Origin of the sequence: Microbacterium sp. HSID17254 (assembly GCF_003989315.1) — a bacterium.
In the GTDB taxonomy this organism is placed as follows: Bacteria; Actinomycetota; Actinomycetes; order Actinomycetales; family Microbacteriaceae; genus Microbacterium.
Window position 1 is genome coordinate 57,672 of sequence record NZ_RBLT01000005.1, and the last position, 55,186, is coordinate 112,857.

A 55,186-nucleotide genomic window follows, 5' to 3' on the forward strand; every position below is an offset into this window, starting at 1 on the left:
CACGTCGGGGCCGCTCTCCGCGGGGTTGTTGCGCACGATGAGCCACACGAGGATCGTGAAGAGCAGGCCGAGACCGGCGATGCTGCCGAACGTGATCGACCAGGTGGTGGCGTGTAGCAGGGCGGCGACCGGCACCAGCGCGATCAGCTGCCCGGCCTGCCCGATGATTCCGGTGAACTGGACCATGACGGGCCCCCGTTGCGCGGGGAACCACGTGGCCACCAGTCGCAGCACGGCAGGGAAGACGGCGGCGTCGCCGGCTCCGAGGAGGACACGCGCGACGATCGCGATGCCGATGCTGGGGGAGAGGGCCATGGTGAGCTGTCCGGCCGCCATGAGCAGCATCCCCGCCGTGATGATCGGACGGGATCCGTAGCGGTCGAGGAGGACGCCCACCGGGATCTGCATTCCCCCGTAGACGGCGAGCTGCACGACCGCGAACAGCGCGAGCGTCGAGGCGTCCGCCTGGAAGCGGTCGGCGGCCTCGACACCGACGGCGCCGAGAGAGGTGCGGTTGGTGATGGCGAGCACGTAGGCCGCGACGCCGACGGACCAGATCGCCCAGGCCCGCCACCCCGGTGTGGAGACGGGGGAGTGGGAGACCTGAGGCACCCTTCCACGCTACTCCTGACCGACGATGTCCGACGCCGTGGCTAGAGTGCCCGCATGACAGCCTCCTCGCAGCACCACGCCCTCGACTATGTCGAGCTCGTCGTCACGGATCTCGACGTGGCGAAACGCTTCTTCACCACCGCCTTCGGGTGGAGCTTCCAGGACTACGGCCCTGGCTATGCAGGCATCCTCTCGCCCCGCGGAGACGGGAGCGAGGTCGGCGGGCTCCTGCTCGCGGACGCACCGCGACCCGTCGGCGGTCCGCTCGTGCTGCTCTACTCCGATCACCTCGATGCGACGAAGGCGGCGATCCAGGACGCAGGCGGCCGGATCCTGCAGGAGCCGTATGCGTTCCCCGGTGGCCGGCGCCTTCACTTCGCCGACCCGAGCGGCAACGAGCTCGGCGTCTGGTCCTCCCATTAGGCGCTGCAGATCACAGCGCGGGGGCGGATGAGTGCCAGACTGCGAGGATGAGTCACCTGCCCCGCATCCCGGAGATGGAGACGTCGCGCCTCCGCCTGCGCCGGCAGACAATCGAGGACGCACCCGTCTTCCGGCACCTGTGGACCGAACGCGACGAACGAGTCCCCGCGCACCGGAGGCTCGACACGGACGGCCGCCCCGACACGGACGACATCCGAGCGCATATCCGCGATGCCGAGGAGTCGTCGCTGCTCACCGTGGAACGCATCGACACCGGCGATCCGATCGGGTACTGCGGTCTCGTCTACGGAGGCGAGGGGGTGGGCACCGAACCGGAGCTCGCGTTCGAGCTGCTGCACACCGAGCACAACCGGGGGTATGCCACCGAAGCTGCCCAGGCCGTCGTGGCATGGGCAGACGGGGCGGGCTTCGACCGCGTCTGGGCCGGCGTCTGGGAATGGAACCTCCCGTCCCGGCGAGTGCTCGAAAAGCTCGGCTTCGTCGAGTCCGGGCAGGAACGCCCGTCCTCCGTCCACGGTCGGAACATCCTGACCGTCAGGGCTCTCTTCGCGACGTGAGAGCGGGCTCCGAGCCGGCGCTCTGGCTCACGTGACTGAGGACCCCACCGGCAGCGCCTCGCCGTCACCCGGGGGCTCCTGCACGAGGTGAAGGGCCTCCGATTTCGTCAGATGGTTGGGGTACAGCGTCCGTGAGAACCTTCCGCGCGGATCGTCTTTGTCGCGGGGGAGATCGATGTGGGCTCGCTCGATCGCCGCGACGAGGAGTTCCGTCTGCTCATCGGTCAACACGAGGAGCCCTCGTTCTCGCAAGCCGACCACTGCTCGCGAGCGATCCGATGCCGTGAGGACGATCGCGATACTCCGGGCTGTGGCGTCCGGCTCCCAGGGGTGCACGACAACCATGGCCGTCGTGAGGGTCGCGGTCGGGATCTCCTTCGTGCCGACGAGCAGACGGGTGGCGTCGCGTGAGATGCGCGGCGGTCGCGAACGTCGCCGCACGACGGCGCTGACGGTGATCGCCACGGCCGCCAGCAGCGCAGCCCCGAGGGGCCATATCCATGCGCCGAGCGGTCCCGACGCCACCGGGATGAGGAACGCGCCGATCATCATCGCAAGGAGAAGCGGCTGTCCTGAGAAGACGTGAACAGCCCACCAGGGGGAGAGTCCGCGAACGAGAGCGTCCCAACGGCATCCACTCCTGCACGTCGACGTTCGGCTCGGTCTCCGGGCGATCGGACGAGTGCACCGGTTGAGGCTGCCGCCGCACTCCTCTGACGATCGACGTCACGCCCAGCACACCGAGCACGGCGGACAGCACCCATCCGCGCAGCGGGTCGTCGGCCTCGTTCTGATCGGTCCCCGCCAGTGTGACCACCCCACCCACGGAGATGAGGACAAGGAACACCCCGTAGAGCAAGAAGATCCGACGGGTGCGGCGGGCCGTCCAGGGCTTCGGATCCGTGCCTGGAGGCCACGAGGGGTCGCCCCAGGTCCTTCGCCTCGTGAGCAGGAGGCCGGCCGCCACTCCGACGCATCCGAAAGACAGCGTCACTGCCGCCAGAACGCCGATTCGAGGATCGGCGATCAGGAATGTCGAGGCCACCGCCACCGCTGCGCTGAACATCGCCAGCGCCAGGCCCACCACGGCGGGCCTCAGCGGCCCTTCGCCCCTGTCATCGTGCGCGTCCATCCGCCCGCCCCACATCTCCCCAGTCAGCAGGCGGAAGTTCAGGCCCCTCGATCCTGCCGAGGCCGAAATGTGCCTGTTCCTGAGGATGAACCTACCGTTCCGCAGGACCTGTTGCGACCGCACTCCATGCCCTCCGGAGAGCGTGTACCCCGCCTCGCAGATCGCGAGATGGGGGGAACACAGGCCCGTCGGCCATGCCCACGTTCGGATGAGGGTAGCGCGAGTATGCTCCCAGCGAAGGTGTACGACTCGTAGGATCACGATATGACCTCGCCTCGCCGTGTCCCTGCAGACCTACGGAAGCGCGGGGGCTTCCGGGGAGCCGACGACTCGACCGCCTCGCTCATCCTCGGCCAGTTCTTCGTCGGTGGCTTTTTCCTGTTCATCGTGGCTTTCTTCCTCGCGCTCGGAGCTGCGGAAGAGTACGACGGGGTGACGTCCTTCATCGGGGCGAGCATCATCGCCGTCGTCCTGTCCGTCGTGTCGATGATCACCGCCCTGGTGATCGGCCTGCCCCTTCGCCTCGTCTCGGCGCTTCGCGCGCGGTGGCTCGCGCACGGCGAGATCACCGTCGTCGGGGTCGTCGTCGGACTCAGCGCCTGCATCGTGTCGGTCATGCTGGCGGGCGGAAGCGGGGGAGCGGCGCTCCCGTGGTGGGCGTTCGTCGTCTCTTGGACGGTCCTCGCCTTCTCGGTCGCGCATTTCGTCTGGCCAGGACGACGCCGGCCGCGTGAGTTCCGAGCACCCCGAGACGGCGACCAGCCCGCGTGAGTACGCGCGGGGAGGGTCAGCAGCCGGAGGACCCGGGAGCACGGGACGCCGATGAGCACGTGCCGGCGCACACGCGGCGGGGATACCTCATCGCCGCCGGAACCGGCATCGCGGTGACCGGTGTCGGCATCTGGCTCTCCGCGAACTCCGGGGGAGAGGCAGACGACACCGGACGCAGCCCGGACAACCCCCGAGGGCTACCCGAGTACGAGCCGGTCTACGGCCGCGCGGTCGCGGGTCTCGAGGTCCCGCTCGGCTTCGAGGACTGCGCCCACCCGACGGTGCATGCTGACCGGAGCATCGCGGGCAGCGAACGTCGAACTGTGAGCCCGGTCATCGACCGCTTCATCATCCACCACACCGGCACGACATCGGACCAGTTGGACTTCTTCTCCCGCTGCAACAGGAGATCATCGGCTCCCACCTTCTATCTTCGGCACGACGGCTCGGTCATCGAGACCATCCGCCCGGGAGCGAAGCCGTCGTCCACCGGCGCGGACTGGAACTGGCGCTCCGTGGCGGTGGAGACGCTGGATTTCACCGGAGCGCCGGAGTACACGGTGACCACCGCGCAGGTCGAGGAGATCGCGCAGATGATCGCGTGGCTCGCAGGCTTCGACGGCCGGACCCTGGACGGCGTTCCGGTGCGCTTCCGGATCGACCGAGAGCACGTCATCACCCACCAGGAGACGTGGTCGGGAACGGAGTGTCCCGGCCCGTTCCTCCAATCGCGAGTGGATGACATCGTGGCGCGAGCACAGGTTATCTTCACGACATCATGAGGCTGGAGCCGTCCGCGACAATAGGGGAGTGCGCCACCTTCTCTCATTGACCGAACTTACTGGGGACGATCTGAGGGAGATCTTCGCGCGCGCCGCGCGGATCGAAGCGGGAACCCTGGCGAGGAGGGACGGCGCGGCCGCGCTGTTCTTCCCTTCCTCGAGCCTGCGGACGCGTGTCTCGTTCGAACGCGGCGCTGCGGAGATGGGTTTGCAGCCGATCGTCTTCCCTCCGGAGGCGCTCGACACCGTCGAGGACGCGGTCGACATCGTCGGATACCTGTCGGCGTGGGTCGAACTCCTCGTCGTCCGGCATGCCGATCTCCACGTGCTTCGTGAGCTCGCTGCCCCTGGGATTCTCCCGGTGGTCAACGCGATGACCAACGCGAACCACCCATGCGAGGTGCTATCCGATCTCTTCGCGCTCTCGCGCGAGACGGATGTCCGCTCACTCCGAGTCCTCGTGGTGGGACCAGACGGCAACATCGCTCGAGCCTGGGAGGAAGCCCATCGGGCTTTCGGAATCGATGTCGTGCAGGCCTGCCCGGAGGAGGTCCGCACACCCGCGCTGCCGTGGAAGGAGGATCTCAGCGATGCCGTGCAGGAGGCCGACGTGATCATCACGGATGGGCCGGGGGAGCACACCGCGGCCATGGCGCCCTATCGGATCACTTCGGATCTCCTCGACAGCGCCCCTGACGGCGTCCGTTTCGCGCCATGCCCGCCGTTCGTCCGCGGGCGTGAGGTCTCGGTCGCTGCCGCCAACCATCCCGCGTTCGTGGGCTACGAGTTCAAACGTCACCTGAAGAGCGTGCAGCAGGCGATCATGGGGTGGGCGATCGAGGGATGACGGGGAGATGACCGCGGTAGCGTTCTTTCTTTTACTGTTCTGACGGCGTAATCCGAACCGGCGTATTCGCTGCTTGGTCACCCGTCAGGGCGAAGTTCTCCGAACGACGCGGGCCGCGGCAGCGAACGATTCGGTAGACCAATGAGAGCTGGAGACCTTCGTCCGTTTGACTGTCGTTGTCGGCCGTTGCCGGTCGCGAAACGTGAGCGCAATGAAACATCCCACGATGGCCAGAACCGATGAATCGCGGGCGACTGTGGAGAGGCGCATGATTCTGCGAAGGTCACGGGAGATCAGACTGAAGATCGCTGGGCTCGAGATCGCATCGCAACACCGAGCACTTGGGCGCGCTGCGAGGACGCCACACTTGGCGGGAGTGAGTTTCATGCTGTCTGCCGTGGTGATCCCGATGCCGACGTCCACCCTCACCAGAGGCGGCTGACAACGTCAGCAGCCGTGCGAGTCTGCCGCGGTGAGGCAGTCCCCGCGACAGCGAGCAGTTCCGCGCCAGCGCTTGCAAGGCGGAGTTCAGGTAAAGCCGAACGGGCGAATCACATTGATCACCGCAGAAGCCACGCAAGAGGGCCCTCGATAGCAACCTTCCCCGCCGTGAACTCAAGGACCTGAAGGTCAGCTAGCTGCCTGAAGAGCTCCCGTTCCCGCGCCGGAACAGCTTCCGAGTCGCGCTTGACCACCAAGACTCTCCGGCCTCCCGGGGAGTCGCCGATGTTGATGAAGGTTCGACCTTAAGCAGCACGTCTGTGATGGGCCAGGAGGGCGCGCTCGCATGAATACTCAAAGCTGCGGTGTACCGTGCCCGGATATCATCGCCCTGTTCGCTGTCGTCCCATTCAAACACCCGGACGCGCAACGTGTTCGACAGACGACTGATGAGCACCGTGAACGGGAAAGGGCATCGCAAGAGCAGTTCGGCATTATCGCTAGATCTCTCGTCGCGAACATGCTGGGGGTCACCAGCGTCGAGAGTGTTCTCGAGACAGCCGGGCTCACCCTGTCGGGCCGTACCCGGGTGCCGAGAGGATTCCCCGGACTTTGCGACCCGCGAGCCGCCAGGACCCCGCAGCAGATCTCCGGACCCAACGCGCTCGTGTTCCCCCTCTTGCAGGGCGTCCGAAGACCGCTGAGGGAACATCCTTCGGTTAGCCGTGTCTGATAGTGGCGTGCCGCGGAGGACATCATTGTTCGTCAGGCAACGTGCGCATCTCGTGGTTCATGGGGGCGACGTCCGCCAGCGTCTCGTGCGTCCCGGCGAGATCGTCATGCGGGATAGTCGACGGTCCAAGCGCGCCCGCCATCAGTTGGCCGTGCAAGTGAGTGTCCTTATCAGTTGCTCTAGAACCGTGACGGTGCAGTGTTTGCGATCTATCATCGTCGTATGGCGATGATAGAACGCAACTTGCTTAAGTTGGACGCGGAGGCGACTGACGCGTACGCACACCTGTTCCAGGCGTTCGCTGACCCCACGCGACTGGCTATCGTTCAGCATCTCTCGTCCGGAGAGCATCGAGTGCGCGACCTCGTTGAGCACATGGGATTCGCGCAGTCGACCGTGAGCATGCACCTTGGATTCCTCGTTGAATGTCGTCTTGCTGTCGCTCGACCCGACGGTCCAGCGACGTGGTACGCCCTCGCGCATCCCGAGGCTCTGCGAGTCGTGACGGTTGCCGCAGAAACGCTCCTGGCCGCCACCGGAAAAGATTTGGTGCTGTGTGAGCACTTACGAAGTGAGAGAAAAGGGGCAGCGTAATGGGTGCGGGGCATGACCACGGGCCAACTATGACCGAAGAAGGCATGCCAGGGGACTTTCGCCGCCGGCTCTGGATCGCTTTCGCCATCACTGCCGCCATCGTGGCGGCGCAGGCGGTTGGCTCCGTCATCACCGGCAGCCTCGCTCTGCTCACGGACACGGCGCACGCCATCACCGACGCGTCAGGACTTCTCGTCGCGCTCATCGCGGCAACGTTGATGCTGCGCCCGCCGAGCTCGAAGCGCACCTGGGGCTTTCGACGGATTGAAGTGATAGCAGCACTCGCTCAAGCGGCGCTGCTCCTGGCGGTCGGAACCTACGCGGCAATCGAAGGTATCCGTCGCCTGTTCGAGCCGCCAGAAGTACCAGCGGGGGAGTTGCTCGTCTTTGGCATCATCGGGCTCACCGCCAACATCGTTGCAATCGCGGTGCTCGCATCGAGTCGAGGCGCGAACTTCAACATGAGGGCCGCTTTCCTCGAAGTTCTCAACGATGCTCTTGGTTCACTCGGTGTCATCGTCGCGGCCATCGTCATCGCGACGACAGGGTTTCAGCAGGCAGATGCTCTCGCAGGAATACTCATCGCCGCTCTCATCGTCCCTCGCGCGTTCATGTTGATGCGTGAGACCGGCAGTGTTCTCATGGAGTTCACTCCCAAAGGCCTGGACCTCGAGGACGTGCGGGCACACATTCTCAAGCTCGAGCATGTAGTCGATGTGCATGACGTTCACGCATCCACCGTGGCCACTGGGTTGCCCACGCTGAGCGCGCACGTCATAGTTCGCGACGAGTGCTTCCAGGACGGACACGCGATGACGGTGTTGGCTGACATTCGGGAATGTGTGGCTGAACACTTCGAAGTTTCGGTCGCGCACTCGACCTTTCAACTCGAGACCGAGACGGTCGCCGACCACGAGTCAACGTCTGTCCGGCATGCATAGGTGGACGCGGCTTACCGCGTTGCCTCAAGGTGATGCTGCTCCGATACGCGCCGAACGCTCGCTCTGGCACTCGCTGAAGCACAACTTCAGTGGTGATGCGTCCAAACCCCGAACTTCCGTCACGAGGTCCGTCGACTCGGCAACCGAAGTCGTCACCGCGAGAATCCGATCCCGCGGCGTCGGGCGGCACGGACGCCATTGAGGATGACGATGACTTCGGCGACCTCGTGGACAAGGACGACACCAGCGAGGCCGAGAACACCGAACAAGGCGAGGGGGAATAGAACGACGATGATGGCCAGGGCGAGTGCGATGTTGATGGTCATGATGCGGCGTCCGCGGCGGGCGTGGGCGAGGGCTGCGGGGATGAGGCGAAGGTCGTTGCCGGTGAAGGCGATGTCGGCGGATTCGATGGCCGCAGCTGAGCCTTTTGCACCCATCGCGATCCCGACGGTTGCGGTGGCAAGGGCGGGGGCGTCGTTGATGCCGTCGCCGACCATGGCCGTCGGACTCTCCGTGACGAGGGCCGTGATGGCGGCGGCCTTGTCGGCGGGGAGTTGCTCGGCGCGTACGTCGCTGATGCCGGCGCGGGCGGCGAGGGCGTAGGCGGTTCGCTGGTTGTCGCCGGTGAGCATGACGGTGCGTATGCCCTGCGCGTTCAGCATGGAGATGGTCTCGGCGGATTCGGGGCGCAGTTCGTCCCGCACGCCGATGAGGCCCGAGACCTGACCGTCGGTCTCGACGACGACGACGGTCATACCGTCTCCGGCCATCTCGTCGGCGGGCTCGGTGAGCTCACCCAGTTCCGAGAGCCAGCGTGCGTTCCCGACCCGAACGTGGGTGGAGCCGACGAGGCCGGTGAGGCCGTGGCCGGCATCTTCGACGACGTCTGTCGCTGCGGGGATGTCGGACGCGGCGCGAGTGATGGCGGCGGCAAGCGGGTGGGTGCTCGTGGTCTCGAGGGCGGCGGCGAGGGAGATGATCTCCTCGCGGGAGCGTCCGTGAGCAGGCACGACGGCGACGATCTCCGGCTCGTTGCGCGTGAGGGTGCCGGTCTTGTCGAGCGCGACGGTGCGGATGGTGCCGAACTGTTCGAAGGCCTCGCCGGACTTGATGACCACACCGAACTTCGAGGCCGAGCCGATGGCGCTGATGACCGTCACCGGAACGGCGATGGCTAGCGCGCACGGGGACGCGGCGACGAGCACGACGAGCGCCCTCTCGATCCACAGGCCGGGATCCCCGACGATGAACCCGAACACGGCCACGAGAGCTGCGACGATGAGCACGGCCGGCACGAGCGGGCGGGCGATCCGGTCCGCCAGGCGGGCTCGCTCGCCCTTGCGGGCGTGCGCCTGCTCGACGAGCTCGACGATCTGGGTGAGGGAATTGTCGCGGCCGTCGGCGGTTGCTTCGATCCGCAACGTCGCAGCCCCGTTCACCGATCCCGCGGGGACGGCGTGTCCCGGTCCGACCTCCACCGGGATCGACTCGCCCGTCACGGCAGACGTGTCGATGCCGGAGCGGCCCTCGACCACCACGCCGTCCGTCGCGATCCGTTCTCCCGCACCGACGACGAGGATGTCGAGCTCGCGGACCTCCGCGGCGGGGATCGTCACGTCACCGTTCAGGCGCGAGACACGCACGGTCTCCGGGATCAGCGACAGCAGCGCGCGTAGTCCCTCCTTCGCCCGATCCATAGCCCGATCCTCGAGAGCTTCGGCAAGCGAGAACAGGAACGCCAGCGCTGCAGCTTCGCCCACGTGGCCGAGAGCTACGGCGCCGATGGCGGCGATGGTCATCAGAAGGCCGACGCCGAGTCGGCCCCGCACCAGGCGGCGGATCGCCCCGGGGACGAACGTGTACGCACCCGCGAGGAGTGCGACCGTCTGGAGGACAAGCGCCGGAGCCGGCAGTCCGGACCACTCGAAGACATAGCCTGCCAGCAGCGTCACGCCGGCTATCGCGGACGGCAGGAGCGCGGTGTCGCGCCAGAGGGGCGGCCGTGCCTCGTGCTCAGCGTCCCCGTGCGAATGATCCGCGTCGCGGGGGGAAGCCGGTCCGCAGCAGGCGTCGTCCTCCAGGGGCGGCGTTCGCCTCGATGATGAAGAGGACGTGATGGGGTCGGGTCCGCAGCAGGCGTCTGCGGCGGCAGAGGGCTGGCGTAGCTCGAGCCGACGGACAGTTCTCGTCTGGCGTGGCTCGTCCGGGCCGCAGCATTCCTCGCTCATCGGATCTCCTCCATCGCCCTGTCGGTAGGCGCGCAGCATAGAGGCACGTCACAGTTCTCGTCTGTGCACGCCTCTCCGTCGTCGACCGCGAGGACCGTGTTCACCAGCAGAGTGATGGCTCGAGTCACATGCGGATCCGCGATCTCGTACCGCGTCTGACGTCCCTCCGGCGTCGCGACCACGATGCCGCACCCTCGAAGACACGCGAGATGGTTCGACACGTTGGTGCGAGACAGATCCAGTGCCTCGGACAAGCGCGCCGGGTATCCCGGCCCGGAAAGCAGTTCGAGCAGAATCCGAGAACGAGTGGGGTCAGCCATGGCGCGCCCCAATCGGTTCATCACGTCGAGACGAGAAGCAATGGTCAGCATGCAATGACTATACAGTGCTTGCTGACTTATCTTTCAACAGAGCGGTGCGCTCGAGCTCTGGGTTCGGGTGTGGAGTTGCGCCGGGCGACCGCAACGTAGACTGGAGAGGATGATGCTGCGCACGGACACCGGACGCTCAGCGCACGTCCCCCGCGGGCCGCTTGCGCTGAGGGTGCTCTTCGGGATCATTATTGCTCTGCTTCTCACGCTCGGTATCGCGAGCACTGTCCACGCAGAGACTGCGACGTCGGCCACAGCGTCACCGGAAAGCTTCTCGTTGTCGAGTGAGCACGACGAACGAGATCAGTCCGCGGTGTCCTCTGCCGGATCATCTGATGTCGCCGCCGCTGTGTGCATAGTCGGTGCGCTTCTCGGCGTGCTGGTGTTCGCCCGACTCGCCCGCGCGCGACTCCGCACCCCGATGCAAGCCCCTTCACGAGACTCCGCGCACCGCGCATCGATTCCGCGCATTCAGGGACCACATCTGCTGCGCCCTGACCTCGCGCAGCTGCAGATCTCCCGAACCTGACTCTCCGGCTCAATGCCGCCTTCATCCGTGCCATCGCGCGGATGCGGATCGACGCACGTCGTCGACAGCTTGGAGAGATGACTTGGAGAACACGCCCCTCACCCCGACCCCCGCCGAGGTCTCAGTCAATCGGCGCGCCGTTTCGCGGAACCTAATCTTCGGAGCCGTCGCACTCATCGGCCTGCTCGCGACATTGTCGGGATGCGCGTCCACTGTCGCATTGAAACCTGCGACAAATGCGAACGCCCCCGAATGCGCCGACGTGACGGTTCGGCTCCCCGCAGCCGTCGGAGAGTTTACCGGTCGCAGGACCGATGCCCAAGCGACCGCCGCATGGGGAGACCCGACCATCGTCGTCTTTACCTGCGGGCTCGAGCCGCCAGCACCGACAACGCTGCAGTGCGTGACCATCAACTCCGTCGATTGGATCGTCGACGAACAAGATTCCCCCTACCTGCGCTTGACGACCTACGGCCGAACGCCCGCAGCCCAGGCCTATGTCGATACGACGAAGCTCTCCGCGGATGCCGCGTTGCAAGCCCTCGCACCCGCGGTCCAGATGCTGCCGAAGACGTCCGCCTGCTCCGCGCCGGACACCGCGTCATCGGACGACGAGGATGCGCCGACCACGGGCGGCTCCGGAGACCTCCCGTGAACGCCAGGGGGCTCCGACTGGTCGGACCCGCACTCCTACTCACCTCGGCTCTGGTCGTCCTCCTCCTGGGATTGGTGATGGGTGGCGGGGCTGATCCACGAGTCACCAGCGACCCCGGCGCGGTCGTTCGGTGGGGACTGCCGGTCGCGAAGCTCATCGTCAACCTCGGGGCTGCCGTCATGGTCGGATCGGCCGTCCTTGCTGCGTACGCTCTTAAACAGGGTGAGAAGGAGTTCGATACCGCCCTGGATGTCGCCTCCATCGGTGCCGCAGTGCTCACCATCGGCGCAGGAGTCACTGGTTATCTCACATTCCTGTCATCGTTCAATCCTGAGGTGTCACTCGGCCCGGGATTCGGTCAGCAGTTCGGCAGATTCCTCCTCGAGACGGAACTGGGTCGCGTCTGGCTCATCACAACCGTGATGGCCGCGATTCTCACGGTGATCTCGTATGCGTTCCGGGGGTGGGCGGCCGCACTGTTGCTGACGTTTCTTTCGCTGGCGTCGCTGGTCCCGATGGCGACGCAAGGTCATTCCGGAAGCCTCGCCAATCATGATGCTGCGGTCATGTCGCTCGTGCTGCACATCACTAGCGCGGCGGTATGGCTCGGCGGTCTTCTCGCGCTGGTCTTCCTCAGGCCGTCTGCGCGCGAGCACCGTCTGCGGGCGGCGGTCGAGCGATACTCGACCATCGCTCTCGTCGCTTTCGTGGTCGTCTCCGTCTCCGGAGTCGCTCGCGCGATGACGTCTGTCAGCGGCTGGCGAGACCTTCTCAGCGCGTACGGAGCTGTGCTCCTGGTGAAGGTGGTGGCGCTCACGCTCCTCGGCGTCGTGGGTGTCGCGCACCGTCGGTGGTTCATCCGCCGTGGGGTCAGAGAGCGGGGACCGTTCTGGACGTTCGTCACCGTCGAGCTCGCGGTCATGGGCATCGCGAGTGGTGCCGCAGCGGCGCTCGCCCGCACGCCAGCGCCGGCAGACACCTCTGCTCCGGTCCTGACGACACCGGCTGAGATCCTCACCGAAGCACCGCTTCCACCCGAACTCACACTCGTCCGTTGGCTGAGCGGGAACGACGTGAATCTCTTGTGGGCGGTGGTCGCAGGTTTCGGAGTCTTTTTCTATCTGATGGGTGTCCGTCGCCTGCGGCAACGCGGCGAGGGGTGGCGCGGCCTGCGCACGTTCGCCTGGATCAGCGGGATGGTGCTGCTGGCTTGGGTGAACGGTGGGGCGGTCGCTGTCTACTCCGACTACCTCCACAGCGTCGACGCGGCGGGACGGATGCTCATGCTCCTCGTGGTTCCCTCCCTCCTCGTGTGTGGCGCGCCATATCGCTTGGCATTGGAGGGAATCACCAGCCGCACCGATGGGAGCCGTGGAATCCGCGAGTGGCTACAAGCAGGGGAGCGCTCGCGGATCGTCCTCTTCCTGCGCCACCCCATGGTCGCGGTGTGCACGTTCGCATTTATCGTGTGGGGCGTATCCGCCACTGGCCTTTTGCGCGATTCCCTCGCCGATCCTTTGGTGCATGAATTGCGCGTCGTCGCGCTGCTCGTAGCGGGAAGCTTGGTGACCGCTGCGATCCTCCGTCCTGCCGGCACATATCCCCGGCGGATGCGTGTAGTTGTCGTGTTCGGATCGGCTGCCGCGCTGGCGAGTGTAGGCAGTTGGATGCTGCTTCAGAGCGGCCTGATTGCTGCGAGCTGGTTCGGGGCGATGGGTCGTCAATGGGGCCTGGAGCCGATGGCGGACCAACAAGCAGCCGGCATGGTGATCCTGCTCTCGGCGCCGATGCTGCTCCTCTTCGGCCTCAGCGTCGACTACATACTCAGCGCGCACTCCACCCGCTCATCACCGGAGGTCGACCGACCCCTCCACTCCACTCGAAAGGCCATCTCATGACATCCGCCTCCACCCGAATCCGCCGCGTGAGCGGTGCCGTGTGCGCCGCCGCTGTCGCAATCGTGCTGCTGACCGCAACCCCAGCCTCCGCACATGACAATCTCACCGACGCTGTGCCATCGGCGGGCGAGACAGTCACCAACCTCGACACAGTCGCACTGACTTTCAGCGGGGAGCTCATCGACTTCAGCCAGACGAGCTTCGCCCAGGTGCAGGGCCCAGACGGGCTCTTCTACGAGTCGTCGTGCTCCACCATCGAACTCAACGTGCTCACCACCCCCGTCGCCCTCGGAGCGTCGGGCACCTACACGGTGCTCTGGAACGCTGTGTCCAGCGACGGGCACCCCATCTCCGAGTCTTACCAGTTCGACTACGCAGCGGATCCGACGGCGACCGTCGCACTCGGTTGGGATGCACCGGCATGCGGGAACGAAGGCACCCGTACTCAACCAGGAGCGGCGCTGACCAGTACCCCGACGCCGACCGACGCCACCAACTCGGCGCCGCCCACACAAGATACCGACCGAGAGCCGCGCGCTGACGGGGCAGATGAGAGCGTCGTGGCCCTGGCCGTTGTCGGAGGCGTCGTCGTGCTTGGAGTTCTGGCGATGGCGACCGTGCTCGTGGTGCACCGTCGACGCAAGCGCGCGGAGTGACCGAATGATTACGGCTCATTCAAAGGAAGAAGTAGGAGCGACGATTACAATCGAATCGTGTTCCATTCGATCCGGGTCGCCTGCCACGGGCGGCCGGATCGCAGCCAGATGATAATGCGGCTCATTAGCATCATCGGGCTCACACTCCTCCTGATCTTCGCCGTTGGCGCAGCCGAGCACGGAAGTGCCGATGTCACCAAGGCGTCAACTACGGCCAGCACGTCGCTCGACGCCGATGAATCAGGCGCTGACGCAGCCGCTGCGGAACCCGCAGGCGTCGTGATGCAGCTCGCCACGGGCGCTGCACAAGTAGACCCGGTCACGGGCGCTGTGCTGTGCGTCCTCGGTCTTCTCTGCGGACTCGTCGCAGCGGTCATGCTCTATCGGCTGCTCTGGCGCACGACAGCCGTGGTCGTGGAGACCCACGCGGCTCAGCCGCGAACGAGCGCCGCTCCGAATAGCATCCCCCTGAGGCGGACGTCGCTGACTCTGGCGACGCTCGGCATCTCCCGGACCTGACCCGTCGAAGCGTCGCGCCTCGCGTGTGCGCATCCCATCGAGCAACCGCTCGACCTTCGACCGTGTCGACAGTCCTTGGAGTATCTGATGAAACCCGCCGTCAAAGCCGGCCTCGCTGCCCTTGCCGTAACCATCGTCCTGATTATCGTCGCGGTAATCGTCGTCATCGTTAACCAGCAGAACACTGCGCCGCCAGAATCCGAGAACGGAAGCTCTACGGCGCAGGTGCTCCGCGAGAACTCACACGTTCTCGACGACGGGGGAGACGGGTCAGTCACCGTCGTTGAATTCCTAGACTTCGAATGCGAAGCGTGCGGAGCCTTCTACCCCGTGGTCGAAGACCTTCGCGAGCGCTACGACGGCGAGATCACCTATGTCATCCGCTATTTCCCGCTACCGGGTCACCTGAACTCCAGGAATGCCGCGTTCGCCGCCGAAGCGGCTGCGCGGCAGGGACGCCTTGAGGAGATGTACCGCAAGCTCTTCGAGACGCAGGCTCAATGGGGTGAAGCTCAGGAATCGCGGGCGAGCCTATTCCGAGGCTTCGCTGAGGAGATCGGCCTGGACATGGCCGCTTACGATACCGCGATCTCTGACCCCGCGACGGTCGCACGAGTCGATCTCGACTACAACGACGGTCAGGCACTGGGAGTAAGCGGAACTCCGACGTTCTTCGTGAACGGCGATGCCATCACACTCGAGCGCTACGACGACCTCGAAAACGCGATCCTCTCAGCGGGCAAGGGAACATGACACTCCTAGGCCTCTCTCATCGTCGAGTCATCATCGTCGGCTCCGGCCACGCCGGTCTCTCCGTCGCCGCCGAACTCTCGCGTTCGGGCCTGAAGCCGCAACGGGACTTCGCCGTCATCGACAGCAATCCTGATGGGCGTCGTTCGTGGGCGTTCCGCTGGTCGTCGATGACACTCCTGACAGAGGCCGGGCGGAGCACGGTCGCCGGGCGGCATCTCACAGGCGACCCCTATCGACGCCCGTCACCGCGAGAGATCGAACAGCATCTTCTCGACGTCGAGGCCGCCTTAGGCCTCACGACGCTGTGGGGCATCAGAGCGACAGGCGTGGACCGTCTGGGGGACGGATCCACTCTGCTTCTGTCAACGAACGAAGGGCCGGTACAGACGCGCAACATCGTCTGCGCCACCGGGTCCGCGGCTCGACCTCGGATCCCGAGCTGGGCGGTAGACGCCGCGGTAACGGGGATCATGGTTCATAGCGCCGACTATCGCGGACCGAGCCAGATTCCCAGCGGTGACGTGCTGGTCGTCGGAGCCGGCCACAGCGGCCAAGAGATCGCGCGCGAGCTCAGTCGCACGCACCGCGTCACGCTGTCGTCCCAGCCGTCGGCGGTCTCCGCAGCTCGACCGGCACGACGCGGCGTCGGGCGGCGTCGGGCACAAGCGCGAGGTGGGGCAGCTCTCACACTGGATCCGGAATGGGAACAACTCGGCATCGAGGTGCTGCCTGCGGCCATCGCCGCAGACGGAGCACACATCGTCTTCGACGATGGTCGTCGTATCGCTCCGCAGTCCATCATCTACGCGACCGGATACCTGCCCGCGGACGGCTGGCTTCCCCGTCCGGTACTCGAGGCCACATCCGGTCGCCGCAAGCGCGGGATTACGAGCGTCCCAGGTCTGTTCGTCGTCGGCATGCCGAATCACGGTAGCCAGGATTCAGACACCTTCGACGGGGCACGCCGTGACGCGATCTCGATTGCACGCCACATCATGAAGCGCCCCTGAACACGTTCGTCCGAAATACACCGACCGAAACGAGGATCACACATGAGACATCCGATGGCCACGACGAAACATGCCTGGGGTGCCATCGCGTGTGCGTTGCTGATCCTCGCGACGGTCCTGCTGGTTTCACCTTCGGTTTCAGCGTCCGCAGTTGGGAGCGTCGCACCAGTTGCTGCGTCCCCCAGTCCGGAACAGAGTTCAACGCCGTCGCCTCCGCCGTCGCCCGAAGAGACAGAGTCGGACAAGGACCGTCATCAAAGGCAGAACGGAGAGCGGCCGGTCGAACGAGACGATCTCGGGTTCCTCGGCATCCTGTTCGTCATCGGCATGGGGTTCGTTCTCGTAGCGGGCGCTGTCGGTGTCGCGTTCGCCGGGTGGAAGCGCCGCCGACGCGACCGAGCAGCGGCCGACGCGGAAGGAGGCGCGTGATCATGAGTGCGCGCGTGCCGAAGCTCGCCATCGCGTTCGCCGTCGCCGGTGCGACCGTCATCATCGACCAAGTGTCGAAGGCGGTCGCCTTGGCGCAACTGAGTACCACGGAGCGCATTCCGCTACTGGGAGACCTCTTCGGGCTGCAACTGGCGTTCAACCCGGGTGCCATCCTGTCGTTCGGTTCCAGCGCGACTCCGCTGCTGACCGCAGTCGGAATCGCAGCGACGGTCGTGCTCATCAGGAGCGCAATCCGATCCCGTACCACGTGGTGGGCGGTCGGTATCGGGTTCATCCTCGGGGGAGCCATCGGCAACGTCCTGGACCGTCTCTTCGCACCCCCTGCGTTCGGCCGCGGGTACGTCACCGACTTCCTCGCCTACTCGGACCTCTTCATCGGCAATCTGGCGGACGTGGCGCTGGGGGTCGGTGCCGTCGTGCTGGTCGTCGGGCTTCTTCGGCGCCGCCGTGGTCCAGAGGACGACGTCGTCACGCCTCCCGCTTCGATGCCACAGGACATGAGCGAAGGATGGGGACGCTCATGACACAGAAGAAGCGGACCCCTTCCACCTATCAGCGGAACGCTCTTGCTCCGAGTCTGCTCGCAGCCGCGGTGCTGTTCCTCGCCCCCGTGCTGCTGGCGAGTGACTGGGCCTCGCTCATCCTCTACGTCACGTCGATCCTCGCGGTCATCATCGGATGGTTCGCCGTGCAAGCGCGCCACTGGTGGTGGATCCCGGTGTTCATCGCCATCGCCGTCCTGTGGAATCCCGTCATGCCCTTCCCGTTCGCCGGACCGGTCTGGACCGGAATCCAGCCCGCGGCAGCAGTCGTCTTCCTGGTAGCGGGAAGCCTTATCAAGTTCCCCCGACCCTGATGTCGGCACTCATCGCTCAGCTCATTGACAGGCCGGAGGGGGCCCGTCGATGACTCCGTGGATCCCCGACGTCGCGCCCACCTTCCCTGACTACTTCGCCGTGGTTCCGGGGGTGCTTCCGGTGCTGCCGGTGGTCGCTGGGCTGCTTGCACTTCTCTACATGGTCGGGGCCGTTCGCATGTGGACGCACGGTCGACGCTGGTCCATCTGGCGTACGTTCAGCTTCCTCAGCGGCTGCGCGCTCCTGGCTGGGACGACCGGTCTCGCCGTGGAGAATTACGGCTACGCGTTGATGTCGGTGTTCATGTTCCAGCAGCTCACTCTGATGATGGCGATTCCGCCGCTGCTCATCCTGGGATCTCCGGGCACCTTGCTGCTCCGCGCCACCCCGCATGTAGGACTGGGGCGCACTGCACTCGCCATCGCCCACGCGGGGCTGCGCAGCAGACTTGCGCGCTGGGCTCTGAGCCCATGGGCGGCGCTCCCTCTCTATCTGGCCGCGTTCTACGGCTTGTACCTCGCGGGGTTCGCAGACTCCCTCCTGAGCTCGACCGCGGGACACATCGCCCTCGAGGTGGCGTTCCTCGGCGCGGGCATCATCTTCACAATCCCCATCCTGAGCTCCGACCCGCTACCCGTTCGCCTCAGTCACGGCGGCCGCGCCCTCGATGTGTTCGCCGAAGCCGCGCTGCACGCCTTCTTCGGAGTGTTCCTCATGATGGCCACCACCATGCTCATCACCCACTTCGTCGCCCCCACGCAGGCCATGGGACTCGACCCCATCGAAGACCAGCGACTCGCCGGCGGACTCGCCTGGTCGTACGGCGAGGCCCCCACACTCCTGATGCTGATCTACGTCATGCACCGATGGTTCCGGGAGGACACCGCACGATCCCAGGCACAGGACCGGTACGTAGACATCCACGGATCATCCGAGCTGGATGAGTACAACGCTTACCTCCAGAAACTCCGCGAGCGGGACGCCTGAGCAATGTCGACGACACTCCTCACTGCGCCGACGTCTGAGGCCCAAACGACGCACACTGATCTCACACGACCACTCGTCGGTGTCTGGGTCGCCGTTCCGCTGTCGGCGGTCGGCGGACTCGCCATGGACCTCGCGACTCCCGAGGTCAGTTGGTGGCCTCTCGCGTTCGTCAGCGTCATCCTCACCTTGGTTGCGACCGTCGGACGTAGCGTCGGCGGAGCGCTGCTCGTCGGTCTCGCGTTCGGTGTCACCTTCTACGCGCTTCACCTCGATTGGGTTGGTCAGTTCCTCGGGCCGTTGCCACGCATCGCGTTGTCGGGGCTGCAGGCTCTCCTGTTCGGGCTCGGTGCGGTTCCCATAGCGCTGGCATACCGGTGGACCAGCCGCTTCCGCGGCCGTCGTGTCTGGCAGATCGTCGCCGTACCCGCACTGGTCGGCGGGTTGTGGGTTGCCCGCGAGATCGTGCTCGGATCGTGGCCGTACGGCGGGTTCCCCTGGGTGCGACTCGGGATGACCCAGGTAGAGAGCCCGTTCCCGGAAGCTACATCGTGGATCGGTGTGACCGGGCTCTCGCTCACCATCGCGGTCATCGCTGCGAGCATCGTGCAGTGGCTTCGTATGGGGTTGCGCGTTGTGTCCGCTTTGACGCCCGCGGTCGTCCTGATCTTCGGACTCAGCGTGTCACCCCAATATGCGACGACAGACGCGGGCACATTCGCGGTTGGGTGGGTCCAAGGCAACGGTCCCTCAGGCTACTTCGACGGTAGAGCCTCAGGTGACCTGCTCAAAGCACAGGTCGAGGCATCGGAACCGATTCTCGACCGGAACATGGACGTGCTCGTCTGGCCAGAAGGATCGGCGGAGTTCGACCCGTTCCGCAACCGACAGGCCGCCTCTGAAATGAATCGGATCGTGTCCCGCACGGGGGCGCCGCTTCTGGCGAACGCGGCGACGGCACGAGGCGATGAGACGTTCAACACTTCCTTCCTGTGGACGGCAAACCCCGGCAGCTCTCAAGTCCACGACAAGGTCAATCCCGTCCCATTCGGCGAGTACGTCCCCGACCGATGGCTCTACGAGCGCCTTGCGCCCGACCTCGTCGGGCTGATCCAGCGCGAGTACACTGCCGGCACAAACCCACCCGTCGTGACCGTCGGCGAGACCGACATCGGTCTCGCGATCTGCTTCGACGTGATCTTCGACGACGTGATCCGTGCCGCCGCTGAGCAGGATGTGAAGCTCTACATCTTCCAAACCAACAACGCGGACTTCCGCGGCTCCGACGAGAACCTTCAGCAACTGGCCTTTGCCCGGATGCGTGCCATCCAGACCGGTAAGAGCGTGGTGAACGTTTCCACTGTGGGCACCAGTCAAGTCATAGCCCCGGACGGCGCGATCCTCGACACAGCAGGCGTCGACACGGTCGCTGCCGCAATCACGGATGTGCCGCTCCGCTCAGGCATCGCACCAGGCATCCTCGCGGAGAAGTGGCTCGCGTTGAGCGCGCCATTGCTCGCGTTCGGAAGCCTCGCAACACTTGCCCTCATCGTTCGACGTGCATCGTCGAACGGCCCAGACTCGACCCCCGAACCCGAATCCGGAGGCCCGAACCGTGACCACACATGACCCTCTCGAGCCCAGCATTCGACCGGAGCCGCTTCTCACGCGGTCGGAGCTTCGACGCCGAGAGACCGCGTCGACAGCCCCGACTCCGCCAGTCACCCGCTCCGAACTTCGGCGCAGGCGCGAGGCCCTGTCCCATCCGCCGATTCCACCAATCAGCGCATCCGACCATCGACCTCGTGACGAGGGCATTCCGAGCCGAGAGCACGACGTGCTGACTCCGGCGAAGACGGTGGGCACATTGACCGTCGCTTCCTCGTTCATGGTCGGCATGACGATCCCGGCCGAGACCGTCGCGGCGGCCAGGACGGATACCACGGCGCGGTTCGCGCCCTCAGAGAGCGACGGATCCGCTGCCGATAGTGACATTCAGGCGTTTGTCGTGCCGGAGGATGCTGCGGCGGAGGACCTTGGTCGGTCGAACGGCTTCAGCGTGACGTCTGTCCCGCAGCTCGCGGCGGCAGCAGGAATCCGTTACTTCAGCGGATCCCTGCTGCTCGATCCCGATGCTGAGGTGCAGTGGCCGTTCCCGGTCAGCGTGCCCACGTCGTCGAGTTTCGGGCCCAGGTGGGGGCGAATGCATGAAGGCGCCGACTTCACACCAGGTGAGGGAGCTCAGATCCGCGCCGTGGCCGGCGGGACGGTCCGCATCGCGACCGAGAACGGCGGGGCGTTCGGGGTCACGGTCTACATTGAGAGCAAGATCGACGGGCAGACGGTATTCAGCCGCTACGCGCACATGTTGCGCGGCTCCCTCGGAGTTCGTGAGGGGGAGAGTGTCTCCGTCGGCGAAGTCGTCGGACGAGTCGGCAACACCGGACGCAGTTTTGGTGCGCACTTGCACCTTGAAGTGTCGACAGGAGACGGAACTGTCGATCCTGTCGCTTGGCTGCGGGAGCAGACCGGTGAATGAGCTCCGGCGCGTCCCGCTTGATGACCTCGACCTGAGAGGCGGGGCGATGAACCCTCGTCTAGGGCGAAAGGCGGCGACATCGCCGTTTGCCGTCGGCGTGATTGTCGTGGTCATGGCGTCACTGTTGCTCGTGTTGGGCGTCGCCTGCGCTCCGTATCAGGCGACACCTGATGCATCGACGTCCGTCGGCGTCGACGATCCCTCGGCGCTCGATGCACGAAACGCTGCGCCGGACGCGCCCTCGGTTGCGTCGGCGGGGGAGCCCTCTGCATCGAATATCGGCATGGGCCCGGTTGCGTGCGCTCTCGGACTGTTCTGCGGAGTACTTCTCCTGCTCCTCAGCGCTCTGCGTCGGCCAATGCCTCTAATGAACCCGGGACGTATCAGGTCTCGCCTGATACGTCGACTTCTTCCGAGCATCGCGATGAGGGCCACCGCCCCCTCTCTCACGAAACTCCGCGTGTCGCGGACCTGAGCTTCCTCGATTCACGCCGTCGTCATGCTCGTCACTCGGGAGCGAGACGCGACGTCGCCCCGGGACCCGCTCCTCGTCGAGCACTGATGGCCCGGGCGCGAGGCATGAGCCCGATAACCACCGGCTCTGCCCTGCCAAACGAGATTCAGATCCGAAGAGGAACCTATGCTCAGCGAGCCCGTCCCCCGACCACCCGCCACCGGCGTCCCCAGCGCGCAGGATCACGGCCGACGACGACGTATTCGTCACGCCGTGCTCGCCTCCATACCCGTCCTTCTCCTGCTCGCAGGGTGCGCGTCCAACGACTCCCTTTCCCAGCAGTACAGGGATGGCAACGAGAAAGGCTTCATCGCGGGAGACTTCCAAGTCGTCGAGATCCCGCAAGACGAGCGCGGAGAGCCGGTGACATTCGAAGGGGTCACGGAGACCGAAGAGGAAGTCGCGAGTGACGACTACCGCGGCGACGTCCTCGTCGTGAACTTCTGGTACGCCGCATGCGGCCCCTGCATCGTCGAGGCGCCATACCTCGAACAGGTGTGGCAGGACTATCGCGACGACGGCGTGGCCTTCCTTGGGGTGAACACCTACGACCAACCCGCCACCGCGCTCTCGTTCGCCAAAGACAACGGCGTCACGTATCCGAGCGTGATCGACGTCAACGACGGCAAGGTCAAGCTGGCCTTCGCTCAGGTGACGCCGATCCAAGCCACGCCGACCACCCTGGTCATCGACCGCTCCGGCAGAGTCGCCGCCCGCGTCATCGGTCAGCTCGACAGTGCCTCAATCCTCGCGACGCTCGTCGAGGACGTTCTCGAGGAGAGCGTCCCATGAACCCTGGAACGCTTATCGTCGACGGAGTTCTGTGGATCGCCATCCCCGTGGCGATCCTCGCCGGGCTCGTCTCCTTCGTCTCACCGTGCGTCCTCCCTTTGGTGCCCGGGTACCTGGGGTACCTCGGCGGAACTGTGCGGCCAGAACAGGGCAAGAGCGGAAGCCGAGAGTCGCACCGCGGTCGACTGATGCTGGGGGTGGCGCTGTTCATCGCAGGTTTCACGACCGTCTTCGTCGCCGTGACCATCCTCGGCGGTGCGTTCGGCTTCGTGCTGCTGCAGTACGCGAACATTCTCACCAGGGTGTTCGGCGTCGTCATCATCGTGATGGGCTTCGTCTTCATCGGACTCTTCGGCGTCGCGCAGCGAACGATGCGCCCACGGATCGGCAGTCGTGCAGGTCTGGTCGGCGCCCCGCTGCTGGGGTTCGCACTCGGAGTGGGGTGGACACCCTGCATCGGCCCGACACTCGCCGCAATCATCTCGATGTCATGGAACTTGGGTGACCCCGCTCGAGCCGGCCTGCTCGGGCTGGCGTACTCCCTCGGCCTCGGTATCCCCTTCATCGTCCTCGCCGCCGGGTGGGGATGGGCGTCCTCCTCGCTCGCCTTCCTCCGACGCCATGTCCGCACGCTCAACCTCATCGGCGGAGCGATGCTCGTCGCTCTCGGGATCCTGATGGTCTCCGGCCTCTGGACCGCTCTCATGTCCCAACTTCAGCAGGTGATTATCAATGTCCCGCTCCCTCTCTGACCCCGACACCAAGGGCGATCCGCTCCGGCCAGCCGACCACGCCGATACCGGCGCAACATCTGAGGTGACGAGCCCGGCGCTCAGCGTGACCGGCTGGCTGCGATGGGGGTGGACACAACTGACGAGCATGCGCACCGCCTTGTTGCTGCTTCTGCTCCTCGCTGTCGCAGCGATCCCCGGTTCACTGTTCCCGCAACGCAGCGCAGACCCCAACGGCGTGGTGCAATGGCGAAGGAACAACCCCGATGCGTTCCCGCTCGCGGACGGCCTTGGACTGTTCGACGTCTACATCTCACCGTGGTTCTCCGCCATCCATCTTCTGCTGTTCGTCTCGCTCATCGGGTGTGTGATCCCGCGTGCGAAGCACCACTATGTCGCGCTGCGGTCACGACCTCCGCGCACTCCGTCCCGACTGTCGAGGTTGCCCGCTCATCGCGAGAGGTTCATCGCTGGGAAGGGTGGCGATGCTGAGGGGGCTGTCTCCGCGGCTTCCGACATGCTGCGCAGATCCGGTTACCGCGTCGAGCGTTACGACCAGGGAGGCACCTACTCGGTATCAGCAGAGCGCGGCTACCTCCGTGAGACCGGCAACCTCGTCTTCCATGTCGCGCTCGTCGGGGTGCTCCTCTCGGTCGCAGTAGGCGGATCCTTCGCGTACACCGGACAACGAGTCGTGGTGGAGGGGACGACGTTCGTGAATGCTCTGAGCGACTACTCGTCCTTCAACCCGGGACGATTCGTCGACGGCGCGGGACTTGTTCCGTACTCGCTCACGCTCGACGACTTCCGCGTCGCCTATCGACTGCCGGGCACACCGGGCGCGGGACAGGCAGAGAACTTCGATGCGCAGATCACGGTCCGCCAGCCGGGCGAGCAGGACAGTGAGCGCAGCGTTCGAGTGAACTACCCGACCACGATTGCGAATGACCGGATCTACCTGCTGGGGAACGGGTACGCCCCGACGCTGACCGTGAGGAACGGCGACGGCGACGTCGTGTTCAGTGAGTCGCAGCCGTTCCTGCCGCAGGACTCGAACATGACCTCCCTGGGCATCATCAAAATCCCGGACGGGCTACCGAAGCAAGTCGGGCTCGTCGGGTTCTTCTACCCCACGCAGGGCACTCTCCCGTCAGGTGCGTTCACGTCCATCTACCCCGACGTCGTCGATCCCGTGCTCACCTTCAACGTCTTCAGCGGGGACCTCGGCATCGACGACGGCACGCCGCGCTCCGTCTACACGCTCGACGTGAGCGGACTCGACCAGGAGACGGGCGGCGACAGCGGCACCGACTCGTTGGAACTCCGACCCGGTGACACGGCTGACCTCCCGAATGGCTGGGGGTCCGTCACATGGGAGATCGCAGAGGAACAACAACCAGTGAAGCGATTCGCCTCGCTGCAGATCCAACAAGATCCGAGCAGTGGGGGAGTGCTCCTCTTCTCGGTGATCGCCATGGTGGGTCTCTTCGCAGGCCTGTTCGTACCCCGGCGTCGCGTGTGGGTGAAAGCCCGCGACGGGATCGACGGCATGCACATCGAGTACGCCGGTCTCGCGCGCGGCGACGACCCCACGCTGCAACGAGCGGTCGACGATCTCGCGCATCGTCACTCGACTTCGCTCGGCGCGGAGCCTGTGAAGCCCGCACCGGCCACCTCTGACAACGACCAGCAGCACGACACGACCGAAAGGAACCCGTCATGAATCAGCTCAGCCTCGACGGCATCTCCCTCCTCCTCGTCTGGACCGCGATTGCCACCTACCTTCTCGCGTTCACTGCGTACACCATCGACCTCGCGCAGCGCAGCGCCGCACCGGTTGCCGTTCCCGTGCGGAGATTGACGACCGTCGGCGGGCGTGGGCCGGCATCCTCATCCGAAGAGGTCTCCGAGGATGTCCCCGGCGCCGACACCGCTCTACAGCGGCCACCCCGACGCTTGTGGGCGCGAATCGGAACGTCGCTCACGGTTCTGGCGTTCCTCTTCCAGCTGGGAGGAACTCTCGGCAGAGGCATTGCGGCTGAGCGGGTCCCGTGGGCCAACATGTACGAGTTCGCTCTCACCGGGACGCTCCTCATCGTCGCCGTGTACCTCGTGGTGCTGCGGCTGTACGATCTTCGATTCTTGGGCGCGTTCCTGCTCGGAATGACCGTGCTGCTTCTCGGAGGTGCGACTCTCGGCTTCTATGTCGAGGTTGTGCCGCTGATGGATCCGCTGAAGAGCGTGTGGCTGGTGATCCACGTGTTCGTGGCTTCGCTCGCCACAGCTCTGTTCGCTCTCGCCTGCGGCGTGTCAATCACCCAACTGATGCAGGGTAGGCGCGAGCGTCTCCTCAGTGACGCTCCGGACGCGCGAAAGCAGAAGCGCGGTCCTCGCTTCCTTCGCACGATCCCGTCCGCGGACGCGCTGGAGACCCTGGCGTACCGCTTCACTATCGTCGGCTTCATGTTCTGGAGCTTCACCCTCATCGCGGGAGCGATCTGGGCGAACGACTCGTGGGGTCGCTACTGGGGATTCGACGTCAAAGAGGTGTGGACCTTCGTGATCTGGGTCCTTTACGCGGGGTACATCCACGCGCGCGCCACCCGGGGGTGGCGTGGTTCCCGGTCTGCGTGGCTGTCGATTGTTGGGTTCGCAGCAGTGCTGTTTAACTTCACCGTCGTGAACATCTACTTCCCGGGGCTCCATTCCTACTCCGGGCTGACGTGATCCGGTAGGGCCGCGGCGCTATCTCACACGTAGACGCCGCGGTCCTCCATGAAACGCACCGGGTTGGTGTAGCCACCGTTGAGGTACACCTCGAAGTGCAGATGGCACCCGAAGGATCGCCCGGTGTTGCCCGCGTATGCGATGACCTGTCCCGACTCGACCCACTGACCGCGACGAACAGCGATTCCGCCCGGCTTGATGTGTGCATAGCCCGAGCTCACGCCGCCACCGTGCTGAATACGGACGTAGTTGCCGTAGTTCCCGTTGGCTCCGGCATAGTCGACTGTTCCCGAGTTCGCGGCGTAGATCGCCGCACCGCATCCGTTCGCCAGGTCTGCGCCGTAGTGGTAGCTCGATGAGCAGCCCTGGGGCCCGCAGATCGGGGTCCGTGGACCGTAGCTCGAGCTGCGTGCGCCACCGTGCGGTCGAACCCACCCTCCGCTACCGGCCTGGCCCCCTCCGCCCCCGTTGCCGCCGCTGTTCGCCGCGGCTTCGGCGGCTTCTCTCTCCCGACGAGCCTTCTCCTCCGCGGCACGCGCTGCGACGCCGGCCTGGTAAGCGGCAACCGTTTGCGCGGTCGTGTCCTGAAGCGCCGCGAGCTGTGCCTTCAGCGTCTCGAGGTAGGTGGTCTGCTCGTCGAGCGCAGCCTGTGCGGCGTCTGCGGCTTCCTGCGCTGCTGTCATCTTCTGCTCCGCGACCTGCTGCAGTCGGTCGCGCTCGTCTCGAGCGACGACCGCCTGATCTGTGAGCGACTGTGCCGCGTTCTTCGACGAGATTGCTTCGTCGTAGACCGCGCGGTTGTACTGCATGAACTTATCGAGCGTTCCCAATCGCGACAGCAGCTCATCCGATTCGGCTGCAGAGCCTGCGAAGAACAGCTGCAGCGTGGTGTCGTCGCCACCGTTGCGATAGAGCTGCGCCGCCAGCTGTCCGGCTTTCCTCGACGCCTCCTCAGCGATGAGGGTCTGTTCGTCGGCTTGCGCCTGCAGGTCGTCTGCGACCCGGATCGCCTCGAAGTACTGCTGCTGCGCTGCGTAGAACTCGTCGGATGCGAGCAGTGCTGCGGCCTCGGTGTCAGCGACCTTCTGCGTCAGCGACTGAATGAGGCCTTGGATGCGTTGAACTTCGACACCCTTCGCTGCCTCGTTGCCCTTGGCGCGCTGAACATCGTCCCACGACGGGTACGTTGCCGCATGTGCGATGGAAACGCCGGATCCGACCCCGAACGCTGCGAGCGCCACCACGCTCAAGGCGCCGAGCTCGAAGACGCCGCGGCGATTGATTGGGCGCTTCCACAGTCGATCTCTTTCGGCGGGTTTCGGGGCACAGCCGCAGTCATCAGCAGCCGACGCGGAAGCGAGATCAGCGGCTGTCGGGCGTATCGGACTCACTCGTTTGGCTCCTCATCGCTGGGATATCGCCTTCAAGTTACATCACGAATTCGTGATGTATCGTCAATTTGGAGAGAGTGTCGTCGTCGTAGACTCACTATGGTGACGCGAGACATGCACTTCGATGCGGCGACGATGTTGCCGTCGAGCGCAGCCGTTCGGCTGGCGGAAGTCATGCATGGCCTCTCCTCTCCGGTGCGGCTGCGGATCCTCACCGCGCTGCGACAATCGTCGCTGACCGTCACGCAGCTCTGCGAAGCTGTGGGAGCTGGTCAGACAGCCGTGTCGAACCACCTACGGCTGATGCGCGAGCTCGGCCTCGTGTCAGGAAATCGCGACGGGCGCAACGTCCGCTACGATTTGTACGACGACCACGTCATGGCTCTGCTTGATGGCGTGCTTGGCCACGTGGCGTACCTCCCGACCGGTGTCGAGACCAGTCCACAGGACAAGTAGCCGGCTCGCTCTCTGGTTAGGGACGTGCCGTCTCGAGAGACGACAGCTCCAGTTCTATGAGCTCTCGTACGAACTCGCCGAGAGCACCTAGCACGAGCGCGACCTCCGCGAGCGATTAGGGAGAGTGTCACCTCCGAGGAGGGTGGAGGGTGTCGGTGCACATGCTGGATGAATCGAATGAACGTTCGAACCTTGCTAGTCTAACTCTCGGCCGGAGCATGGGGGCCGGTGACCAATATGCACTTCTGGATACTGTTCAATCACTCTCGGACTGATTTGGGCTACCCTCAGGGGTCGCTCTGAGCCGTACGGCGGCGACGGCGTCGGGACAGGCCGGATGCCGTCGCCGACTCTTCGTGAGGTCCCAGCTTCACCTATCTTGAGGCTATTTTTGCTATCCCCGGGCTGCACGAGAGAAAACTGTCCGGAGACGTTCAATCAGCACTCGTACGCCATGATGGCTCGATTTCTTCTCATCGATGCTGCTTGACATGAGAACGTCCGTGATAGGACCGCTCGGGTTACTTGCCTGAATGTCGAGCGCAGCAACGTACCTGGCTGATGCGTCCCCCGGCAGTCTGCTATCGTCCCATTCGAAAACGCGCATTCGAAGTGTGTTGGAAAGGCGCCCTAGGAGGACGGCGATAGCAAAAGGGCATCGCAGAATGAGATCCACGGGTGCGTTATCGTGGTCGCCGGACAACACCCGAATCCTGGCGGCTATTTCCGAGGCGATAGTGTCGGCATCAGCTGGCGGAATGAGACCCGGGGTGGCGCGTCGAATAACGATAGCCGACAGATAGGCACCTGTCTGCTCCGCTAAGAAGCGGGTGAATGCCGCGTCGCTCCGAGTTGGCAAGAGGTCGACATAAGCAAGCACACGCGAATCTTCATTAGCGTCTTGACCAATAGGTAGATCCTCTTGGAGTGTGTGCGGTTGGGGCGGAAAGTGCGCCTCGGACGAACCTCTCCACTCCTCCTCCCGTTGGTCGACGACGGCGATGGCGCCGACACGCGACGACGGGAGTGCTGCTCCGAGTGCGTATGCGACGGACAGGTGCGCGCCGCCTCGGAGTCTGACGGTCCTCGCTCCAGTTGTCACAACCGCGTCAGGTAGGAACGAGAGGGTGCGCTGGAGGTCTCGTAGTCCAGCAGGGCTGGGTAGCCGCTCGTGGGTCGACGGTCTGATGCGGATGTCGAGCTGTGCTCCGGTTCGGTCATAGACCTGTCCGACATTGCGTGTCTGGATGGTGAGGTCGAAGTAGCCCGCCGCGGCCACGCGGTCTCGATTCTGCACCATTCGGTGACCAACTGCCGATCTCGTCAGCCGAAGAAGTTCATCATCGTCCGTTCCGCGTTGGTCGACTCCCTTCAGTTCCTCCTGGGGTCTCGAAAGGAGCCTGTCGGGCGCGCCGTAGTCGACCTGACCCAGCTTGTTCCTTACGTCATTCGCGACGAGGAGTTGGAATCGAGGGTCTGCGAGATGGAGCTGGATGAGTTTCTCGGCCTCGATTTGACGAACTACGCGGCTGTTCACCACATCCGGCGTAATCACGAGAACGCCGCCGGACAATCCGTCGGCGAGAGCTTGCGAAAGCCGGTCGTCGGTGTCGCCTGGTGGGAGATCGTCCTGGTCCCGCCACACAGGAACGCCGCTGGCTCGGAGGAACCATGCCAGTCGTGCAAGGATCTTCGAACCGTCGAAATGGCGGTAAGAGAGAAAAATGGGTCCTGTCACGTCTGTCGGAGCTGATTGGGGTGCGGCGGTGGCCATTCGAAACTCCTCATGCTGAGGCCGTCCAGCTTCCCGGAGCGGTCAAGGGATCTTCCGTGATTCTTGCGCATAAGGTCGACACGGGAGCTGTCTGCCCAGGAGTGTCGGAGACCTGTTCTACGCTAGGCGTGCGGCCGCTGGGGGCCGCGTTCTAGGGGGAGGAGCCGCGATGACGGTGTTCGAATCGTTTACGGAGCTGCAGAGAATCGTTGATGCCGATCCGGCTATCGTCGCGACTGCTCGCGAGCGACGTGACATCTTCAAATCGGCTCTACTCACCGCGGTCGACGTTCACACGGTGTGGGGCTCGGGCTCACTTGCGCGAAGCACCCAGCTCCAGCCGGTGCACGACGTCGATCTCGTCGTTGAATTCGATCCAGGAGAGCACCCGGAGTGGGGTCAGCCCGGTGACTCGGCTGAGCAAGCCATCGAGCGCTGCCGTGACCTCGTCACGGAGATGCTGTCAGTCAACCGAGGAACGAAAGCCCAGCTCGTTCGTCAGGTGAACACCGCGGATCGCAATCGCGCCGCGAAGTGTTTCATCGACGACCCCGGTGACAAGAACGCGTTCACCGTCGACGTGATGCCAGCCCTCCGGCTCGACAACGGTATTCTCATCCCCAGTAAGCGCAATCGTCGGTGGGACACCGCCAATCCGAGGTTCCTCATCGACGAAGTCGCCGCGCATCAGTCAGAGTGGGCCCTCTTTCGGCCCCTCGTCCGCCTCCTCAAGTACTGGTCGCGACAGCACGAGGACCAGACGGGTCGAGTGAAGTCGCTGGTGATGGAGGTTCTCGCTTTGGAATGTCTTGAGGAGGCGAGCAATCGGCCCACAGCGCTCAAGGACTTCTTTGAGCGGGCAGCCGTCCACTCGCTGTACATCGAGGATCCAGCGAAGCTCTGTGGCCTCATCCAACCGGATCTTGACACCGCGGGTCTGCGGCGTGCCTTGGAGGATGCTGCTGACGCCGCGGCGCAGGCGGTCAAGGCCGTCGCCGATAACGACCAGCCGGCGGCGACGAAGCACTGGCAGTCGCTGTTCGGTCCAGCGTTCCCGCTCGTTCTTCCCGCTGGTACGGAGTCCGACCCCGGCCCGCGGCCCATTCGCGACTCGCCCCAGGGATGACGCTCGAGCGCCGCTCGTGGTGGGTGGACGACCCGGCACGGCTTGAACTGGAGAAACTCGATGTCGCGTCCGTCGCCCCGGATCTCGAGTGGGTGCCCGAGAACGCCGGCCGGTTCGAGGGCGAGATTCTGATCTGGCCGTTCTCGCGGCCCGAGCCTATCGGTTTGCGCGACCTCGTGAAGGTTCCGGGGCGTGTCCACGTCGAGTATCGACATGCGTTTCCCGCCGTCCCGCCCACAGTCATTTGCAAGCAACCGGCACCGCCCATCGTCCTTCGCAGCTTCGAGGCGTTCCACGTCCTCCCAAACGGCGCTCTGTGCCTTCTCCGTGACGCAGATCAATGGACGCTCAACTCACGGACGAGCGAGCTGCTTCTCAAGGCCAGCGGGTGGATCATCGAGTACGCCCTATTGGAAGCCGGCGCGGTCGACAGAATGACGAAGAACGGAATCGTCGAAGATGACATGCTCGATGAACTCATCTCCTCGACCGCCAAGGAGCCGAAATGACGTCACCTTGGCTCGTCCTGCTTCCTAGCGAGGCGATGGAAGTCATCGATCTCTCATATGGGTGGGGGAACCTTACCTGCCGGCTATCGATCCCGGATAGCACCGCGCTCATTATGGCTATCTCCAACGAAGACTCCGACCGCGTCAAACTCAACGAGGCCCCCGAGCACTTCCTGACCGTGGCGGACTGGTATCCATCTGGCTACTGGTACCGCGTTGATGAGCGTGTTGCGGTGCTCGCATGGCAGCTCCGTGCGCAAGACTCTCGACTGCCGTTCGATGACTTCCAGAGCATCTTGCCGGCTGCTTTCCCGCCCAAACCCGGCAGTTGGTATCTTGCCGTGACCTACTGCGAGGAGCCGCCCGAATTCCGAGAGGGCGAACGACTACCCAAGTGGAACGCGTGGAGGATTACTCCGGACTATGTCGAACCGGCCATGCTTGACATTCAGACCGGCGCCGAGCTGGTGACATCGCTCGAGGGGCTTTGGCCCGCGAAGCTGCTTGAGTCGCAACGCGCTCTGGTCATCGGCACGGGGAGCATCGGCTCGGCTGCGGCCGAGGCGTTGGCGAGTTACGGCATAGGTCAGATGGATCTCGTCGATCCCGACCGCCTCCTGTTTCATAACGTCCCTCGTCATGTCCTGGGCCGCGGGGACGTGGGCAAGATGAAGGTTGACGCTCTCCACGAGCACCTCAGCCGGGAGTGGCCAGAGACCAAGACGTCTCCTTTCCCGCTGGACGTCATCGAAAACGCCGATTTCATCCGTCCGATGCTCGACATCTCCGACATTGTCGTGTGCACGGTTGACGGAGTTGAACCGCGACGAGTGGTCAGTCACCTCGCCCGGCGTGCGGGCAAGCCTGTCGTGTTCGCATGCGTTCTCGGAGATGGCCAGTACGGCGAAATCCTACGCATTCGGGCGTTGCCCGAGGTCGGCTGTCTCGACTGCCAACGTCGACGCCTCCGTGACACGGGTCAGATGGATCCCGAACCAACACTGGACCGCGGCTATGGTGAGGGCACGCGCCACAACCCGATGACGGCCGTCGGTGGTGACCTTCACCTCATCGGAAGTATCGCAGCGAAAATTGCTATCGCAACCCTTCTGAGGCAGGCCGGCGAACCTGGCCAGTCCCTCGAGGACGACAACCTCGTTCTCGCACTCCGCCCTTCTGGTTCATTCGGCCCGCCATTCGATGCCCGGCGGACTATGAATATGCAATGGTACGCAGCAACGCGGCCCTATTACGACTGCCCGTCATGTCATCACGCTTGAGAAGCGACATGGCCCTGAAGATCCGTCCACGAGCGGTCGAGGCCATCGCCGAGGTGATCCGCGGGGGCAGCGGCGCGCTCGAAACGGGCGGTGCCCTGTTCGGCTCGGACTCCGCCGAGGTCATAGAGCACGCCACCACCCCCGGGCCCAAGGCCATCCATGGACCCGCGAACTTCTCTCGCGACCGTGAGCACACGGAGGCCGAGTCCTCGCGTTTGTACCGGCTTGATAGGTCCCGCTGGATCGGCGAGTGGCACACTCACCCTGCTACTGAACTGATTCCGAGCGAGGTTGATCTGGCGACATACGTTCGGCATCTCACTGATCCCGAACTTCGATTCGAACGATTCCTCGCGCTGATCTGTTCGGCCAGCGCACCCATTCAGGTCGCCGCATGGCGAATCCGGATCGTCTCCGGAAGGGTGACCGTTGACTCGCCGAGGCTTGAGGTGATCCACCCAAGCTGAGGTCGGCACGCTCGCGCGGGTCGATCTCCCGAGCTCGTCCTTCACCCCGGACGGCATTACCCTCACCACCCAAACCGGCGACGTTGACAAGCCCGAAGAGTGGCGGGACACTTTCGTCGAGGTTCAGTACGACGCACTGAGCACCCAGGCTGTCGCGCTGGCGAAGTTCCTCGACGAGGGCCTCCGAGAGTCGCCAATCCATACCCTCGACGAAACCGTTGCCGTGCTGAAAACCATCGACGAGATCCGCCACCAGCTCACGGTTACCGAGCGACCATAACCTCAATGCTCGCGGAGTGGACTGCTGCGCGAGGTCGGCTCCACCGTCAGGTCATGTGCTCCACGTCCAAGCGACGTGACGCGCGCTGTGAAGGACATCACCCAGATGTCCTTCGCGCAGCTGTTCGATGGCGCTAGGACCCTCTTCGCCCGAGTCATCATCGACCCGCGTGTTCAGCCACTGCGCCCACGTCCACCGTGACTGCGTCCCGTTGCTCAGGACCTGAAGGACGGCGTCGAGTCCTCCCACCATGCGCCCCTCGTGCACTTGAAAAGTGGGATAGAGCCGGACACGCTCCACGGTGAGAAGCTCTAGCACCGTCAACCTAGCGGCTGCTGTGACCACTTCTGCTTCGGTCCACCCGAGGACACGAGCCAATGACTCGGACGTGTAGCACGACCCGACGATGGAGTCCCACGGATTCGTACTGTTCATCGCCCGGCGGCCTCTCGGATCTGCCGGAGCGTCGGCGTTTCGATGCGCAGGGTCCGCATGTCGAGAAAGCCAAGGTTGCCCTGTTGCCCATCCTGACCAAGGCTCGCCACACGGAGGCCATCATCAGTGGCGCCACCGCCGGGTGCGTGCATGTGGCCGTGGACGAGAAGCTCTGGGAACACGATGTTCCACACCTTCGCCACCCGAGCGCGAGAGGTAGCCGAGTCTGCTCGGGCATCGTCGGGGAATCCGAACGGGTTCGTCCGCAGGATCTCCCGGACTGCGCGCACCGGCGTGCCAGCGGGCGACTCGTGAGTCAGCATCAAGTCCGCGGGTCCTCCCGCAATGGCCGCCGCCACGTGGTCTCGGGTGATCTCCTCGTCCGGCCACCAGCTCACCCCCTCGACCCGCCATGCCCGGTCGACGGACACCGCGCCGCCAAGCGAGAGGACGCTGCGGCCGCCGATAGTCAGGCGTGCGGGCCTCGGCAGAATCCAGGTGATCTCAGAGACCCGTATAGCACAGCCGGGGTGCGCGTTCAGCAGCGGGGTGATCTGGCCCCAGGGCTCGTGATTACCCAGCGTCACGTAGACGCGCTCGATGCCAGTTCCATCGAGAGCCTCGTCCGTCGTGCCGGGATCCATCGCCCAGTCGCCGAGCTGCAGCATGGTGGTGACGTCCGGTGCGAGCGTCTGAACTGCCCTAGCGACGATGTCCAGCCATCGGAAGTCGCCGTGGATGTCGCCGACCACAGCCACGCGCTGGTCAGGTAGGTCGACCGTCGATGCGAGCTCGAGAGCTTTCCGCGGCGGCGGTGTCCTCATGATTCAACCCCAGTTCCCTGGCTGATGTGGGGGAGTGTCATCTCGCCCTCGCGGCCTGACGAGCGCGTGACCGCTCCCGGAACGTAGGGCCCACCCGCAGGCTGCGTTCCACGCCCGGATCCCAGCAGATCCAGCCACGTCGCTTCCATTGAATCGCCACGTGCAGACGGAATGCATGGTGGATCGTCGCCCGCACCGGGTAGGTGAGACCCGGAGGCCATTCGGGGTGGAGCTGGCTACTCGGGAAGAGTTCGGCGAACGTCTCTGAGAACGTCGGTCCGCGGCCAGTGCGTCGGCGCACGCGCGCGATGAAGATGGCCGCAGTCAGGCCCATCTCGTCGGCTCGCTCCTCATCGGTGAGCGCGTCGAACGCCTCAATCCAAGTGTCGGGAGCATCGACCTCCGTGGCACTCCACCAGATCGGTCGGGGATCAGTCACTACAACTCCGCAATCGGGGTCGACCTGAACGGGACCTGCACATCGAGGCGACCCGGAGCCGAAGCGCAGTGGCACACGTGCAGGTCGAGACGCGCGGGGTGCGCTCCGTCGATGAAGTGAATGTTTCGTATGACTGCGGCCAATTATGTCACATAGACAAAACCATGACCGATGGTTTTGTCACAAGGCTGGATGAGTGGGCAGACAGGAGACGACCAGCAGCGAAGCGTGGGGAGCCTTCGCCGCCGCGTTCGGACTTCGGGTTCATCGCCTGCGAGTTGCACGCGGTCTTTCGCAAGAGGCCGTGGCGTACAGAGCCGGTCTTTCACGACTGACGTACATCAGGTACGAGCGTGGGCAGGCCCAGTCGGGAGCACCGGCGAACCCTAGCCTGAAGACGCTTCTCGCACTGTCCCAAGTGTTTGAGATTCCCCTTCAAGAGCTCTTACCTGACGACAAGCCAGATGTGACGGCTCGCTAGCTGGGGGAGGGCTAGCCATCCGCGCCGGCGTCGGGTTCGTCCGCCACCATCAAGGAGACGTACCCCAGGTGCATGGCACCCGCGTCCAGGCGGTGCCGTTCGGCGACGTTGTAACTGTAGCCAAGTGAGTCTGCGACCACCGGCGCAGGTAGCTCGAGTACGAGCCTACGCAGTACTGCGTTCTTCGCGGCCCTTAGATCAATGCCGTCGTTCCTGAGTCCGGTCATCAGGTGATTGGAGCTCAGGTGCTTTCCCGGCGATCCCCCAGGGAACAGCCATTTGTTGTCGCGGTGAGCTGAGGTGTTGAGATTCGGCAAGGCGACGATGTGCTCGCGGATCAGGCGGTCGAATGGTGGGGGCACGATAACCTCGTCCTGAGTGATCCGCAGTACGATGACTTCGCCGACCTCGACCTGGTCCAGGGTCATCGCGGCGATTCGCGTAATCGGCTGCGCGAAGAGCAGGAGTAGCGCGCCAGCGACACGCAGGTAAGTCGAGATCGCCTCATCTGATGCGACCCGCCGAAGGTGTTCCAGTCGTTCTTGCTGGGTGAGAATCGGCACCGACTTCGCTACACGATAAGGAAAGTTGACAGGCGGCAAGTGGTTGTGCTGAATGCACCAGCGCACGAAGGGTCGCGCGAGACTGCGAGTCGTGGGCCCCTCGCTGAGCCACTCGTCGATATCGATCTGTTCAAGGTCTCGACGAAGCGTGTGACGCGACCCGACGTAGGCAAGGAAGTCGATTGCAGCGGTGATGGATTGACGGGAGTAGAGGACGGAGCCGGGCTTGAACTTACCTGCGCTCAGCAGATCCCGGATTCTGCGGACATGAACCCAGCGCGCGTACTGGAGAATGATCTGCTTGTCACCCGCGGGTAGAGAGGAAACCTCGGTCGTGACCCACGCGTCGAACTTCTGAACCTCGATGTCGGTCTTCTCTAGGATGCCGTGCTCGACAAGCAGCGTGCGAAGAAAGGCCACGCGCTCCGGCGCGGGGTGCGTATCGAACGCGGCATGCGTCATCTCAATAGCGCCAGTGGCGAATGCGCGAAGAAGTTCCCGCGTCTCATGATTCTTTGTCAGCCAGATCGTGGCGCTGCGTGCGTTCCGCTGAGTTGTCAGCGCAACGAACAGAGGCTGTACGGCGGGGGACACCTCTCCATCGGGTCCGGCTAGGAGGACCGTGAGATCGTCGTTGAGGCAGCAATGTGCGCAGAGTCCTCGCCGTACAGGCTCGTCCTCACGCCCGCATCTCGAGCAGTGGAAGTCCTTGGGAATTCCGGTGCAGTCGACGCAGGCCGGCTCCCCGCTCGCCAGGAGTCCTGGCAACAAGCGGTTGACACCACATTTTGGACAGGTGCCGTGGATACGGGTCGCCCGTTGATAGCAGCGGCGGCAGATGCGTCCTTCGGGCCAGGTCGTGGCGAACCGGACTTCCTCGCGGTCGCATCGGGCACAGGCGGGATCGGTCCGTGTATTGCTCATCTAATGAAACTTCATTCTGGTCTGTGTATTCGCGCGCGGCGAGGGCGCTGTGGGTCGTTGGTTCGGCCATGGGTGCCGGTGTTCTTGAGCCTCGTGGGGGTCGCGACAACGTGTCGCACCGACAGGTCAGTAAGTTCGCAATCAAGTGCTTCACAAATTGTGTGCAACAGAGTGAGATTTATACGCTCTGGCGAGCCGCCGAGAAGCCGGTATAGCTGGGAGGGCGACAGTTCAATGCCATAGTCAACGAGAATCGGGATCAAGTCGGAGATGTTAAATAGCCCTCGCGAGGCCATCACCTCGCGCAGTCTCCATGTGTGCGTGACCTTCTTCTCCATGCCTGATCTCTCCTCTAGTCGGCTTCAGAGTCCATTTCATCAGCCATTCGCGCAATCGCGTCAGTCACGATGCGAGCTCGATAGTCGGGGGAGAGGCCAGTGTAGATGCTCGTAGTTGATCCGTGCTCGTGTCCCACTTGCTGTTGGATGAAGAAGGCGTCGTACCCGAGCTCCACCAGATGCGTAACGTACGAACGTCGCAGTGAATGGAAGTCGAGTCCGTCGTCCAATCCGACTTCTCGCCGGACCGCAGTGAACATGCGTGAGACGGAGTCCGCTGTGATGGGCGCAAGGCCACCGCCACGCTCGGAGGGCCAAAGACTCATCGACCCGGCTCCTGCAATTAGAGGTCGAACATCCTCGAGCCACTCTTCGACGCAGTCGACGGCCCATTTGAACTGGGGGAGCGTCGCTACGGCTCGCCGCTTGGGAGGCGAACCCCTCATCGCCTTTCCGAAGCGGACGTAAACGAAGCCGACGTTTCGGAAGGCTCGGCGATGTTGAGGGTTGGCCGCAAGATCGACGACCTCGAGAGAGCGCACTTCGTTACGCCGTAACCCCCAGGCGTATGCGACCTTCATCATCGTCGCGATACGGAAAGCAGGGATCCATCCCTTACTGCCGGACTCACGAATCCGCGCGACTCGGTCATCCGCACAATCGAAGAGGTCCTGCAGCTCGTCACGTGTGTACGGGCGCTTGCCAGGACGGCCCATCGCCTCCTGAACGTGGCGCGCTGTGTTCCATTCGTGGAAGACCTGAGCAGGATGCTCGCCGAAGCGCTTTCCACATTCTTCTACCCATCCGTATCGCGCATCCGTCACGTAAGCCAAGAACATGCGAAGGGCGTTCTGATATCCCAACACAGTCGAATGAGCGGCGTGGCGCACGGTCCTGAGTTCGAGGAAGAAGCTGTCGACGTCTTCGACGTTCCATTGCCAGGGATACTTCTCGGCGAACTTGAAGAAGCGGTTGAGGATGGATGTGCGGCCGACGACCGTGGCCGAAGAGAGGTTTCTGGCCATCTGTTGCGCAGCCCACCCGGCCTGCATCGCCCGCCACACGGCCTCCTTCTCGTCGAAGTAGACCATCCCGCCGGGCAAGAAGTGTGACGCGTGCTGCCGGGAATGTTCCGGGACAAAGTCTCGCATAAAACAGGAATTTATCGCACAAACTGCGAATCGCGCAACTCTGGACTTGCCACCTCCGCCAACCCGCGTAAATTCAAGGGTTCGGGATGGCGCAGACAGGCGGTAGGGCTCCCAACTTGCTCCAGACTGCAGCTCCAACTAACCTCAAACTCGATCTACTCCAGTCCATCAAAGGGGAGTGGTGGCAGACCGGCGGATTCGCAGTAAACGACAAGATGTCGTCTTCAACCTGACATAATGTGCATTATCGGATAATCCGTATGAAGGGTAGGGAGCGCGAGAGCGGGCCCGGATCGCTCGACTTTCCCCTCACCGACCGACGTACGCCGCGAGATGTTCGCCCGTCAGCGTCGACCCGTCAGCGACGAGCTCGGCAGGCGTTCCCTCGAACACGATGCGGCCGCCGTCGTGGCCGGCTCTCGGTCCGACGTCGATGATCCAATCGGCGTGTGCCATGACGGCCTGGTGATGCTCGATGACGACCACCGTCTTGCCGGCGTCGACGAGTCGATCCAACAGGCCGAGGATCGTGTCGACGTCAGCGAGATGCAGACCCGTCGTCGGCTCGTCCAGCACGTACACGTCGCCCTTCTCGCCCATCTGGATCGCGAGCTTGATGCGCTGTCGTTCACCGCCCGACAGAGTCGACAACGGCTGGCCGAGCGACAGGTACCCGAGCCCCACGTCCTCCAGGCGTCCGAGGATGGCAGCCGCGGCCGGGAGCTTGGCCTCGCCCTCGCTGAAGAACACACGAGCCTCGGAGACCGGAAGGTCGAGCACCTCTGTGATGTCCTTGCCGCCGAGCTTGTACTCCAGCACCGCCGCCTGGAAGCGCTTACCGCTGCAGTCCTCACAGGGGGTCTCGATCGTGTCCATGAACCCGAGCTCGGTGATGATGACACCCGCGCCCTTACACGTAGGACAGGCGCCCTCGGAGTTCGCACTGAACAGGGCGGGCTTCACGCCGTTCGCCTTCGCGAAGGCTTTCCGGATGGGTTCGAGCAGCCCCGTGTACGTCGCGGGGTTGCTGCGACGCGAGCCCTTGATGGCGGATTGATCGATCGCCACCACGCCCTCGCGTCCCGTCACCGAACCGTGGATGAGCGAGCTCTTACCGGAGCCGGCGACACCGGTGACGACGGTCAGGACGCCGGTCGGGATGTCGACGTCGACGTTCTGGAGGTTGTTCGTGGATGCGCCGCGCACCTCGATCGCGCCGGTGCGGTCACGTACGGCGTCCTTCAGCTGTGCACGGTCGTCGAGGTGCTGCCCCGTCAGTGTTCCACTGGCTGTGAGACCCTCGACGCTCCCCTGATAGCAGATCTCTCCCCCGGCGCTTCCCGCACCCGGCCCCAGGTCCACGACGTGATCGCCGATCGCGATGGTCTCCGGCTTGTGCTCGACGACGAGTACCGTGTTCCCCTTGTCGCGGAGCCGGAGCAGCAGGCCGTTCATCCTCTGGATGTCGTGCGGATGCAGCCCGATCGTCGGCTCGTCGAACACATAGGTGACGTCGGTCAACGAGGACCCCAGGTGCCGCAGCATCTTGATCCGCTGCGCCTCTCCCCCGGACAGCGTCCCCGAGGGCCGGTCCAGGCTCAGGTACCCCAGGCCGAGGGTCACGAAGGCGTCGAGGTTGGCACTCAGCGCCTGGAGCAGCGGCCCGGCTCCCGGGAGATCCAGGCCGCGGACCCACGCGGCGAGATCCGTCACCTGCATACGGCACGCGTCGGCGATGCTCACGCCGTCGATCTTCGAGGATCGCGCGCCCTCGGTGAGACGAGTACCGTCGCACTCCGGGCACACCGCGAAGGTGGCCACGCGCTCGACGAAGGCACGGATGTGCGGCTGGAGCGCATCGAGGTCTTTCGAGAGCATGGACTTCGTGATCTTCGGGATCAGACCCTCGTAGGTCATGTTGATACCCGAGATCTTGACCTTCGTGACCTCTCCGTAGAGGAAGAGGTGGCGTTGCTTGTCGGTGAAGGACGAGATGGGCTTGTCCCCCGGGTAGAACCCGGACTGCGAGAACCCCTTCACCATCCAGCCGTCGGCGGTGTAGCCGGGCACCATGATCGCGCCCTCGTCGAGGGACTTCGACTCATCGACGATCTGGGACAGGTCGAGGTCCGACACCACTCCTCTGCCTTCACATCGCGGGCACATGCCGCCGAGGTAGATCGCGTCCTTCACGATCTTCTTCTCGCCACCCGGCCCGGTCATGACGCCGCTGGCCTTCTGCGTCGGGATGTTGAACGAGAACGCCGTCGGACCGCCGATGTAGGGCTGGCCCAGCTTGCTGAACAGGATGCGGAGCATGGCGTTGGCATCCGTCACGGTGCCGACGGTCGACCGCGGGTTCGCGCCGAGACGCTCCTGGTCCACGATGATCGCCGTGGTGAGTCCTTCCAGCACGTCGACGTCGGGGCGCGGCACCGATGGCATGAAGCCCTGCACGAAGGCGCTGTACGTCTCGTCGATCATCCGACGCGATTCGGCGGCGATCGTGTCGAAGACGAGAGAGCTCTTCCCCGACCCCGAGACACCGGTGAACACCGTGAGGCGTCGCTTCGGGATGTCGACGCTCACGTCCTTGAGGTTGTTCTCGCGCGCGCCCTGCACGCGGATGAGGTCGTGGGTGTCCGCGGGGTGCTCGGCAGCGGTCATGCGGCGTCCTTCGTGGTGGTGGCGCCGTCAGGCGGCCTGGTTGATACGGAGCAGGTTGCCGGCGGGATCGCGGAAAGCGCAGTCGCGGACGCCGTAGGGCTGGTCCATCGGCTCCTGGACGACATCGGCGCCGACAGCGACCAGCCGCTCGAACAGGGCGTCCAGGTCATCGCTCGCGAGGGTGAGAGCGCCATAGCTGCCCTTCGCGATGAGTTCCAGGATGGTCTGCCGCTCCGCCTCGGTGATGCCGGGGTCGGTGGCCGGCGGGTGGAGGACGATCGAGGTCTCGGGCTGGCCGACCGGGCCGACCGTGAGCCAGCGCAGGCCGTCGTATCCGACGTCGTTGCGCACCTCGAAGCCGAGGGCGTCGCGATAGAAGCCGAGGGCGGCGTCGGCGTCGGTGTGCGGGAGGAAGGCGTAGTGGATGCTGATCTTCATGATGCTCACGTTAGGTGCGCCTCGGGGCGCGGCGCTTCTCGATTCCTGATCGGTCGGGTGACCTGCTTGGCGTGGAACGACGGGATGCCCTCGACGTTCGCGGCGCGTTCACGGTACACGCTGGGTGGGACACCGACCAGCTCCGAGAACCGGGTGCTGAACGTGCCCAGCGAGGAGCAGCCCACCGCGAAGCACACCTCGGTGACGCTGAGGTCGCCGCGACGCAGCAGCGCCATGGCACGCTCGATGCGGCGGGTCATCAGATAGGAGTACGGAGATTCGCCGTACGTCTCGCGAAACCGCCGGCTGAGATGGCCGGCCGACAGGTGCACGCCCCGCGCCAGAGCCTCGACGTCCAAGGGCTTCGCGTACTCGCGATCGATGCGGTCGCGGACCTTCCTCATCACGACAAGCTCCCGCAGGCGAGCATCATCCACCGGTGTCACGTCATGATCCTGCCATGACGCCGGAAGACGCGGAATGACCATCCGCGACGCGCGGAGGCCCTCCTCCCCCGCTGCCGGAGATCCGGCGCTACCCTGGGGGCATCCTCACAGGATTCTCTCAGAAGGGGTTCCCCGCCATGTCTGAAGCACTCGCTGAAACGAAGTCGTTCTTCAAATCCATCCGCGTCGCTCTCGCGGTCTCCGGCGTTCTCGCGCTGCTCGCGGGCATCGCGCTGCTGGTCTGGCCGGTGAAGTCGGCCGTCATCGTGACGGCGATCTTCGCGTCCTACCTGATCGTCGCGGGAGTCGTGTACATCGGCCTCGGCATCTTCTCCCGCGCGAAGGGCGGCTGGTCGCGCGTCGGACACATCGTGCTCGGCCTGCTCTACATCGTCGCCGGCGTCATCGCGTTCTTCAACCTGAACGTCGCCGCCGCCACCCTCGCGCTGGTCGTCGTGATCTTCATCGGCGTGAGCTGGATCGTCGACGGCGTCGTGGCGCTCTCGCTGCTCGGCAGCGACGGATCGCGGGTCTGGACGCTGATCTACGCGATCCTCAGCATCATCGCCGGAATCATCGTCCTCTTCTCGCCGGTCATCGCCGGCTTCGCGCTCTGGCTGCTCCTGGGCATCTCGCTCGTCGTGCTCGGCATCGTGCAGATCATCCGCGCGATCACCCTCGGCAAGGACGAGAAGGCCTTCACCACGGGCGCTGCCGCCGTCTGATCCGCAGACGCGAGACGCCCCGGACCTGCAGCAGCGGGTCCGGGGCGTTTGGCGTCTGACGACTACTCCGCGGCGAAGGCGCTCACGTCGCCGACGAGGCGGGTGTTGTCCGCGGGGACGGGATCGATCACGGCCCTGGCGACCTCCGCGGCGAACTCGGACACGTTGTAGAGGCGGCCGGCGGACTCGCGGCGCTCGGCGATGGCACCCGGGTTCGCGCGCTCGAGCAGCGTCGCGGTGATCGTGCCCTCGATCATGTCGCCGGAGACGACCGTGAAGCCGATCCCCTTCTCCGCGAGACCGGGGATGAGCTCCCGCAGCGCGTCCTCACCGGCGCGCTTGGAGAGCGCGACGGGCTCGTACTCGGGCATCGTCGGCGTCGTGCGGATGAAGTGCGCCTGGTGGCTGGTGACGAACACGACGCGTGCGCCGTCCGACAGCAGCGGCGTCGCGGCGTCGAGCACATTGAGCTGCGCGTCACGGTTGAGCTTCAGGGCGTAGTCCTCGGCCATGCCCGACTCCATGCCTCCCGACGCGTTCAGGACGAGCACATCGAGGCGCCCGTACTCGGCGCGGACGGCGTCGAACATCTCGGCGACCGACGCGGGGTCGGTGAGATCCGCACCGACGACCAGCGCCCGACGGCCGAGCTCGCGCAGCTGCGCCGCGAGCTTCTCCGCGCGCGGCGCCTTGTTCCGGTAGTTGATCACGACGTCGGCGCCGGCCTCGGCGAGGTACCGCACGGTGTCGGCGCCGATCCCCCGCGATGAGCCGGTGACGAGGGCCACCTTGCCGTCGAGGGATCCTGCGGGAAGAACGTCGGTCACGGGTGACTCCTCATGGTGCGTGGAACGCCGTGAGCGCACGGCTCTCACAGATTACCAAGGGGGCGCGGTGGCAGCCGGTCGGCTGTCGCCGCGCGTGGTACGTTGACGGCAAAGGAGGCCGCATGGACAACTTCTCGACGTTCGTCACGTTCATCGACCACTGGGCATGGATCGGATGGCTGGTCCTCATCGCCGTCTTCCTCGTCATCGAGATGCTCTCCCTCGACTTCACCTTCCTGATGCTGAGCTTCGGGAGCGTGATCGGTCTCGTCACCGACTTCGTCGGCCTCCCGGTCTGGATCCAGATCCTCATCGCCGCCTTGGCATCCGCCCTCTTCATCCTCTTCCTGCGGCCACCCCTCCTGCGCCGCCTGCACCGCGGAGCCGATCCCACGCGCTCGAACGTCGAGGCGCTGGTCGACCTCCGCGGCATCGCGCTCAGTGAGATCACGCAGATCTCCGGCCAGGCGAAGCTCGCGAACGGCGACACCTGGACAGCCAGGACGACCACCCCGATGGCCATCCCCGCGGGGGCGCCTGTCGCCGTCAGTGCGATCAACGGCGCGACCGCCATCGTCCGACCCCTCAACGACTAGGAGCACGCGTGGACGACGCATCGATCATCCCGACCGTGATCATCTGGATCCTGGTGATCGCGGTCATCATCTTCGTGATCGTCACGATCGCGCGGGCGATCCGCATCATCCCGCAGGCGACCGCCGGCGTGGTGGAACGGCTCGGCCGGTACCACAAGACCCTCTCCCCCGGCCTCAACATCCTCGTGCCGTTCATCGACCGCCTGCGGCCGCTGATCGACATGCGCGAGCAGGTGGTGTCCTTCCCGCCGCAGCCCGTGATCACCGAGGACAACCTCGTCGTCTCCATCGACACCGTCGTCTACTTCCAGGTGACCGATGCCCGTGCCGCGACCTACGAGATCGCGAACTACCTCGGCGCCGTGGAACAGCTCACCACCACGACTCTCCGCAACGTCGTCGGTGGTCTGAACCTCGAAGAGGCCCTGACGAGCCGCGACAACATCAACGGACAGCTCCGCGTGGTCCTCGACGAGGCGACGGGCAAGTGGGGCATCCGCGTGGGCCGCGTCGAGCTCAAGGCGATCGACCCGCCCGTCTCCATCCAGGACTCCATGGAGAAGCAGATGCGCGCCGAGCGGGACCGCCGCGCCGCGATCCTCACCGCCGAGGGGACGAAGCAGTCCGCGATCCTCGAGGCGGAGGGCCTTCGTCAGGCGGAGATCCTCCGAGCCGAGGGTGACAAGCAGGCGGCGGTCCTGCGCGCCCAGGGTGAGGCGGAGGCGATCCAGAGCGTCTTCACCGCGATCCACCAGGGCGCGCCGGACGACAAGCTCCTCGCGTACCAGTATCTGCAGATGCTCCCGAAGATCAGCGAGAGCCCGTCCAGCAAGCTCTGGATCATCCCGAGCGAGCTGACCGAGGCACTCAAGGGCATCGGCACGGCCTTCACTCCCAAGACAGGCCAGGGTTCGACCACTCCCCCCGCCGGCGTGTGACGCACCCGTACTTCGTCAAGGCCGAGCAGCCCCGCATCCTGGCCCATCGGGGCCTGGTGACCGCCGAGGGGCGGGAATCCGGCGTCTGGGAGAACACCGCGGCCGCCTTCGCCGCGGCTCATGCCGCCGGGGCCGAGTACATCGAAACGGACTGCCAGATCACCGCCGACGGTGACGTCGTGCTCTTCCACGATCACGATCTGCGCCGTCTCGTGGACGATCCGCGCGCCGTCCACGAGGTCAGGACGCGGGAGCTGAGCGCGCTGTTCGCCGAGCACGGCGGTCTGCTCACGGTGGCCGAGGCGCTCTCCGCATTCCCGGAGACCCGGTTCAACATCGACGTGAAGACACCGGCCGCCGCGGCGCCGCTGGGCCCGATCCTCGCCGCGCACACGCATCGTGTCCTCGTCACCAGCTTCTCGGATGCCAACCGGCGGGCGACACTGGAAGCCGTGCGGCAGACCGGCACCGCGCTCCGGCCCGCCACCTCCGGCGGGAGTCGGACGATCGCGGCTCTGCGTTCGCTCTCCGCGGTGCGCCTCTCCCCCGGCAGACTGCTCCGGGAGATCGACGCCCTGCAGATCCCCGAGCGTCACGGCGCGATCAGGGTGCTGACGCCCGCACTCCTCCGCGCCGCCCACCGGGCCGACACCGAGGTCCACGTCTGGACCGTGAACGACGCGGACGAGATGCGGCGCCTCATCGACGCGGGTGTGGACGGCGTCGTGACCGACCGCGCCGACCTCGCCGTCGCCACGTTCCGGAAGCCCTGAGCGCCCCATATCCTCCGGCGCTGGGATTCCCCTGTGAATACCGCGCAGAACGCCCCGACGTGGATGAAGCGCACAGGCTCGAACGTTATACCTGACAGCGACGAGAGGACCACACAATGGCAGATCGCAGCCTGCGCGGCATCCGACTCGGCGCCCAGAGCCTACAGAGCGAAGAGGGCGTCGTTTTCATGGAGCGCCGTGAAACCACCTACACCTGTGACACCTGCGGACACGACACCACGCTCATGTTCGCCGCCGATGCCGAACCGCCTCAGACCTGGGAGTGCCGTTCCTGCGGAGCGGAAGCCCGCCTGAAGGTCGACGGCGAGGCCGTCACCCTCGAGGTCACCGACGAGAAGGCCGCCCGCACCCACTGGGACATGCTCATGGAGCGCCGTACCCGTGCGGAGCTGGAGGAGCTTCTCGAAGAGCGCCTCGCGTACATCCGAGCCCGGCGCGGTGCCGGCGAGGACCCCACCCGAGAGAAGATCGGCGCCTAGCGCCGACGGGCGCGCCACCACCCGAGACCGAGCGCGCCCAGACCGCCCCAGAGCAGCACCTGCTGCAGCCAGGGGCCCAGGACGATTCCCGCCGTGAGGCCGGAGCGGAGCTCGACATCCTCGAGCATCGCTCCGGCCTCATCCGCGTCCAGGCTCGTGACCGTCCGCCCGTCCGGGAGGATGACCTGGCTCGTGCCGACCGTGGAGATGTTGACGACGCTCCGGCCCGTCTCGATCGCGCGCATCCGTGCGAACGCGAGCTGCTGGAGATTCTCGTCCGTGCCGCGGAAATCGGCGTTGTTCGTCTGGAAGACCAGGACCTCGGCGCCGCCGTTCAGCCCCTCCGTGATCACGTCGTCGTAGATCACGTCGAAGCAGATCGCCAGCCCGACGCGGACATCGCCCACCTCGACGATCGGCGGGTTGGTTCCGGGGGTGTATTCGCGCTGGATCAGCCCGATGAGATCCGGGACCAGGGCGTTGAAGAAGGCCCGATCCGGCACGTACTCGCCGAAGGGCACGGGATGACGCTTGTCGTGCTTCTGCGGCGCTGTGCCGTCCTGCAGCCAGAGCATCGAGGTGTTGTAGTAGAGGTTCCCGCGGCCGGTGGCGGCGTTGGCGAGCAGCGGCGCATCGATGCGGTTCGACACCAGGGTCATCCGTCGCGCGATGACGGAGTTCGCGAAGGGATCCGTATCGAGCCCGCCCTCCGGCCACACGAGCAGGTCGACGTCCTCGCCGTACAGCGGCTCGGTCGCCTCCGTCTGCGCCTGGATCACGGCGAAGGGCTCGCGCTCGTCGAAGTAGCCGGTCGGCCCGTTCCCCTGCACCGCAGCGATGCGCATCGAGCCCGACGGCGTGGTCGGGAACAGCGGCGTGAAGAAGAGGATCAGGACGAGGGCGGCCGGCGCGAGCAGGGTGATCGGTCGCCGCCAGAGCCCCATCCGGATGATCTCGATCACCATCGCGACGAGGAAGACCATGAGGAAGCTCAGCCCGCTCACGCCGATCCAGGAGGAGAGCGCGGCGAGGGGGCTCTCGGCCTGGCTCATCCCGAGACGAGCCCAGGGGAAGCCGCCGTACGGCCACCAGCCGAGGAACAGCTCCCGCCCCACCCACAGCGCCGCGACGACGGCCGGGAGGGTCAGCAGACGTCCCGCCACGCCCGGCCAGGCTCGGGGCAGCCACCCGTACGCGAGGGTCACGGGGATGAGCCCGACGGCCGTGAGGACGCCCTCGACGACGCTCAGAGCCGCCCAGGGCAGCGGCCCGAGGTATCGAGACGTCCACGACACGAGCAGCGCGAAGAACACGACGCCGTACACGAGACCCACGAGCAGCGCTCCCCCGGCCCGACGGCCGATCAGCGCGAGCAGAAGCAGGGCGGTGGCAGGGAAGGCCAGGATCCAGATCGCCGCCTCGGGGAACGCGAGGTCCATGAGCAGCGCAGCCAGGCCGGCCAGGGGAACGGCGGCCCAGAGGGGCAGGAGGGCGCGTCGACGGACGGAGGCTTCGGTCATGCGGGCGGATCTCACATCGAGGAGTAGGCGACGATGCCACGGCGCACACCGTCGAGGGCAGCCCGGGCGGTGCGTGCGAGCGCGGCGTCTTCCGCGACGATGGACAGCTGATCCAGGAGGTCGATGGTCTGCTTCGCCCACCGCACGAAGTCGCCGGCCGCCATGTCGGCATCGATGAGGACGCGGTCGAGCATCCCGCCGCGCGCCCAGGCGTGCATCGCACCCGCGAGCCCGGCGGCCAGCGGCTCGCTTCCCGGGAGCTGATGGTCCTGCTCCAGGTCGTCGAGCTCGGCCCAGAGAGCGGTCGTCTTCTCGTATGCCGCTCGGAAGGCGCCCCTCGGGAGGCCCCGCTCCCCCGCATTCGCTTCATCGCGGCGCGGTTCGTACACGAGGCAGCATGCCATCGCGGCCAGCGACGGCGCGTCCAGCCCCTTCCAGAGGCCTTGACGCAGCGATTCGGCCACGAGCAGGTCGCGCTCACCGTAGATCCGCCGCATCGTGCGCCCGGCGTCGGTCAGGTGCATCCCGTCCTCGTCGCGACGGACGTAGTCCAGTGTCTCCAGCACCTCGACGACACGGTCGAAGACGCGGGCCACCGTGCCGGTCCTGGTCTCGATCTGACGGCGCGTGCGATCGGTCTGGCGCTTGAGCTTCCAGTAGCGCTCGGCCCACCGGGCGTGCTTCTCGCGGTCAGGACAGCGGTGGCAGGGGTGGCGCTGCATCCGCGTGCGGAGCGTCTGGATCCGCTTCATCCGCTTGTCCCGAGCAGCGCGCGGGGCCTGGGTGTCCTGCCGGTTCTTCTTCTCGAGGTCGCTCAGCTCGCGGCGGATGGCGGCGTACTCCGGGAAGTCGCCGTGCTCGCACGCCATCGCCGACTGATAGCCGGCCAGCGACTCCTCGGCCTCCCGCACCTGTCTGGCCAGCCCGACCACGGCGCGGTCCGCCTGGAACTGGGCGAACGACGACTCCAGGATCTCCCGGGCTCTCGCCTGGCCGAACAGGTCGATGAGGTTGACGGCCATGTTGTACGTCGGCCGGAAGCTGGAGTTGAGCGGATAGGTCCGCCGCGACGCGAGGGCGGCGACGGCCTGCGGGTCCATGCCCTCGCTCCACTGCACGACCGCGTGCCCCTCGACGTCGATGCCGCGGCGCCCGGCGCGGCCCGTGAGCTGTGTGTACTCACCGGAGGTGATCGCGACGCGAGCCTCTCCGTTGAACTTCTCCATCTTCTCGAGCACCACCGTCCGCGCCGGCATGTTGATGCCGAGGGCCAGCGTCTCGGTCGCGAAGACGACCTTGAGCAGCTTGCGCTGGAACAGCTCCTCGACGACCTCTTTGAAGGCCGGCAGGAGGCCCGCGTGGTGGGCGGCCACGCCCCGTTCGAGGTTGTCCAGCCATTCCCAGTAGCCCAGCACCCCGAGATCCTCGTCCTGCAGAGTGCGCGTGCGCTCCTCGACGATGGCCCGGATCTCGGCGCGCTCCTCCGCCGAGGTCAGGCGGAGCCCGGAGCGCCGTACCTGCTGCACCGCGGCGTCGCAGCCCACGCGGCTGAAGATGAAGAAGATGGCGGGGAGCAGGTTCGAGCGTTCCAGTAGCTCGACCACGTCCGGGCGGTCCATGCGCTCGATCCGGCGCGCGTTCGCCGCGCGCACGGGGCGACGCCCGCCCCGCGGCGGTCGGGGGGCCTGCCGCCCGGCGTGCCGGTTGCTGCGATACGACTGCGCCTGACGGTTGCTCTCGTAGGTGGAGCCGGTGAACGACCGGATGCGCATGAGCTCCTGGTTCACCTGGGCCGTGGCGATGCCGGCACGGTCGTCGAAGAGCGGCAGCAGGTCGTCGCGCACGAGCACGTGCTGCTCCAACGGCACCGGACGGATCTCGGAGACGATGACCTCGGTGTCACCGCGAACCGTGTCGAGCCAGTCGCCGAACTCCTCGGCGTTCGACACCGTCGCGCTCAGCGAGACCAGGCGCACGCGGGGCGGGAGGTGGATGATGACCTCTTCCCAGACGGCACCCCGGAAGCGGTCGGCCAGATAGTGCACCTCGTCCATCACGACGTAGCGCAGGTCGCGCAGAGCCGCGGAGTCGGCATAGATCATGTTCCGCAGGACCTCGGTGGTCATGACCACGATGCGTGCGTTGCCGTTGATGTTGGTGTCGCCCGTCAGCAGACCGACGTCGTCCGCACCGTACACATCGACGAGTTCGCGGAACTTCTGGTTGGACAGCGCCTTCATCGGCGTGGTGTAGAACGCCTTGTCCGTCGCGGTCTGCATCGCCAAGTGGATGGCGAACTCCCCCACGATGGTTTTCCCGGCACCCGTGGGGGCGGCCACGAGAACGCTGCGTCCGTTCTCCAGGGCGTGGCAGCCGGCGAGCTGGAACGGATCGAGCTGGAAGCGCTGGCGCGCGGCGAACGCCGCCGTCTCCGGGTGCGCAGCGCTCTCCTGAGCCTGCGCGTACCGCTCGGACGGCGAACTCATGTGGCGTCCGGGACGAGTCCGGCGGCGGTGTCCCGCTTGCGCTTGCGTCGGTCGAAGAGGAGGGAGAGTCCTGCCGCTGCGAAGAAGAGGACGATGAGGATACCGGCCAGCATGAGCATGCTCACCACATCCGCTGCCGGGGTCGCCAGCGCGGCGAAGATCGTCGCGATGAGGATCGCCACCCGCCACCCCTTGAGGATGGCCCGTCCCGACATCACGCCGGCGAGGTTGAGCGCGACGAGGAAGACGGGGAGGACGAACGAGATGCCGATGACGATCATCAGCTTGAACACGAAGTCGTAGTACTCCTGCGCGGAGTAGAAGTTGGTTCCGCCCTCCGGGGTGAAGCTCCACATGAGCTCGATGACGTGCGGCATGATCTGCACCCCGAGATAGCACCCCGCGAAGAACAGCGGGACCGCGGCGACGACGAAGCCGACGGTGTAGCGGATCTCCTTGCGGGTGAGGCCGGGCATGATGAAGGCCCAGATCTGCCACAGCCAGACGGGTGCGGACAGGAACAGGCCGATCGTGAACGCGATGCGCATACGCATGTCGAACGCGGACGTCACTGTCGCGAAGTTCAGGGCGCTGAAGTCATCACCTCGCTGTTCCGAGATGATGCGGATCGGACCGGTGATGAAGTGGATGACCGGGTCCGCGATGATGAACGCCACGACCATGCCGACGACCAGAGCGATCGCCGCGTACATGAGGCGCTTGCGCAGTTCGACGAGATGTGCGCCCAGCGACATCCGCCGATCCCGATCCGCCGTCGGCATCACGGTCGGTTCGATGGCTGCCACGGCCGGTCAGGCGCGAGGCGGAGTCTCAGGGTCGGTGCCCGAGTCCTTCACCGTCGTCGGCTCCGCGGGAGCCGACTCGGCACGAACCGCGTCTTCTTCCTTCATGGCCTTCATCTCACCCTTGAAGACGCGGGCCGACTGGCCCATGCTCTTCGCGAGAGCCGGCAGCTTGGCAGCGCCGAAGAGGAGGAGGATAACGGCCAGCACGATGAGCAGGTGCCAGCCTTGCATTCCAGCGAACATATCGACAATCCCGTCGTAGGGGGGCTTTCCGCCCCAGTCTACAGATCAAACCTCGGCATCAGGCCGGTGGTAGAGCGCGAGTCCCGCGGCGGCCCACTCCCGGGTGGCGGTCCGCGCGATCCCCGGATCCGTGACCTCCATCGCACCGCCGAAACGAGCCGCGAGCCGTTTAATGCTGCGGGGGTCCGCGAGGTGGAGCTGCGTCGTCACCATCCCGTCGCCGGCGCGGAGCGTCTCCGTGGGCACGAAACCGCTGAGCAGCGGAGCGAGGCGCTCCGGGACGCGGACGGTGACCTCCCTTTCCTCCTCCAGCCCGGCGAACGCCTCCGGCACCCGGTCGCCGCCGTGCGTGCTGGGGATGTCGGTGAGGGTGGGCGCGCTGACGCGATCGAGGTGGAACGTGCGCATCGCCTCGCGCATGTGGCACCAGCCCTGCAGGTACCACTGTCCGTTCGTGATGAGGATCTGCACGGGATCCACGGTGCGCGTGGTGGGCTCGGCGTCGGGAGCCTGGTACGTGAACGACACGGCCACCCCGTTCTGCAGGCCGCGCGCGACGACCTCACGCACCTCGTCCACCGCGGTCGGGGCGACGACGACGTCGGCCGGCGCATCGGCGGCACCGCGCGAGAGCTTCGAGATGAGGCCGGCGACGAGTCCGGAGTCGGATACGGCCGGGACGGCGGCGACCATCTGCAGACCGGCGAGCAGGGCTGCCGCCTCTCGTGCGGTGAAGCGCGGCACGCGGCGGAGGGCCACGTCGTTCGTGATCTCGATGACGTCCTCGAGGTCGAGGAGATCCCAGTTGATGTCGAACATCTCCTGCGGCTGCTGCCAGTAGCCCGCCTCGCCCGGCAGGCCGATGACCGTCAGCTTCTCGACCATCGCCCGCATCTCCCGCGGGGTCACGCCGAACTCCTCGGCGGCCTCGGCGAGTGAGACCTGTCCGTGCTCGAGCAGGTACGGGACGAGCGTCAGGTAGAGACGCACGCGCTCCGCGGCGAGGAGAGGCTTGGGAGCCGCGCTCATGCGGACACCTCCGCATCGGTGTGGGCTTCGACCACCGCGCGCAGGCGGCCGATCACAGCATCGCGGAGTCGTGCGGGCTCGACGACGCGGACCTCGGGACCGTAGGACGCGAGCTCGTCCGCGAAGATGTGCAGATCGACGAAGGGGACGTGGATTCCCTGCGCCGCGGGCGTCGCCCGCCGCCCGAGCCGCAACGCGGCCTCAGTGCCGGGCGTCACCTCCAGGAGTGCCGAGTTCTCCGCGGCGACGCGCTCCAGACCCCGCAGAGCCCGCTCCCCCGCCCCTTCGCGCAACGCGGGGTCGAAGGTACTCGTGCTGACGACGACGTCGCCGACGATGCGGCTCAACAGGAACGTCCGGTCCTCGTCGATGTCGACGTCGACGCCGTACACGTGCCAGCGCGCTTCATAGTCAATGAGGGCGAGGGGCCGGATCCGACGCCGTCGAGGAGCGTCCTCGCCCGGCTTCACGTAGTCGAAGGACACCACCCTGCTGCGTTCGATCGCGTCCTGCAGCGGGGCGAACGCAGGGTCGCGCGCGGTGATCCGCGGCGCGAAGCCGATGATCGGCTCGTCGCCGTCGATGCCGAGGGCCCGGATCTTGCGGACACCGGACTGTGCGTCTCCCGAGACCGACTCCGAACTCCAGACGCTGCCCGCGAGGCGGAGCACGGCCAACTCGGCGGGCGAGAACTCGATGTCCCCTGGCAGATCGTATTCCGCCTGCGGAATGCGATACCTCGCCTCACGGAGATCGTTCGGGTCCGCCGCGTCACCGATGGTCTCGATGGGGACACCCAGCGAGCGGAGCTCGTCCTTGTCCCGCTCGAACATCTTCTCCAGTGCGTCCGACCGCGTGCCCGCGTCGGCGCGCTGGCGATAGCCGGAGACGTTGTCGAGGATCTGCTGCTTGGTGAGCCCGATCTCCGTGGCCATCAGCGCCACGACGAGATTCGTCAGGCGCTCTTCGGCAGGGATCCGGGCGGCCATCAGGGTGCGGCGACCGGGGACACGCCGAGGATGTCGACCACGACGGCCATGGCCGGGGAGCTCTCGGTCTTGGGGAGCACGACGAGGACCTGCGAGCCGACCGGCTCACCGACCAGCGCATCCGCGACCGGCGCGGCGATCTGTCGGATGCCGTCGGTGGCGGACTGGCCCCAGGTGCTCTGCACGACGGTCTTGTCGTCCCAGTTCACCGCGGTGAAGTGCACGAGCGGCGTCTGCTCCTCCGTCAGCTCCTCGCCGTCGCCGCGGATCAGCGTCTGGACGACCTGCTCGTCCGGGGCGGCGCTGTCGGGGATGATGATGCCGGGAGTGCCGTCGTCGGCGCGTACGACGGTCGGCATGCCCTGCGCGTCGTTGAACTGCAGCGTGCCCTCGGCCTTCGGGAGGAACGCGTCGACGACGTCGATGACGAACACTGCGATGTCGTCCTGGCCCATGCCGAAGCCGCCGAGATTCGCCTCCCCGAAGTCCTCCGGGGTCAGACCCGCCACGATGCGGCTGCCGCCGGTCGCGCACTCCAGGACATCGGCGAGTCCGGGAGACTGCGCGGCCCAGGACCCGATGGTCGAGGCGCGCGTGGTGTCCTCGTCGTACGTGGTCGCGAAAACCTGCTTGCCGGTCGCCCCGTCGTAGATGGAGATCTGGGCGACGAGCGGCTGGGCGTCGTCGACGAGTGTAAGGCCGTCCCCCGCGACGACGTCCGCATAGGACGTCTCCGTGAGGCGCACCGGCGCGAAGATCTCGACGTCCGGCTCGGAGCCGACCTCACCGGAGACGGTGACGGCGCTGTCGATGCCGTTGGCGTGTCCGCCACGATCGCACGAGGCGTCGGCGGACGAAGAGGTCACGCTGCACCCCGTCAGAGCGAGGGCGGCGAGGCTGAGGGAGGCCAGAACGGCGGACGTTTTACGCACGCGCTCCAGTCTATTCCGTCGTGTGCTCGGATTCGCGCGATGCCGCCGCCAGCCGCGCGCCCTCGGCCGCCTTCCCGGCCTCTCGCGCGCGCTTGCGGAGGTTCTTGTCCGTGATCTCCCGATCGCCCACCGCGCCCGGCGTCCACAGTTCGACGTCCTCATCGCTGTAGCTGCTCTTCGAGGCCCGACGCTTCACAGACGGGGCCACGGCACCCGGGGCGAGCCGGCGAGCCGTGAGGAGGAACCCCGTGTGCGCGACCATGCGGTGGTCCGGCCGGACAGCCAGCCCCTCCACATGCCACCCGCGGACCATGGTCTCTGACGCCTCGGGGTCGGTGAAGAGCCCGGTGCCGCGGATGAACTCGGTGACGCGGGAGAGCTGCGTGGCGGTAGCGATGTAGCAGAGCACGACACCGCCGGGGGTCAGCGCCTCCGCGACCGCCTCGATGCACTCCCAGGGCGCGAGCATGTCGAGCACCACCCGGTCGACGGTGCCGGGCTCGACTTCCACGGGCAGCGCGGCGACGAGGTCTCCGACGACGACGCGCCAGGAGTCGGGGCGCTCCCCGAAGAAGGTCTCGACATTCGCCTGGGCCACTTCCGCGAAGTCCTCGCGGCGCTCGAAGGAGAGCAGGCGCCCCGTGGAGCCCACGGCCCGGAGGAGCGAGAGCGACAGAGCACCGGACCCGACACCGGCCTCGACGACGGTGGCGCCCGGGAAGATGTCGGCCTGCATGACTATCTGCGCCGCGTCCTTCGGGTA

At 65.6% G+C, this 55,186-nt stretch carries 57 protein-coding genes (2 of these 57 only partly in view); 35 read left to right on the plus strand and 22 right to left on the minus strand.

Going from position 1 to position 55,186, the window contains the following annotated elements; genetic code table 11:
* Positions 1–612 carry the 5' end (the start) of an MFS transporter gene (locus D8M34_RS03660; RefSeq protein ID WP_126893188.1) on the minus strand. The gene continues 714 nt to the left of window position 1, outside the view, so the window shows 612 of its 1,326 coding nt (coding positions 1–612); its start codon is at positions 610–612; the stop codon falls past the left edge of the window.
* Between the two features lie 54 nt (positions 613–666).
* Here D8M34_RS03660 and D8M34_RS03665 point away from each other — a divergent pair, with 54 nt between their 5' ends.
* Both D8M34_RS03665 and D8M34_RS03670 read left to right on the plus strand, forming a co-directional pair.
* Complete coding sequence (locus tag D8M34_RS03665) at positions 667–1,035, plus strand: VOC family protein (RefSeq protein ID WP_126893189.1); 369 nt, start codon at positions 667–669, stop codon at positions 1,033–1,035.
* Positions 1,036–1,082: 47 nt separating this feature from the next.
* Positions 1,083–1,613: a GNAT family N-acetyltransferase gene (locus tag D8M34_RS03670; RefSeq protein ID WP_238695588.1), complete on the plus strand. Its 531-nt coding sequence runs from the start codon at positions 1,083–1,085 to the stop codon at positions 1,611–1,613.
* Between the two features lie 27 nt (positions 1,614–1,640).
* On the opposite strand, the gene D8M34_RS03675 is transcribed toward D8M34_RS03670, so the two are convergent.
* Entirely contained in the window at positions 1,641–2,165 is a 525-nt protein-coding gene (locus D8M34_RS03675; protein WP_126893190.1) for a hypothetical protein, read from the minus strand.
* A gap of 844 nt (positions 2,166–3,009) precedes the next feature.
* On the opposite strand from D8M34_RS03675, the gene D8M34_RS03680 reads away from it, so the two are divergent.
* From D8M34_RS03680 to D8M34_RS03700, 5 genes are all read left to right on the plus strand, one after another.
* Positions 3,010–3,516 carry a hypothetical protein gene (locus D8M34_RS03680; protein WP_085607501.1) on the plus strand — a complete coding sequence of 169 codons (507 nt, stop codon included), beginning with the start codon at positions 3,010–3,012 and terminating at the stop codon, positions 3,514–3,516.
* Positions 3,513–4,298: a peptidoglycan recognition protein family protein gene (locus D8M34_RS03685; RefSeq protein WP_126893191.1), complete on the plus strand. Its 786-nt coding sequence runs from the start codon at positions 3,513–3,515 to the stop codon at positions 4,296–4,298. The genes D8M34_RS03680 and D8M34_RS03685 overlap by 4 nt, the downstream gene beginning before the upstream one ends.
* A 28-nt stretch (positions 4,299–4,326) precedes the next feature.
* Positions 4,327–5,145, plus strand: a complete 819-nt coding sequence (locus D8M34_RS03690; protein WP_274543242.1) for an ornithine carbamoyltransferase — start codon at positions 4,327–4,329, stop codon at positions 5,143–5,145.
* 1,402 nt (positions 5,146–6,547) lie between these two features.
* On the plus strand, positions 6,548–6,913 hold the full coding sequence (locus D8M34_RS03695; protein WP_238695594.1) for an ArsR/SmtB family transcription factor: 366 nt from the start codon (positions 6,548–6,550) through the stop codon (positions 6,911–6,913).
* The gene (locus D8M34_RS03700) at positions 6,913–7,854 is read left to right on the plus strand and encodes a cation diffusion facilitator family transporter (RefSeq protein ID WP_126893194.1); all 942 of its coding nucleotides are present in this window, start codon (positions 6,913–6,915) and stop codon (positions 7,852–7,854) included. The genes D8M34_RS03695 and D8M34_RS03700 overlap by 1 nt, the downstream gene beginning before the upstream one ends.
* Positions 7,855–8,006: 152 nt before the next feature.
* On the opposite strand, the gene D8M34_RS03705 is transcribed toward D8M34_RS03700, so the two are convergent.
* Positions 8,007–9,809, minus strand: coding sequence for a heavy metal translocating P-type ATPase (locus D8M34_RS03705; RefSeq protein ID WP_446723720.1), 1,803 nt, complete (start codon positions 9,807–9,809; stop codon positions 8,007–8,009).
* A gap of 272 nt (positions 9,810–10,081) precedes the next feature.
* Positions 10,082–10,456, minus strand: coding sequence for a Cd(II)/Pb(II)-sensing metalloregulatory transcriptional regulator CmtR (gene cmtR / locus D8M34_RS03710; protein WP_082297363.1), 375 nt, complete (start codon positions 10,454–10,456; stop codon positions 10,082–10,084).
* Positions 10,457–10,565: 109 nt separating this feature from the next.
* Here cmtR and D8M34_RS03715 point away from each other — a divergent pair, with 109 nt between their 5' ends.
* The 17 genes from D8M34_RS03715 to ccsB all read left to right on the plus strand — a co-directional run bounded on the left by D8M34_RS03715 (position 10,566) and on the right by ccsB (position 26,070).
* Positions 10,566–10,985, plus strand: a complete 420-nt coding sequence (locus D8M34_RS03715; RefSeq protein WP_126893195.1) for a hypothetical protein — start codon at positions 10,566–10,568, stop codon at positions 10,983–10,985.
* 82 nt (positions 10,986–11,067) lie between these two features.
* A complete protein-coding gene (locus D8M34_RS03720) occupies positions 11,068–11,640 on the plus strand; it encodes a DUF3515 family protein (protein WP_238695591.1) in 573 nt (190 codons plus the stop codon).
* A 179-nt stretch (positions 11,641–11,819) separates the two neighbouring features.
* Entirely contained in the window at positions 11,820–13,538 is a 1,719-nt protein-coding gene (locus D8M34_RS03725) for a cytochrome c oxidase assembly protein (protein ID WP_161973032.1), read from the plus strand.
* Positions 13,535–14,194 carry a copper resistance CopC family protein gene (locus tag D8M34_RS03730; RefSeq protein ID WP_161973033.1) on the plus strand — a complete coding sequence of 220 codons (660 nt, stop codon included), beginning with the start codon at positions 13,535–13,537 and terminating at the stop codon, positions 14,192–14,194. The genes D8M34_RS03725 and D8M34_RS03730 overlap by 4 nt, the downstream gene beginning before the upstream one ends.
* Before the next feature lie 57 nt (positions 14,195–14,251).
* Positions 14,252–14,713 carry a hypothetical protein gene (locus D8M34_RS03735; protein ID WP_126893198.1) on the plus strand — a complete coding sequence of 154 codons (462 nt, stop codon included), beginning with the start codon at positions 14,252–14,254 and terminating at the stop codon, positions 14,711–14,713.
* Positions 14,714–14,800: 87 nt separating this feature from the next.
* Positions 14,801–15,466: a DsbA family protein gene (locus tag D8M34_RS03740; RefSeq protein WP_126893199.1), complete on the plus strand. Its 666-nt coding sequence runs from the start codon at positions 14,801–14,803 to the stop codon at positions 15,464–15,466.
* Positions 15,463–16,476, plus strand: coding sequence for an NAD(P)-binding domain-containing protein (locus D8M34_RS03745; RefSeq protein ID WP_126893200.1), 1,014 nt, complete (start codon positions 15,463–15,465; stop codon positions 16,474–16,476). Before D8M34_RS03740 ends, D8M34_RS03745 begins: the two co-directional genes overlap by 4 nt.
* 42 nt (positions 16,477–16,518) lie before the next feature.
* Entirely contained in the window at positions 16,519–16,905 is a 387-nt protein-coding gene (locus D8M34_RS03750) for a hypothetical protein (protein ID WP_126893201.1), read from the plus strand.
* A 14-nt stretch (positions 16,906–16,919) separates the two neighbouring features.
* On the plus strand, positions 16,920–17,450 hold the full coding sequence (locus D8M34_RS03755) for a signal peptidase II (RefSeq protein ID WP_231919594.1): 531 nt from the start codon (positions 16,920–16,922) through the stop codon (positions 17,448–17,450).
* Entirely contained in the window at positions 17,447–17,782 is a 336-nt protein-coding gene (locus D8M34_RS03760) for a DUF6804 family protein (protein ID WP_126893202.1), read from the plus strand. The genes D8M34_RS03755 and D8M34_RS03760 overlap by 4 nt, the downstream gene beginning before the upstream one ends.
* A gap of 49 nt (positions 17,783–17,831) precedes the next feature.
* The gene (locus D8M34_RS03765) at positions 17,832–18,770 is read left to right on the plus strand and encodes a cytochrome c oxidase assembly protein (RefSeq protein ID WP_126893203.1); all 939 of its coding nucleotides are present in this window, start codon (positions 17,832–17,834) and stop codon (positions 18,768–18,770) included.
* Between the two features lie 3 nt (positions 18,771–18,773).
* Entirely contained in the window at positions 18,774–20,396 is a 1,623-nt protein-coding gene (gene lnt / locus D8M34_RS03770; protein WP_126893204.1) for an apolipoprotein N-acyltransferase, read from the plus strand.
* A 208-nt stretch (positions 20,397–20,604) separates the two neighbouring features.
* Positions 20,605–21,306 (plus strand): M23 family metallopeptidase, encoded by a 702-nt coding sequence (locus D8M34_RS03775; protein ID WP_126893205.1) that lies wholly within the window; start codon positions 20,605–20,607, stop codon positions 21,304–21,306.
* A gap of 640 nt (positions 21,307–21,946) precedes the next feature.
* The gene (locus D8M34_RS03780) at positions 21,947–22,612 is read left to right on the plus strand and encodes a TlpA family protein disulfide reductase (RefSeq protein ID WP_082066388.1); all 666 of its coding nucleotides are present in this window, start codon (positions 21,947–21,949) and stop codon (positions 22,610–22,612) included.
* Complete coding sequence (locus D8M34_RS03785; RefSeq protein ID WP_126893206.1) at positions 22,609–23,364, plus strand: cytochrome c biogenesis CcdA family protein; 756 nt, start codon at positions 22,609–22,611, stop codon at positions 23,362–23,364. Before D8M34_RS03780 ends, D8M34_RS03785 begins: the two co-directional genes overlap by 4 nt.
* Positions 23,345–25,066: a cytochrome c biogenesis protein ResB gene (gene resB, locus D8M34_RS03790; protein ID WP_126893207.1), complete on the plus strand. Its 1,722-nt coding sequence runs from the start codon at positions 23,345–23,347 to the stop codon at positions 25,064–25,066. Before D8M34_RS03785 ends, resB begins: the two co-directional genes overlap by 20 nt.
* Positions 25,063–26,070, plus strand: coding sequence for a c-type cytochrome biogenesis protein CcsB (gene ccsB / locus D8M34_RS03795; RefSeq protein WP_126893208.1), 1,008 nt, complete (start codon positions 25,063–25,065; stop codon positions 26,068–26,070). Before resB ends, ccsB begins: the two co-directional genes overlap by 4 nt.
* 23 nt (positions 26,071–26,093) lie before the next feature.
* Here the strand turns inward: ccsB and D8M34_RS03800 are convergent, their stop codons facing one another.
* The gene (locus tag D8M34_RS03800; protein ID WP_045262824.1) at positions 26,094–27,452 is read right to left on the minus strand and encodes a peptidoglycan DD-metalloendopeptidase family protein; all 1,359 of its coding nucleotides are present in this window, start codon (positions 27,450–27,452) and stop codon (positions 26,094–26,096) included.
* A 123-nt stretch (positions 27,453–27,575) separates the two neighbouring features.
* Between D8M34_RS03800 and D8M34_RS03805 the strand changes: the two genes are divergently transcribed.
* The gene (locus tag D8M34_RS03805) at positions 27,576–27,917 is read left to right on the plus strand and encodes an ArsR/SmtB family transcription factor (protein WP_200838702.1); all 342 of its coding nucleotides are present in this window, start codon (positions 27,576–27,578) and stop codon (positions 27,915–27,917) included.
* Positions 27,918–28,311: 394 nt separating this feature from the next.
* Here D8M34_RS03805 and D8M34_RS03810 read toward each other — a convergent pair whose 3' ends face one another.
* Positions 28,312–29,691, minus strand: coding sequence for an SAVED domain-containing protein (locus D8M34_RS03810; RefSeq protein WP_126893209.1), 1,380 nt, complete (start codon positions 29,689–29,691; stop codon positions 28,312–28,314).
* 169 nt (positions 29,692–29,860) lie between these two features.
* On the opposite strand from D8M34_RS03810, the gene D8M34_RS03815 reads away from it, so the two are divergent.
* Genes D8M34_RS03815 through D8M34_RS03830 form a run of 4 tightly spaced genes read left to right on the plus strand, consistent with a single transcriptional unit; the run spans position 29,861 to position 33,073 of the window.
* Positions 29,861–30,817, plus strand: coding sequence for an SMODS domain-containing nucleotidyltransferase (locus tag D8M34_RS03815; protein WP_126893210.1), 957 nt, complete (start codon positions 29,861–29,863; stop codon positions 30,815–30,817).
* Entirely contained in the window at positions 30,814–31,326 is a 513-nt protein-coding gene (locus D8M34_RS03820; protein WP_126893211.1) for a hypothetical protein, read from the plus strand. Before D8M34_RS03815 ends, D8M34_RS03820 begins: the two co-directional genes overlap by 4 nt.
* Entirely contained in the window at positions 31,323–32,606 is a 1,284-nt protein-coding gene (locus tag D8M34_RS03825) for a ThiF family adenylyltransferase (protein WP_126893212.1), read from the plus strand. Before D8M34_RS03820 ends, D8M34_RS03825 begins: the two co-directional genes overlap by 4 nt.
* Before the next feature lie 8 nt (positions 32,607–32,614).
* On the plus strand, positions 32,615–33,073 hold the full coding sequence (locus tag D8M34_RS03830; protein ID WP_161973034.1) for a Mov34/MPN/PAD-1 family protein: 459 nt from the start codon (positions 32,615–32,617) through the stop codon (positions 33,071–33,073).
* Between the two features lie 711 nt (positions 33,074–33,784).
* Here the strand turns inward: D8M34_RS03830 and D8M34_RS03835 are convergent.
* Entirely contained in the window at positions 33,785–34,612 is an 828-nt protein-coding gene (locus D8M34_RS03835; RefSeq protein ID WP_126893214.1) for a metallophosphoesterase family protein, read from the minus strand.
* 635 nt (positions 34,613–35,247) lie between these two features.
* On the opposite strand from D8M34_RS03835, the gene D8M34_RS19725 reads away from it, so the two are divergent.
* Entirely contained in the window at positions 35,248–35,532 is a 285-nt protein-coding gene (locus tag D8M34_RS19725; protein WP_126893216.1) for a helix-turn-helix transcriptional regulator, read from the plus strand.
* 11 nt (positions 35,533–35,543) lie between these two features.
* Here the strand turns inward: D8M34_RS19725 and D8M34_RS03850 are convergent, their stop codons facing one another.
* The 6 genes from D8M34_RS03850 to D8M34_RS03875 all read right to left on the minus strand — a co-directional run bounded on the left by D8M34_RS03850 (position 35,544) and on the right by D8M34_RS03875 (position 42,017).
* Positions 35,544–36,557 (minus strand): hypothetical protein, encoded by a 1,014-nt coding sequence (locus D8M34_RS03850; RefSeq protein ID WP_126893217.1) that lies wholly within the window; start codon positions 36,555–36,557, stop codon positions 35,544–35,546.
* 473 nt (positions 36,558–37,030) lie between these two features.
* Entirely contained in the window at positions 37,031–37,357 is a 327-nt protein-coding gene (locus D8M34_RS03855; protein ID WP_126893218.1) for a helix-turn-helix domain-containing protein, read from the minus strand.
* A gap of 14 nt (positions 37,358–37,371) precedes the next feature.
* Positions 37,372–38,448: a tyrosine-type recombinase/integrase gene (locus tag D8M34_RS03860; protein ID WP_126893219.1), complete on the minus strand. Its 1,077-nt coding sequence runs from the start codon at positions 38,446–38,448 to the stop codon at positions 37,372–37,374.
* A gap of 369 nt (positions 38,449–38,817) precedes the next feature.
* Positions 38,818–41,175, minus strand: a complete 2,358-nt coding sequence (locus D8M34_RS03865; RefSeq protein ID WP_126893220.1) for an ATP-binding cassette domain-containing protein — start codon at positions 41,173–41,175, stop codon at positions 38,818–38,820.
* 27 nt (positions 41,176–41,202) lie between these two features.
* Positions 41,203–41,613, minus strand: coding sequence for a VOC family protein (locus D8M34_RS03870; RefSeq protein ID WP_025103449.1), 411 nt, complete (start codon positions 41,611–41,613; stop codon positions 41,203–41,205).
* Positions 41,614–41,618: 5 nt separating this feature from the next.
* Positions 41,619–42,017, minus strand: a complete 399-nt coding sequence (locus tag D8M34_RS03875) for a helix-turn-helix transcriptional regulator (protein ID WP_051582213.1) — start codon at positions 42,015–42,017, stop codon at positions 41,619–41,621.
* Between the two features lie 179 nt (positions 42,018–42,196).
* On the opposite strand from D8M34_RS03875, the gene D8M34_RS03880 reads away from it, so the two are divergent.
* Positions 42,197–42,784, plus strand: coding sequence for an HdeD family acid-resistance protein (locus tag D8M34_RS03880; protein WP_025103447.1), 588 nt, complete (start codon positions 42,197–42,199; stop codon positions 42,782–42,784).
* Between the two features lie 62 nt (positions 42,785–42,846).
* Here D8M34_RS03880 and D8M34_RS03885 read toward each other — a convergent pair whose 3' ends face one another.
* The gene (locus tag D8M34_RS03885; RefSeq protein ID WP_025103446.1) at positions 42,847–43,611 is read right to left on the minus strand and encodes an SDR family oxidoreductase; all 765 of its coding nucleotides are present in this window, start codon (positions 43,609–43,611) and stop codon (positions 42,847–42,849) included.
* Positions 43,612–43,733: 122 nt separating this feature from the next.
* On the opposite strand from D8M34_RS03885, the gene D8M34_RS03890 reads away from it, so the two are divergent.
* From D8M34_RS03890 to D8M34_RS03905, 4 genes are all read left to right on the plus strand, one after another.
* Positions 43,734–44,207 carry an NfeD family protein gene (locus D8M34_RS03890; protein ID WP_025103445.1) on the plus strand — a complete coding sequence of 158 codons (474 nt, stop codon included), beginning with the start codon at positions 43,734–43,736 and terminating at the stop codon, positions 44,205–44,207.
* 8 nt (positions 44,208–44,215) lie between these two features.
* The gene (locus tag D8M34_RS03895) at positions 44,216–45,145 is read left to right on the plus strand and encodes an SPFH domain-containing protein (RefSeq protein WP_126893221.1); all 930 of its coding nucleotides are present in this window, start codon (positions 44,216–44,218) and stop codon (positions 45,143–45,145) included.
* Positions 45,142–45,918: a glycerophosphodiester phosphodiesterase family protein gene (locus D8M34_RS03900; protein WP_126893222.1), complete on the plus strand. Its 777-nt coding sequence runs from the start codon at positions 45,142–45,144 to the stop codon at positions 45,916–45,918. Before D8M34_RS03895 ends, D8M34_RS03900 begins: the two co-directional genes overlap by 4 nt.
* A 116-nt stretch (positions 45,919–46,034) precedes the next feature.
* The gene (locus tag D8M34_RS03905) at positions 46,035–46,418 is read left to right on the plus strand and encodes an RNA polymerase-binding protein RbpA (protein ID WP_025103442.1); all 384 of its coding nucleotides are present in this window, start codon (positions 46,035–46,037) and stop codon (positions 46,416–46,418) included.
* On the opposite strand, the gene lnt (D8M34_RS03910) is transcribed toward D8M34_RS03905, so the two are convergent.
* The 8 genes in view from lnt (D8M34_RS03910) to D8M34_RS03945 are tightly spaced (at most 57 nt apart) and all read right to left on the minus strand, a layout consistent with a single transcriptional unit that may run on beyond the window.
* On the minus strand, positions 46,415–47,938 hold the full coding sequence (lnt, locus tag D8M34_RS03910) for an apolipoprotein N-acyltransferase (RefSeq protein ID WP_126893223.1): 1,524 nt from the start codon (positions 47,936–47,938) through the stop codon (positions 46,415–46,417). The two genes, D8M34_RS03905 and lnt (D8M34_RS03910), sit on opposite strands and share 4 nt — an antisense overlap.
* 11 nt (positions 47,939–47,949) lie before the next feature.
* Entirely contained in the window at positions 47,950–50,424 is a 2,475-nt protein-coding gene (locus D8M34_RS03915) for a DEAD/DEAH box helicase (RefSeq protein WP_025103440.1), read from the minus strand.
* The gene (gene tatC / locus D8M34_RS03920) at positions 50,421–51,179 is read right to left on the minus strand and encodes a twin-arginine translocase subunit TatC (protein WP_025103439.1); all 759 of its coding nucleotides are present in this window, start codon (positions 51,177–51,179) and stop codon (positions 50,421–50,423) included. The genes D8M34_RS03915 and tatC overlap by 4 nt, the downstream gene beginning before the upstream one ends.
* A gap of 57 nt (positions 51,180–51,236) precedes the next feature.
* Positions 51,237–51,473: a twin-arginine translocase TatA/TatE family subunit gene (gene tatA, locus D8M34_RS03925; RefSeq protein WP_025103438.1), complete on the minus strand. Its 237-nt coding sequence runs from the start codon at positions 51,471–51,473 to the stop codon at positions 51,237–51,239.
* Between the two features lie 45 nt (positions 51,474–51,518).
* A complete protein-coding gene (locus tag D8M34_RS03930; RefSeq protein WP_085607488.1) occupies positions 51,519–52,502 on the minus strand; it encodes a helix-turn-helix transcriptional regulator in 984 nt (327 codons plus the stop codon).
* Positions 52,499–53,491, minus strand: a complete 993-nt coding sequence (locus D8M34_RS03935; protein ID WP_126893224.1) for a helix-turn-helix transcriptional regulator — start codon at positions 53,489–53,491, stop codon at positions 52,499–52,501. The genes D8M34_RS03930 and D8M34_RS03935 overlap by 4 nt, the downstream gene beginning before the upstream one ends.
* Positions 53,491–54,423 (minus strand): hypothetical protein, encoded by a 933-nt coding sequence (locus D8M34_RS03940; protein WP_126893225.1) that lies wholly within the window; start codon positions 54,421–54,423, stop codon positions 53,491–53,493. Before D8M34_RS03940 ends, D8M34_RS03935 begins: the two co-directional genes overlap by 1 nt.
* 10 nt (positions 54,424–54,433) lie before the next feature.
* Positions 54,434–55,186 carry the 3' portion of a tRNA (adenine-N1)-methyltransferase gene (locus D8M34_RS03945; protein WP_126893226.1) on the minus strand. The gene runs 267 nt beyond the window's last position, so only the last 753 of its 1,020 coding nucleotides appear in the window; its start codon lies beyond the right edge, outside the window; the stop codon is at positions 54,434–54,436.

What these genes read in the sequence shown, in the direction of transcription:
- D8M34_RS03665 (WP_126893189.1), top strand. Translation starts at nt 667, where the DNA reads ATGACAGCCTCCTCGCAGCACCACGCCCTCGACTATGTCGAGCTCGTC.
- D8M34_RS03670 (WP_238695588.1), top strand. Translation starts at nt 1,083, where the DNA reads ATGAGTCACCTGCCCCGCATCCCGGAGATGGAGACGTCGCGCCTCCGC.
- D8M34_RS03675 (WP_126893190.1), bottom strand. Translation starts at nt 2,165, where the DNA reads ATGATGATCGGCGCGTTCCTCATCCCGGTGGCGTCGGGACCGCTCGGC.
- D8M34_RS03680 (WP_085607501.1), top strand. Translation starts at nt 3,010, where the DNA reads ATGACCTCGCCTCGCCGTGTCCCTGCAGACCTACGGAAGCGCGGGGGC.
- D8M34_RS03695 (WP_238695594.1), top strand. Translation starts at nt 6,548, where the DNA reads ATGATAGAACGCAACTTGCTTAAGTTGGACGCGGAGGCGACTGACGCG.
- D8M34_RS03700 (WP_126893194.1), top strand. Translation starts at nt 6,913, where the DNA reads ATGGGTGCGGGGCATGACCACGGGCCAACTATGACCGAAGAAGGCATG.
- cmtR (WP_082297363.1), bottom strand. Translation starts at nt 10,456, where the DNA reads ATGCTGACCATTGCTTCTCGTCTCGACGTGATGAACCGATTGGGGCGC.
- D8M34_RS03715 (WP_126893195.1), top strand. Translation starts at nt 10,566, where the DNA reads ATGATGCTGCGCACGGACACCGGACGCTCAGCGCACGTCCCCCGCGGG.
- D8M34_RS03725 (WP_161973032.1), top strand. Translation starts at nt 11,820, where the DNA reads ATGGTCGGATCGGCCGTCCTTGCTGCGTACGCTCTTAAACAGGGTGAG.
- D8M34_RS03730 (WP_161973033.1), top strand. Translation starts at nt 13,535, where the DNA reads ATGACATCCGCCTCCACCCGAATCCGCCGCGTGAGCGGTGCCGTGTGC.
- D8M34_RS03740 (WP_126893199.1), top strand. Translation starts at nt 14,801, where the DNA reads ATGAAACCCGCCGTCAAAGCCGGCCTCGCTGCCCTTGCCGTAACCATC.
- D8M34_RS03745 (WP_126893200.1), top strand. Translation starts at nt 15,463, where the DNA reads ATGACACTCCTAGGCCTCTCTCATCGTCGAGTCATCATCGTCGGCTCC.
- D8M34_RS03750 (WP_126893201.1), top strand. Translation starts at nt 16,519, where the DNA reads ATGAGACATCCGATGGCCACGACGAAACATGCCTGGGGTGCCATCGCG.
- D8M34_RS03760 (WP_126893202.1), top strand. Translation starts at nt 17,447, where the DNA reads ATGACACAGAAGAAGCGGACCCCTTCCACCTATCAGCGGAACGCTCTT.
- D8M34_RS03765 (WP_126893203.1), top strand. Translation starts at nt 17,832, where the DNA reads ATGACTCCGTGGATCCCCGACGTCGCGCCCACCTTCCCTGACTACTTC.
- lnt (WP_126893204.1), top strand. Translation starts at nt 18,774, where the DNA reads ATGTCGACGACACTCCTCACTGCGCCGACGTCTGAGGCCCAAACGACG.
- D8M34_RS03780 (WP_082066388.1), top strand. Translation starts at nt 21,947, where the DNA reads ATGCTCAGCGAGCCCGTCCCCCGACCACCCGCCACCGGCGTCCCCAGC.
- D8M34_RS03785 (WP_126893206.1), top strand. Translation starts at nt 22,609, where the DNA reads ATGAACCCTGGAACGCTTATCGTCGACGGAGTTCTGTGGATCGCCATC.
- resB (WP_126893207.1), top strand. Translation starts at nt 23,345, where the DNA reads ATGTCCCGCTCCCTCTCTGACCCCGACACCAAGGGCGATCCGCTCCGG.
- ccsB (WP_126893208.1), top strand. Translation starts at nt 25,063, where the DNA reads ATGAATCAGCTCAGCCTCGACGGCATCTCCCTCCTCCTCGTCTGGACC.
- D8M34_RS03805 (WP_200838702.1), top strand. Translation starts at nt 27,576, where the DNA reads ATGCACTTCGATGCGGCGACGATGTTGCCGTCGAGCGCAGCCGTTCGG.
- D8M34_RS03810 (WP_126893209.1), bottom strand. Translation starts at nt 29,691, where the DNA reads ATGGCCACCGCCGCACCCCAATCAGCTCCGACAGACGTGACAGGACCC.
- D8M34_RS03815 (WP_126893210.1), top strand. Translation starts at nt 29,861, where the DNA reads ATGACGGTGTTCGAATCGTTTACGGAGCTGCAGAGAATCGTTGATGCC.
- D8M34_RS03820 (WP_126893211.1), top strand. Translation starts at nt 30,814, where the DNA reads ATGACGCTCGAGCGCCGCTCGTGGTGGGTGGACGACCCGGCACGGCTT.
- D8M34_RS03825 (WP_126893212.1), top strand. Translation starts at nt 31,323, where the DNA reads ATGACGTCACCTTGGCTCGTCCTGCTTCCTAGCGAGGCGATGGAAGTC.
- D8M34_RS03830 (WP_161973034.1), top strand. Translation starts at nt 32,615, where the DNA reads ATGGCCCTGAAGATCCGTCCACGAGCGGTCGAGGCCATCGCCGAGGTG.
- D8M34_RS03835 (WP_126893214.1), bottom strand. Translation starts at nt 34,612, where the DNA reads ATGAGGACACCGCCGCCGCGGAAAGCTCTCGAGCTCGCATCGACGGTC.
- D8M34_RS03850 (WP_126893217.1), bottom strand. Translation starts at nt 36,557, where the DNA reads ATGACGCATGCCGCGTTCGATACGCACCCCGCGCCGGAGCGCGTGGCC.
- D8M34_RS03855 (WP_126893218.1), bottom strand. Translation starts at nt 37,357, where the DNA reads ATGGAGAAGAAGGTCACGCACACATGGAGACTGCGCGAGGTGATGGCC.
- D8M34_RS03860 (WP_126893219.1), bottom strand. Translation starts at nt 38,448, where the DNA reads ATGGTCTACTTCGACGAGAAGGAGGCCGTGTGGCGGGCGATGCAGGCC.
- D8M34_RS03865 (WP_126893220.1), bottom strand. Translation starts at nt 41,175, where the DNA reads ATGACCGCTGCCGAGCACCCCGCGGACACCCACGACCTCATCCGCGTG.
- D8M34_RS03870 (WP_025103449.1), bottom strand. Translation starts at nt 41,613, where the DNA reads ATGAAGATCAGCATCCACTACGCCTTCCTCCCGCACACCGACGCCGAC.
- D8M34_RS03875 (WP_051582213.1), bottom strand. Translation starts at nt 42,017, where the DNA reads ATGAGGAAGGTCCGCGACCGCATCGATCGCGAGTACGCGAAGCCCTTG.
- D8M34_RS03880 (WP_025103447.1), top strand. Translation starts at nt 42,197, where the DNA reads ATGTCTGAAGCACTCGCTGAAACGAAGTCGTTCTTCAAATCCATCCGC.
- D8M34_RS03890 (WP_025103445.1), top strand. Translation starts at nt 43,734, where the DNA reads ATGGACAACTTCTCGACGTTCGTCACGTTCATCGACCACTGGGCATGG.
- D8M34_RS03905 (WP_025103442.1), top strand. Translation starts at nt 46,035, where the DNA reads ATGGCAGATCGCAGCCTGCGCGGCATCCGACTCGGCGCCCAGAGCCTA.
- lnt (WP_126893223.1), bottom strand. Translation starts at nt 47,938, where the DNA reads ATGACCGAAGCCTCCGTCCGTCGACGCGCCCTCCTGCCCCTCTGGGCC.
- D8M34_RS03915 (WP_025103440.1), bottom strand. Translation starts at nt 50,424, where the DNA reads ATGAGTTCGCCGTCCGAGCGGTACGCGCAGGCTCAGGAGAGCGCTGCG.
- tatC (WP_025103439.1), bottom strand. Translation starts at nt 51,179, where the DNA reads ATGTCGCTGGGCGCACATCTCGTCGAACTGCGCAAGCGCCTCATGTAC.
- tatA (WP_025103438.1), bottom strand. Translation starts at nt 51,473, where the DNA reads ATGTTCGCTGGAATGCAAGGCTGGCACCTGCTCATCGTGCTGGCCGTT.
- D8M34_RS03930 (WP_085607488.1), bottom strand. Translation starts at nt 52,502, where the DNA reads ATGAGCGCGGCTCCCAAGCCTCTCCTCGCCGCGGAGCGCGTGCGTCTC.
- D8M34_RS03935 (WP_126893224.1), bottom strand. Translation starts at nt 53,491, where the DNA reads ATGGCCGCCCGGATCCCTGCCGAAGAGCGCCTGACGAATCTCGTCGTG.